This window comes from Micromonospora sp. LOL_014 (assembly GCF_048060245.1).
Classification (GTDB): Bacteria; Actinomycetota; Actinomycetes; order Mycobacteriales; family Micromonosporaceae; genus Micromonospora_E.
In genome coordinates this window covers 172,683-229,255 of record NZ_JBHMIP010000006.1, presented here as the reverse complement: position 1 = coordinate 229,255, position 56,573 = coordinate 172,683, and the positions used below count along the sequence as shown (strand labels likewise).

Sequence of the window (56,573 nt, the reverse complement as noted above, 5' to 3'; positions counted from 1 at the left end):
CCGCCCGGACCAGCACCCGCACGGCGCGTCACGAGGCAAACGTTCCCTGACACGGCACTAGAAGAACCATGGTCGATATACCGGCCTAGTCCTTCTAGATCCAAGGCACGACACACGCCCCACAGCCAGGCGGCTCAGGTCAGCAACTCCACCGGTGGCTGGCCCCGCTCGCCCGGCGGCAGGTGGCCGATGTCGTTGAAGCTCACCAGGGTCGGCGGAGCGTCGCTGCGCCACTGCACGATCGTCAAGCCGCAGTTGAACTGGTTCAGCCCGAGCCACCGCCAGAACGGCGCGTCCAACGTGTGCCTGACGGCCCACCCGATCACGAAGTTGTGCGTCACCACCAGCTCATGCCGGTCGACGTCGCCGACCCACCCCCAGTGGGCCACGGCCGCCCGCAAGTGCATAGCGCCGGGGTCGCGCTCCGGCTTCGGGACCGCGTCAAGGAAGTCGGCGTACCGCTGCGGCACCGCCTGGTTGGCGCGCCCGGGTGCCGGGACCGGCGTCACGTCGGCGGCGAGCCGACACTCGTGCACCGCAACCCCGGGCAGGAGAGCCGCGATCTCCTCGGCGGTCTGCGCGGCCCGCGCTGCCGGACCGTGGTGGACGGCGTCGAATGGCACCGCACGCAACCGCTGACCGAGCCGGCGTGCCTGGCGCCGGCCCAGCTCTGACAGGCCAGGGTCGGGCCCGGTCCCGTCGCTGTTCTGCTCGCCGTGCCGGACCAGATACACCAGCGTTCGCGCCATCCGACCATTATCGTCAAAGGATCGGCCAGCGGGTCAGCGTAGGGCGCGGGCATGCAGCAGTACGCCGATACCGACGCCGAAGGCGACGATGCCGAAGCGCAGTACGGTCGGCGGCAGCTTGCGCACCACCCGCGCGCCGACATAGCCGCCGACGATGGTGGCCGGGGCGACCGTCACCGCCGCGGCCCAGTCGACCGGGCCGAAGATGGCAAACACGGCGGCGGTGGTCACCCCGACCGCCGCCGACAGCAGGTTCTTCAGCGCGACGACGCCGTTGAGCGCCTCGTCGAGCACCAGGGCCAGGCCGGCGACCAGCATCACCCCAAGCGCGGCACCGAAATAGCCGCCGTACGCGGCGCAGAAGAAGGTCATCGCCTGCAGTGACATCTGTTCGCGCCCGGCTGGCAGGTCGCGGGGTTCGCCGACGAGGCGCCGCAGCTGGTTCTGGAAGCCGAGCACCGCCGCCGCGCTGATCACCAGGAACGGCACGATCAGCTCGAAGGCCCGGGGCGGGGTGATCAGCAGCAGGACGCAGCCGAGGACCGCCCCGGCGACGGCGGTCGGGACGAGGCGCCACAGCCCGCGTCGGCGCGGCAGGTCGTCGCGGCTGCCGACGGTGCTGGCCACGTAGCCGGGGCAGACCGCGATCGCGTTGGTGACGTTCGCCGACACCGGCGGCAGGCCGACGGCGATCAACGCCGGGAAGGTGATCAACGAGCCGCCGCCGGCCGCCGCGTTGACGGTGCCGGCCGCCAGCCCGGCCCCGACCAGCAACGCGAACGCGGGAAGATCCATCCTGCGAGGCTAGCGGCGCACCGGCCGCCCGGGTCAGACGGTGGCGATCCCAGCGAGGTCAGGGGGTGGCGATGGCGGCGAGGTGGGCGGTGTCGTTGACGGTACGCACCGCCACGCCGCCGTCCGGCCAGGTGTCGATCACCGAGATGCCGGTCGGGTCGAGGTAGAGCCGGTGCAGCAGCGCGTCCCCGGCACCCAGCGCGTCACGCAGCATGATCTTCAGCGGGGAGACGTGCGAGACCACCACCACGGTCTTTCCCCGGTACGCGGTGAGCAGTTCCCGCACTACCCGGCGGACCCGGCCGGCGACCTGGGCGAACGACTCCCCGCCGGGCGGGGACAGTTCGGTGGAGGCCAGCCAGGCGGTCAACTCGGCCGGCCAGCGTTCCCGTACCTCAGCGAAGGTACGGCCCTCCCATTCGCCGAAGTCGCACTCGATCAGGTCGGCTTCGGCGCGTACCGGCGGGTCGCCGACCTCGGCGGCGATCGACCGTGCCGTGTCGACGCAGCGCGACAGCGGCGAGCAGACGATGACGTCGACCTTGGCCCGGATCACCGCGATCCGGGCGGCGGCGGCGGTGGCCTGCGCCGCGCCCTGCTCGGACAGCGGTACGTCGCCGCGCCCGGAGTAGCGGCTCTGCTTGTTCAGCCCGGTCTCGCCGTGCCGGACCAGGATGAGCCGGGTGGCGGTGGCGGTGGTCGGCGGCTCCCAGGAGGCGGCCGGGGCGTCACCGGCCCCGGCGATGGCGAACATCGACGGCTGGGCCTCGACGACCGATCCGACGGAGGCCGGCGGGGCCGCAGACGCAGCCGACGCGGCAGGTGCCGGCGGAGCCTTGGCGGCCTTGGCCGGTTTGCCGGCGGCCTGGTCCATCGCCTGGTTGGCCAGGGTGTCGGCGCGCTTGTTCTGCTCCCGGGGGATCCAGCTGAACCTGACCAGGTCGAACTCGCGGACCAGTGTGGCGGCCTGCGCGGCGAGTGGCCGCAGCCCCGGATTCTTGATCTGCCACCGGCCGCACATCTGCTCGACGACCAGCTTCGAGTCCATCCGTACGTCGACCGAGGTGGCGCCGATCTCAGCGGCGGCCCGCAGCCCGGCGATCAGCCCCTGGTACTCGGCGACGTTGTTGGTGGCGACGCCGAGCGCCTCGCCCCGTTCGGCGAGCACCGTGCCGGTGTCGGCGTCGAGCACCACCGCCCCGTACCCGGCGGGCCCGGGGTTGCCCCGGGCGCCCCCGTCGGCTTCGACGACGACCTTCAAGGCGGCCGTCACAGGCCCGACTCGGCGGTGCGCACCATGATCCGGCGGCAGTCCTCGCAGCGGAGGACCTCGGCCGGGTCGGCCGCCTTGATCCGGCCCCGTTCGGTGGCGGAGAGTTCGAGTCGGCAGCCGCCGCAGCGGCCGGCGCGCATCAGCGCGGCGGCCAGCCCACCCGAGTTTTCCCGGATCTTGTCGTAGAGGGCGACCAGGTCGGCTGGGAGGTCGCCGGCCAGCGGGGCGCGGGCGGAGGTCTTGAACTGTTCCTCGCTGGCGATCTCGGCGAGGTTGCGTTCCCGGGTCTGCTCGACCTCAGCACGCCGTTGCCGGGTGCTGTCGATGCGTCCGGTGACCTGGTCGAGTGCGGCTTGGGCGGTTTCCCGCTGTTCCATCAGCTCCAGTTCGGCGTCCTCCAGCTCGGTCTGCCGGCGGGTCAGTGACGCGAGTTCGTGCTGCAGCGCCTCCAACTCCCGGGCCGGGCCGGAGCCGGCGGTGAGCCGGGCCTGGTCCTTGTCCTTGCGGGCGCGGACCTGGTCGACGTCGCGTTCCAGTCGGGCGATGTCGCGGTCCAGGTCGTCGACGGCGACCTGGGCGCGGACCCGCTCGTCCTCCAACGCCGACAGTTCCCGCGCCAGGGCGTCCAGCTCAGCGTGCTCGGGCAGGGTCCGTCGCCGGTGGGCGAGTTGGGCGAGCGCGGTGTCGATCGCCTGCAGGTCGAGCAGGCGGCGCTGGGCTTGCGGGTCTGCCTTCACGGATGGGGCTCCTCATGGGTGGATGCGGCGGGCGCGGAACGGGCGGGTGCCGTAGGCGTAGGGCGGGCGGGCGCCGTAGGCGTAGGGCCGGCGGGTGCCGTAGGCGTAGGGCGGGCGGGCGCCGTAGGCGTAGAGCCAGTGGGTGCCACGCGGGAGCGGCCGGCGGACGCTGTGTGCAGCGTCCACGGGTCGGTGTCGAGGTCGGAGACGGTGGCGTCGACCCCGAGTTCGCCGGTGAGGTACGCGGCGAGGTCGTCCAGCCAGGGGCGTTCGGTGGCCCAGTGGGCGGCGTCGAGCAGCGTCGGGCCGCCGCTGGCGATCTGTTCGCTGACCGGGTGGTGGCGCAGGTCGGCGGTCAGAAAGGCGTCGACTCCGGCGGCGGTCGCGGCGGCCAGGTAGGCGTCGCCGGCACCGCCGCAGACCGCCACCGTGGTGACGAGGCGTCCCGGGTCGCCGGCGGCCCGCACCCCCCAGGCGGTGGCCGGCAGCACCTCCGCGGCGTGCCGGGTGAGTGCGGCGAGGGTGAGCGGCTGGCGCAGCGTGCCGATCCGGCCGGCGCCCTGGCCGGCGACGGCGGCGGCAGGGCTGCCGGGTGCCGCCGGCGCCAGGGGCCGCAGGTTGGTCAGGCCGAGCCGGTCGGCGAGTGCGTCGGAGACCCCGGGGCGGGCCACGTCGACGTTGGTGTGTGCGACGTACAGCGCGACGCCGGCCCGGATCAGGTCGTGGACGATCCGCCCCTTGTACGTGGTGGGGGCGACCGAGGAGACGCCGCGCAGCAGCAGCGGATGGTGAGCGATGATCATGTCGGCTCCGGCGTCGACCGCCTCGGCGACGGTTTCCGGTACGCAGTCGACGACGCACCACACGTGCCGTACCGGGGCATCCGGTTCGCCGAGGACCAGGCCGACGCGGTCCCACTGCTCAGCCCAGGCCGTCGGGTAGCGCCGCTCGACGGCGGCGGTCACGTCGGCGACCCGTACCGGTGATGCTGCAGTTGTGTCCACGGCGGCCCAGCTTACCCATCCACCCGCCGCGCTCCGGACGTTCAGGCGCGGCGGCGTCCGTTCGGCTGTGGGGCGTCGCGCCCCGTCGGTCCGGCGGCGTCCCGGTCAGCCGTCAGTGGTGCCGGCGGACAACTGTTCGTCGAGCGCATCGAGGGTGAGGTGCCAGGGGATCCGGTCGATGATCTGGTCCCCCTCACCGGGCGGCCGCAACGGCAGCACGTCGTCACCGAGCAGCACCCGCACCCCCCAGCCACGCAGCCGTGCGACGCTCGCCTGGAACGCCGGATGCCGGGCGAGCGCGGTGTTGGTGAAGGGCAGTGTGACGATCGGCAGGCCTTTGCCCTGTGCTTCGACGACCAGTCCGAGGGCGAGGGTGTCGGTGATCCCGGCGGCCCACTTGTTGATCGTGTTGGCGGTGGCCGGTGCAACGATCATCGCGTCGGCGGGGGGTAGTACGTCCGGGTCGCCGGGGTTCTTGTAGTCGACCCGGACCGGGTGACCGGTCTGTGCGGCCAGCGCCGGCAGGTCGACGAACTTGCGTCCGTCCGGGGTCACCACCACGCAGACCGACCAGCCGCGTTGTCGGGCGAGCGTGACCAGCCTCCCGACGTGGCGGGAGGCTGGGCTGCCGCAAGCGATCACGTAAAGAATCCGGGCACCGGCCGGGGTCACACCCTCACCTCTCCATCGATGGGTACGTGGCTGTTGCGAGGTGACGGGTCACACGCCGACCCCCATCTGTTCGGCGAGTTCGGCGACTGGCGCCGACGGCGTACCCCGGGTACGGCGCAGCACGTCGGACATGACGGCATGGGCCACCGGTCGGCAACGGATCTCCGCCGGGGCGAGCCGGTCGCCCTCCAGCAGCATCTCGGTGGCCTTCTCCAGCTCGCCGAACTGGGCGTAGCCGCGGGCGATGTCGAGCAGGTGGTGCGCCCGCCGTTCGGGCAGCAGGGCGCTGAAGCCCGGATCCTCCATGACCACCCGGTGGGTCTCGACCGCCGCCCGTCCCTCGCCGAGCTCCACGGCGGCCGCAGCCCGGTGCAGTTGCACGTTGGTCGGGCCGAAGCAGGTCCAGTAGTGGTTGCGGTTCTCGCCGAGCGCCCGGGCCGCATCGTCGGCACCGTTGACCAGTTCCCGGACAGTTGCGCTGTCGCCGAGCCGGGCAGCGGCCATCGCACCCTGCAGCAGCAGCAGGCCGTAGACGGACAGCTGCTCCGGGGTGCTGCTGCGGCTGTCCGCCGGGGCGAGTCGGTTGGCGATGTTCACGTTTACCTCGAGGGCTGCACGGGACCGGCCGAGGGCCAGGAGCGCGTTGCCGACCCGGCAGGTCGCCACCCCGGTCAGCAGCCGGTCGCCGGCCCGGTGCGACACCGCGATCGAACGGTCGGCGGCCAGCCAGGCGAGATCGTGCTCACCGAGCTTGCGCAGCGTGGACGAGGCAATCTGGTAGAGCTGGCCGAGCAGACTCGCCGCCTGCTGCGCATCGTCGTCACCGGTGTAGTGGGCGTCGGCGGCCTGCGCGTCACGCAGCAGCCGGGGCAGGGCCCGGGCCAGCACCCCGTACTTGGCGTGCTGGAAGGTCAGCCAGGCGTGGTTGGTCGCCTTGTGCATCTCGGCGAGCGGCGGCAGGCTGTTCGTGGGTCGGAAGAACGTACTGATCGAGTCGTAGCGTTCCAGTGCGGCTCGAATCTCCTCCACCTCCACCTGGTCTATGCAGGTGACGCTCTCCGGCCGCCGCTCCGGGTCCTTGCCGAGCAGCAGTTGCGCGTCGAGCTGTAGCACGTCGGCGATCTCGTGGATTACCGAGAACTTGTCCAGTCGGCGCACCCCCCGTTCGACCTTGTCCACCCAACTCTTGGATTTGCCGAGCCGGTCGGCGAACACCTGTTGGGACATTTTGCGTCGGCCACGCCAGTAGGCGACCCGTCGACCGATGGGTAACTCTTCCACGCTCATGTTCCCCCTCGCGGTGCCGGGCACCTAGGAGCCGGCAAACGTGCTGGTCGATGCGGCATCCCCCCGGACACCGGGACCACTGACCGTGCTCATCGCACAGGCAGTGCGTTAGGTCCATCACAGATGGTCGTAGTTTTCGATGCAACTTGCAAAGGGTTGGCAGTCGAAAGTTCCGGCGTGTCGCCGGGGGCGTACCCGCCCCGGCCACGCCGGATCCGGCTGCCCTGATCCGACCGGCCGGACCCGGCAGTGGTCCGGCCGGCACCCAGATGTCTTGGAGGAATCTCGATCATGCGGTGGACGGTCCAACCGCCTTTCGTCCGCCTGCGGCTACGCCGCGGCGCGCTGCGCTACGCCAGGCACGGCTGGCCGGTGACGCCAGGGGCGTACCTGCACCAGGGGCGCTTCCGGTGCGACCGCCCCGGCTGCCCCACCACAGGCTGTCATCCAGCGTTGCAGCACTGGGAACGGGACGCCAGCGACCAGCGCCACCAGGTCGGCTCGTGGTGGCGCCAGCAGCCGCATACCGTCCTGCTGACCACCGGACAGGCGTTCGACGTACTCGACGTGCCGGCCCGGCTCGGCCTGCGGACGCTGTGCACGCTGCGGCTGCGCGGCGGTGCCGCGGCGCCCGGCCGGGGCCAGCTGCGCGGGCCGGTCGCGGTCACCCCGACCGGGCGGTGGATGTTCCTGGTACGCCCGGGTGACGCGCTGCGCCCGGAGCTGGCCGATTCCCTGGACGTCATCCAGCACGGGCCGGGCTCCTGGATCCCCGCCCCACCGACGGTACTGCCACAGGGGCCGGTCCGCTGGGCGGTCGATCCGGACGAGGTCGGCTGGCGGCTACCTGACTCGTACGCCGTGCAGCGGATCATCGTCGACGCCCGGGAAGCCGCCGCCGCGCCACCACGGCTGCCGCAGCCCCGCAGCGCGCCGGTCGGGCCGCTGCCGGGCACCGTACCGCTCGCTCCGGCGGCCGCGGTGTTCGTCCCCCGGCAGACGTCCACCCTGCGCCGGGCGTTGTGACCTTCCCAGCAGTCACCTGCGGGCGACTCCACCGGCCCGGGTGCTCACCCGGGTAGGCGGATCTTCCCGGCTGCCGCCGGCCCGGGACCTGACGGTCCCGGGCCGGCGGCCGTCCTGTTTGCCGGTTGAGGCGCAAGCTGCAGGACCGGGCTGCGTGAGCGGCGGGCGATTGGGTAATGCCCCGATGGCCGTTCGGTACGCATCGGTTCGGTACGGATCCGGGTTACCGGACCTCGCCACCACGGCACGGCCGTCGGGACGTTCGGAGGGAAGGCACGCCATGCTCAGCAGGGAGGATCAACGCCGGTTCGACCAGATCGCCCGCCATCTGCGGACGACCGATCCGGACTTCGTCGCCCGCCTGGGCGATCAGGCCGCCAACCGGCGGAATCGGGCGGCGATCATCGCCTGTGTGCTGCTCTGGGCGGTGGTGCCGCTGCTCGCCCTGTTCGGCGGCTGGATCGCCGCGTCGATCTGCACGGTGGCGCTCACCGCCGCCGGGCTCCTCGCGCTGCGGGCCCGCCGCTGGTAGCCGCGTCCGCCGTCGGCCGCCCGGCGGGAACAGTCGCCGGCCGGCCGCACCGGCAGCCCGGGTCAGTCGTCGGCCGGCGCGGGTTCGGCGAACCGCCGGTAGGCCCGGCCCAGCACCGTCACCAGGGCCGGTCCGCCGATCGCCGGTGACGGCGCGCCAAGCTGGCGCAGCAGCAGGTCGGCGCGGGCCGGCAGGACCGGCTCACGGTCCGGCAGCGGCACCGGTGCACGCCAGAATCCGGCGTCCGACGTGGCGACGGGTTCGGACAGGCCAGCCAGCGCGGGGCCGGCACCGACCGGGGACCTCACCGGCAGCGCACTGGAGTCGGTGGACGGCGGGGCAGCGTCGGCGGACGACGCACCGCCGTCGCCACGGGCAGACGGCCCGTCGCCGCCACGGGCGAGCCGCAACTGACGCAGTAGGGTGGCCCGGTCCCGCCCCCGCCAATGCAAGATCTGGAACGGGTCGGTGTCGAACTCCTCGGCGAGCAGATAGCAGGTAGCGGCCAGATGCTTGCACGGCACCGCCGTGTCGGGACAGCTGCAGCTCATCGCCAGCTCGTCGACCCCGGCCGGGAACAGGGGTGCCCCGGCGGCGACGAACACCTGCTCCAGCTCCGGCGGCAGGTCACCGGCGAGCAGCCGGGCGCTGTACAGCGCCTGACCGGCCAGGGTGCCTTCGATCCGCCGCCACACCGCGTCGCCGTAGCGCCGCAGCCCGATCCGTGCCTGGTACGGCCGGGGCCGGGAACCCTGTACCTGGGCGGTCACCACGCCAGGTGCCACAGTCAGGGCGAGCACCTGCCCGGCTCGGGCGTAGGAGCGGCCCCGGGTCAGCCGGGTGCCGAGCGCGAACGACTCCAGCACGTCGACGAAGCGGCGCGACCACCAGGACTGACCGATCGCGCCCCGGGTGCTGCGGGCCCGCAGCCCGCCGTCGACCCGCCGGGGCCGGCCGAAATCGGCGAACGAGCTCATTCGACCACCGCCCCTGCCTCCAATGTAAACAGATCCCGCAGCTGCGCGGTCGACAGCTCGGTCAGCCACTGCTCACCGCTGCCGACCACGGTCGCGGCGAGGCCACGCTTGTCCGCCACCATCGCCGCGATCTTCTCCTCCACGGTGCCGGCGCAAACGAACTTGCGGACCTGCACCGCCCGCCGCTGGCCGATCCGGAACGCCCGGTCGGTGGCCTGGTCCTCCACCGCCGGGTTCCACCACCGGTCCACATGCACGACATGGTTGGCGGCGGTCAGGGTCAGCCCGGTGCCGCCGGCCTTCAACGACAGAACGAACAGCGGCGGACCGGCCCGCCCGTCGCCGTCGGCGTCGCCGCCGGCCTGGAACCGGGCCACCAGGTCGTCGCGGTCCGCCTTGCCCAGGCCGCCGTGCAGGAACAGCACCTCCCGACCGGTGTACGACGACAGGTACCCGCGCAGCATCGCGCCGAACTCGGCGTACTGGGTGAACAGCAGCGCCTTCTCCCCCGCCGCCAACACTTCGTCGAGGATCCCGGTGAGCCGGGCCAGTTTGCCGGAGCGTCCGGCCAGGTGCGAGCCATCGCGCAGGAACTGCGCCGGGTGGTTGCAGATCTGCTTGAGCTTGGTCATGGTGGCCAGCACCAGGCCGCGACGCTCGACGCCGTCGCTGGACTCGATCCGCCCCATCATGTCGTCAACCACGGCCTGGTAGAGCGACGCCTGCTCGGCGGTGAGGTTGCACACCACCTCCATCTCCAACTTGGCCGGCAGGTCGGAGATGATCGAGGTGTCGGTCTTGAGCCGGCGCAGCACGAACGGGCTGGTGATCCGGCGCAGCCGCTGGGCGGCCTCGGCGTCGCCGTGGCGTTCCACCGGTTCGGCGTAGCGGCGGCGGAAACTGGCCGCGCCGCCGAGCAGGCCCGGATTCGCGAACTCCATGATCGACCACAGGTCGGCGAGGCGGTTCTCCACCGGCGTACCGGTGATCGCGACCCGGTGCCGGGCGGGCAGTGACCGGATCGCGACGGCCTGCCGGGTCGCCGCGTTCTTGATCGCCTGCGCCTCGTCGACCATGATCCGGTGCCAGCCGACGCCGGCCAGGTCGGCGGCGTCCCGGGCGGCCACCGCGTAGGTGGTGACCACCAGCCGGGCGTCGGTCACCGCCGCGACGAATTCCGGGCCGCGGGGTCGGTCGGCGCCGTGGTGCACGTGCACCGTCAGGTCCGGCACGAACCGGGCAGCCTCCCGCTGCCAGTTGCCGACCAGCGACATCGGACAGATCAGCAGCGTCGGTCCGGCGTCGGGTTCGTCGGCGGCGAGCAAGGCGAGCAGCTGTACGGTCTTGCCGAGTCCCATGTCGTCGGCGAGTACCCCGCCGAGTCCCAACGAGTCCAGGAACCGCAGCCAGGCCAGACCCCGCTGCTGGTACGGGCGCAGCCGGCCCCGGAAACCGGCCGGCTCGGTCACCGGGGTGAGCCGGCGCTCCACCTCTCCGCTGAGCAGGTCACCGAGCGCCCCGTCGGCGTCGATACCGAGCACCGGCAGCGGCAGCGCGACACCGTCGCCGTCGCCGTCGAGAGCGACCCGCAGCAGATCGGTGACGGCCAGCTCACCCCCGGAGCGCAGCAGTTTCAGTCCGGCGGCGAGCCGGGTCGGGTCGACCTCGACCCATTCGCCGCGTAGCCGTACCAGCGGGCTCTTGGCCCGGGCCAGGTCCCGCAGCTCCTGTTCGGTCAGCGGCTGGTCGCCGAGGGCGACCTCCCAGCGGTAGTCGACCAGGGCGGACGTGCCGAAGTCGCGGTCGACGGCGACGGTACCCGGGGCGGTACGGCTGCTCGCCCGCAGCCGGGCACCGAGTCGGGCGGTGGGCCGCCGCCACCACGACGGCAGCAGGACGCCGAACCCGGCGGCGTGCAGGGCCGGCGCGCCGTCGCGCAGGAACCGGTGGGCGGCGGCGACGTCCAGGTCCATCCCGTCGGGGGCGGCGGTGCGCAGCGCGTCGTCGATCGCCGGCCACAGGCGGCTGGCCCGGCCGAGCTCGGCCAGCAACGTCTCCTGCGGGTCGGCGGTGTGCCGGGTGAGCGGCTGAAGCTGCCGGCCGCCGCGCCAGATCGCAGCGGCGTCGACCAGCAGGCTCGGCTCGGCGGTGGCCTGCAACGCGAACTCCAGCCGCCAGCCGACGGTGGCGGCACCGTCAGTGGCGTCACCGTCGGTGCCGGAATCGTCGATGGCGGGATCGGGGTCGCGTTCGGGTTCGCGCAGCCGGAACAGGGCCCGCACCGGGCCGCCGGCCGCGTCCCGCTGCCAGTGCTCCAGCTCGGCGACGAGCGCGTCGAGTGCCGCGACCGGGGCGGTGAAGTCCCGCCGGGGCCCGGTCAACGCGGCCAGCCAGGCGTCGCGGGCGGCCAACGGCCCGGACCGGGCACGGTCCTCGGCCAGCCGTACACCGTGCAGCGCGGCGCGGGCGGCGGCGTCGGTCAGCGCGTCCAGTGCCTCGGCGACACGCCGGTGTCCGGTGCCGGACGCCCCGGCGGCCAGCGCCGCCGCCGGGGTGGCCAACGCCAGCGACCGGGCCCACCGTTGGTCGACACCGGTCAGCAGCGGCAGCCAGCAGGCGGTGGCCGACCCGGGTGCCGCGCCGGGCCGGGCAGCGGGTAGCACCCGGCCCCGGGCGACCAGTTCGGCGGCGAACCCGGCGAACAGCGCCAGGTGGCGCACCCCGGCGCCGATCACGAGCCCGCCCGGCAGATCGTCGCCCGGCAGACCGTCGCCCGGCAGACCGTCGCCAGGCGCGATGTCGGCTGCCGGATCGACCTCGTGCAGAGTGCAGAGCACCGGCAACGCCTCGTCGGCGTCGAACTCCAGGGTGGACACCAGCCAGTCGGCGCGGCCGCCGTCGCGGGCCAGCCCGGTGGTCGGCGCGTCGGACTGGGTACGGACCAGCTCCGGTGACTCGACCGGAGCACCGGTGATGGTCGGCAGCCGGACCGCCGTACTGCCGGTGACCGCCTTCACCGCCACCGGCCCGAGCAGTGGGCTCAGCGCGGCGACCAGGGTCTCGTGGCCGGCGGCGAACGGGTGCGGCCGGCGGCGCGGCGGCCGCCCCGGCCGCCGGGGCGGCGCCGACGGCAATGTCGAGTCCTCGGCCCAGACGGCGAGCCGACCGGCGGGGCCGAGTAGCCCCTGCACCACCAGCACACTCACTCCTTCGCCGTCGCACCTGCGCCGATGGTACGGGTGGTCCGGCTGGCACGGCCGACGCCACCGCCGGGGGCGGTCAGCCGTGCCAGGAGCGCCACAAGGCGGCGTATGCGCCGTCGGCGGCGATCAACTCGTCGTGGCTGCCCTGCTCGGTAATTCGACCCTGGTCCAGCACCGCCACCCGGTCGGCGTCGTGGGCCGAGTTCAACCGGTGTGCGATGGCGATGACGGTCCGCCCGGCCAGTACCGCCGCCAACGCCTGCTCGGTCCGGCGAGCGGTGGTCGGGTCCAGTGCCGCGGTCGCCTCGTCCAGGATAAGGATGTCCGGATCGGCGAGCACCAGCCGGGCGAGCGCCACCTGCTGGGCGTGCGCGGCCGGCAGGTCGAGCGCGCCGTCGCCGAGCAACGTGTCCAGGCCGGCGGACAGGTCGGCGTACCAGTCGGCACCGACGGTGACCAACGCGGACCGCAACGCCTGGTCGGACGCTTCGGGGGCGGCGAACCGCAGGTTCTCACGCAGCGTACCGATGAAAACGTGGTGTTCCTGGGTAACCAGGGCGATCCGGCGGCGCCGCTGCGCCGGGTCGAGTTCGGTGACCGGGCAGCCGCCGAGGAGCACCGCGCCGTCGCGGGGCGCCTCGATGCCGGCGATCAGCCGGGCCAGGGTGGACTTGCCCGCCCCGGACGGGCCGACGATCGCCAGCCGTTGCCCGGCGGCCACCGTCAGGTCGATGCCGCGCAGCACGTCGACGCCGCCGCCGTAGCCGAAGGTCAGACCGGTCACCCGCACCTCACGGCCGGTCGGCGTGGCGTTCCGGCCGCGCGGCTCCGGCGGCACCTGCCCGACGCCGAGCACCCGGGCGTACGACGCCAGCCCACGCTGGGCCTGTTCGATCCACTGCAGGATGGTGTCCAACGGCTCGACGGCCTGCTGCAGGTAGAGCGCGGCGGCGACCACCGCGCCGAGGGTGACGGTCTCCCGGTGCAGCAGCAGCCCGCCGACCAGCAACGCGGCACCGATCGGCAACGCGACACTGGCCTCGGCCACCGGAAAGTACACCGAACGCAGTGCGAGGGTGGCCCGCCGGGCGGCCCACAGGTCGGCGATCCGGGTCCGGCCGGCGCGGATCCGTTCGTCGCCCAGCCGCAGCGCCTCCACCGTACGGGCACCGTCGGCGGTGGTGGTCAACGTGTCGGTCAACGCGGCCATCGCCGCGCCCTCGGTCAGGTAGGCCGGGCGCGCCCGACGCAGGTACCACCGGGTCACCGCCACGATCGACGGCAGGCCGATCAGGCCGGCCAGCCCCAGCAGCGGATGCAGCCAGAACACCGCGCCGAGCAGCAGGACCAGCTGCGCGGTGGCGATCACCACCACCGGCACCACATCGCGGACCATGGTGCCGACCGTGGCGACGTCACTGGAGCTGCGGGTGGCGAGGTCGCCGGTGCCGGCTCGTTCGACCACCGACACCGGTAGTCCGAGGACGCGGTGCACGAAGTCCTCGCGGAGCCGGGCAACCGCCCGTTCGCCGAAGCGCAGCCCGACGTACCGGGCGAAGCGGGTGAGCAGCCCTTCCAGCAGGACGAACCCGATCAGCGCCGCTGCCAGCCGATTGACCGCCGCCACCGACGCACCGACGGTGACCACGTCGACGATCCGGCCGAGCAGCCACGGCCCGGCCAGGCCGGCCAGGGCCGCGCCGACGTGCAGCACCAGGATGCCGGCGACCACCCAGCGTTGCTGACCGAGTAGTTCACCGGTCGCCCGCCGGACGGTACGCGGATCGGCCACCGGCAACCGACCGGAGGCGGTCACGGTTGCCCCGCCCCGGGCGTCGGCCCCGCGGCCGGCCCCGCAGTCGGCCCCGCAGTCGGCCCCAGGGTCGGTCCGGCCGCGTCGGTCAGTTCGCCGCCCCGGGCGACCAGCGCTCGGTAGTCCGGGTCGCCGACCAGCAGCTCCGGGTGGCCGCCGATCCCGACAACCCGACCGCCGCGCAGGTACGCCACCGTGTCGGTGACCGCGAGCAGCAGCGGGGACGTGGTTACCAGCACCGTGGTCCGGTCTGCCCGCGCGACCCGCAGCCGGTCGGCGACCCGTGCCTCGGTATGCGCGTCGACCGCCGAGGTCGGCTCGATCAGGATCAGCACCTCCGGCTCCACCAGCAGCGCCCGGGCCAGCCGGACCCGCTGGCGCTGGCCACCGGAGAGGGTACGGGCGCGACTGCCGATCGGGGTAGCCAGGCCGTCCGGCAGCGACGTCAGCACGTCGTCGGCGGACGCGACCCGGACCGCCGCCCGCACCCGTCGGTCACCGGCCGCGTCCGGCTCGTCCGCCCGCCCACCCTGCAGGATCTGCCGCAGCGTGCCGGCGAACAGGTACGCGTCGTGGTCAGCGACCAGGATCCGGGCCCGCACCTCGTCGAGCGCGACCGCGCCCAGCGGCACCGCGCCCCAGGTCACCCCGGACCGGCGGAACCGGCCCAGCCGGTCGGCCAGGGCCTGCCCGTCGCCCGGGTCGTCGGCCGCCACCCCGATCATCCGTCCCGCCGGCACGGTCAACCCACTGTCGGGGTCGTGCAGGTCTGCCGGCTGCCGTGGAGCGGCGGTGCGCCGCACCGCCAGTTCCGTCACCGGGTCAGGGGTGAGCCGCAGCAGGGCCACGATCCGGCGGGCCGCGACCCGGCCCCGGATGAACTGGTAGCTGCCCTCCTGCAGGAACCAGACCGGGACGGTCAGCGCGGCCACGTACCCGTAGACGGCGACCAGCTCCCCGATGGTGATCTCGTCGGCGACCGCCATCCGGGCGGAGATCCACACCACGGCGGCGAGGAACAGGCCGGGGACGGTGACGGTGAGTGCCTCGATCCAGCTGTTCACCGCTGCGACCCGGTAGCCGTGCCCACGCAGCCGCTGAGAGTGCTCGACGTAGCGGTCGGCGAACAGGGACCGACCGCCGACCCCGGCCAGCACCCGCAGCCCGGCGACGATGTCACCGGCGCGGGCGGTGAGCTGGCCCTGTTCCCGCCGATAGGTCTGCTCGGCCCGGTCCAACCGGCGCAGCAGCGGGCCGAGCAGCGCCGCGACCACCGGCACGCCGATCAGGATGACCGCAGCAAGCACCGGCGAGACCGTCCAGAGCAGGACCGCGACCACCAGGTACGCCAGCACCGCGCCGACGCCCGGCCCGGTCAGGGTGAGCACGTGCGAGGTGTGGGTGATGTCGGTGCCGCCGACGGTGGCCACCTCGCCGGTGGCGAGCCGGCTCGGTAGGACCGCGCCGATGCGCGCCAGCTGCCGCGACAGCACCCCGGCGGACCGGGCGGTGGCGTCCTCGCGGATGTAGGTCATCGTGCGGTGCCGCAGCACACCGACCACGGAGATCAGCACCCCGGCGACCAGGACGGCGCCGACCCACCACGCCAGTACGGCCCACCGGCCGGGACGCAGTCCGTCGTCGATCGCCCGGGCCACCAGGTACGGCCGACCGGCCAGGCCGACCATCCACACCGTACTGAGCAACGCGCCGCGCAGTACCCGCCACGGTTGGCGACACACCAGCCACCACAGGTAGCGCACCGGCCCCCGGATATCGGGACTGCCCGGATCGGGGTGCGGGATCAGCGGCGGCACCGGCCCAGGCTAAAACGTCCCAACTCACACCGCCGACACATTTTCCCCCGTCGGCCGGCTGTGTCGTCGGTCACCGGGCACCGCCGAGCTGGGCCGCACCGCGACCGGGCAGCTGGCACCGGTCGGGCAGAATCGGCGGCAGTCCGATGATTCGATCATCGGGGTGGGTCGACCCTGGGATGGTCCTGGCTGGTGTGGCCGGTCGGGGCTGCCGTGCTGACGGCCGCCGGATATGTCACGGCGACGCTGCCCCGACGTCGGGCGCACCAGCACGCCCGGCGCGCCGACGAGCTGTGGCGTTCCGCAGCCGGACCGCAGGACCGGGCATGGGACGCGCCGTCGGCACCGAGGTGGTGACGGCACGTCGCCGACGGCGCGACCCTGGCCGACGCGCCGCGACCGGATGCGTCGGCCGCCGCTGCCACGCTCGGCCAGCAGATCATCGACCTGGACCGCCGGTACGTGCGGGCGAACGAGGTACGCCGGCGGCGAACAGGACACGGTCGGCGGCACCGGGGAGCGAGGTGACTTCGTCCGGCGGTACCGTCGACTCACCATGGACTACACCGACCTGCTTGCCGACATCGTCGCCGCCGACCGGGCCGACCGGCTCACCGCCCGGCTGGAGCAGTTGATCGGACGCGGCCGCGAGCTGGCTGGCTCCCCCGCCGTACCGGGGGGCTGAGCGGATGCGCGGCGCGCGGCCGGCGGCCGGCGGTGGCCGGTGGGTGGAGATCTCCCCGGAGCGTCTGCGGGGCTGGCTGGACGGCTTCTACGGCCGGCACGACGGCGCCACCGAGGACGGGCTGACCCTGACCGGGGCCAGCAACGGCGACACGGCGACCCTGCATCCGCCGCCCGGAGTCGACGGGATCAACGACGTCGACGGTCTGCTCGCCGCACTGATCCGGCCGCCGCGCATCGGCCTGCTGCTGGCCCGCAAGGGCGCGGTGGCGGTCGGTGTCGTCGACGGCACCAATGTTGCGGTGTCCAAGGTGGAGCGCCACTACGTGCAGGGACGCACCGCCGCCGGCGGGCAGTCACAGCAGCGGTACGCCCGGCGGCGCGACAACCAGGCGACGGCGGCGGCCGGCCGGGCCGCCGACATCGTGGCCCGGGTGCTGCTGCCATTCTGTCCCGCCGACGCTGAGGAGCCGATCCGCGCGCTGGTCTGCGGCGGCGACCGGTTGATGGTCGACGCGGTCCTCGCCGACCGGCGGCTGGCACCGTTGCTGCCGGTGCGCCACCCGCACCTGCTGGACTGCCCCGAGCCACGGCTCGCCGTGCTGCAGGACGCCGCAGTCGCCGCCCGTCGCGTCCGCATCCACCTGGTGCCGTAGGCCGGACGCCGTCGGCTCAGGAACGAACGAACGTCGCGGTGCCGGTGTTGCTCGGCGAACCCGCGTCCACCCAGTGCATGTCCGCCCGGTCCGACTCCTGCAGGATCAGGGTCCACTGCGCCGCGCCGACGCACAGGGACCGCGAGTTGACCGTCGTACGCTGACGCAGGTGGATCTCCCGGTCTCGAACTGCTCCCGGCCCAGCGGCACCTCCGTCTCCAGCATCGGGACGTGGACCGACGTCGCCGCCGCCCGCTCGTCAGCCACAGTGGCCGTCGCGCCGAACGTACCTCGCCGACCGCCACGTCGGGCGGCGACCTGGGACATCTACCAGGGCCTACATCCATTGGCCGCCACCGCCGCCGTCGTGCTGGCCTGGTTCTACACCGCACCGCCCGGCCGGTTCAACTACCGAGGCTTGGGTGCGGTGACCGTCGCGGCGATCCTCAACGGGCTGTGGCCGATGGTCGCAGTGCTGCTGCAGACCGTTCGGATGATGGTGATGAACCTCGGCGACCGCGGCGATGCTCGGCGTCCTGCTCGGCGCGGTGCTCGCCGGATACCTGGGCCTGTTCGCCCACCGGATGTGGCTGGCCGGACGGACCTGCCCGACCAGCGCACCGGTCGACCACCGCTGATCACAACGACTGGGGCACCAACTGGTCCGGCACCGCCGTCGGTGCCGGACCGGTGTCGTCGGCCGCTGACCGGTCGGCGTCGGCGACCGCCGGCCCGGTGGGTGGCTCGGCGGCCAGCAGTTCGTTGAGCACCTGGATGGCACCGGTGATCCGCAGCAGGGTCTGCTGGATGTCGGCCCGCCTGGCCTCCACCTCGGCGAGCATCTGCTGGCCGGCGCGCAACTCGGCCTCCAGCTCGGCAACCCGCTGTTCCAGTTGTTCCCGCATAGGTTCGTCCGTCCCGTCGAAGGTCGCTTGTCACTCGTTGGAGATTTCGAACTGCCAGAAGGTCCTCGTGTGCGAAGCAGGAGGCTGCCCCGGAATCCAGGTCAGGGCGTGGAAGTATGGGCCGCCGTCATACTTTCTGCCACTGTCCCAGATGTAGCTGTCGTAGAAGGTGTTCCGTAGCTTGCAGACCAGCTCGTTGTCGGCCAGCTTCTTCAGGATCTTCAGCTCACGCTCACCGATGACGACGTCACCGATCCGCACCGTCCTCGCGGTCACCTGCCCGGCATGTACACCGCGATACTCGCCATCGCCCGATCTGAAATGGAAACCGTCCGGGTCCACTTCGAGCTGGTACGCGTACCGGCCACCGTGCTGGAACCGGATGGCGAGCGTCGTGGGCGGCACGGTGGGCGGCGCCGCGTCGGCCTGTAGCAGCTCCAGGAAGACGAGCTTGCGTCCCGGCTCGACGTCGCGGGCGTCGCGGCGCAACAGCAGATGCCGGTGCTCGGCCCGCACGGCCAACTGGTGACCCTCGACGGCATTCATGCCGACCCCGACCTGGCCGGCCGGGTTGATGGTGAGCCGGGCGGCCTGACTGGTGACCAGCGTCAGCGGGCTCGTCGTCCCGGTGCCCACGATCATCCCGGCCGGCGCACCGAACATCCCGGTGTCGTGCGCCATCACCCGGCCGTCCACCTTCGCCGTGCGTACCGACAGCTTGGTGGTCGCCGTGCCGACCACGTCGACCACCCGCCCCCAGCCGTCGGCACCCGACAGGTCGGTGGTGCCGATGCCGACGTGGCCGTCCGCGCCGACGAAGAGCCGGGTCGTTCCGGCCGGATCCGAGTTGTGGGTCCGCACGTGCAGGCCATGCCCGGCGGCCGACCGTCCGTCGTACTCCACCGAGAAGCCCTGGTTGGCCGCGCCGGCCCAGAACCTTATCCCGCCGCGACGCTGATCGTCGGCGGCGAGCCGGAACGTCAGATGCCGGTCCTGCGGGTCGAAGTCGCCCACGTCCAGACCGCCGCCGACGGCGTCGGTGCCGATCCCGATGCCGCCGGACATCGACAGGCTGGACCGATGGGCGGTGGTCGGGTCGACCGTGACGTCGCCGTTGTCGGCCACCGTGAGCCGGCCGAGCAGCACCGTCGGCCTCTCCAGCTCGGGCGGGGCCTCGGCGGGGGCGACCGCCGTCGCGCCGTTCGGGGCGACCGCCACGACCTTTGGCCGCTCCTCCCAGCGTCGGGCGCCTACCCCTCCGTCCCCGGTCTGCCCCACGTCCGTCGGGGACTCCTGGTAGGCCAGATGCACCTCGATGTTCTGCTGGTTGGCGAATCCCGGACCCAGCGACAGGTCGGTGCCGGCGGCCAGGACGAGGTGCCGGCCCAGGGCGTCGACCGCCATCCCGGCGGAGACGGTGACCGTGGTCGGCTCGTCCGCCGCGGTCAGGGTCAGGCCGTCGCTGACGCCGGTGAGCCGCAGCAGCCGACTCTGCCGGCGCTCGCGGTCCAGGTGGAACTTCTGCTCGTCGATGAAGTCCTGGTCCTCCAGGAACTGCCCGTCGAAGAAGCGGACACGCTTCGATACGACGTCAGGTTGGGTGTAGTCCGCCATCGGACCTCCTCCGGTTTCAGGTCGAGTCGCGCGTGCCGAGCAACGTGTTGCGGTTGAGGACGAGCCGCTCCGGCTTGCCGCCCTCGCGTTCCTTCAGCTCCTCGGATACCAGCCGCATCGTGGGCACCACGACCTTGAGCGCATAGAACGTGTGGGCCGGCTTCTCCCGGTCGATGATCGCCCGCGCGGTCTCCTGCACCCTGCGCAGCTCGTCGCGATCGGCGGCGCCCAGAGTCAGCTGGACCTGGAAGTAGTGGGCGGGAGTGTCGTAATCGTCGAGGATCACCACATCCTCCCGGGTCACCTGGTCGGCCAACGGCCGCAGGTAGATCTCCAGCATGCGGCGCAGCCCGGCCAGGGTCCCCCGCTGCCGGTACAGCGGCACGACCTCCCGGATGAAGCCACGCTTGGTGGCCGCGTCCCAGTCCGCGCGTAGGCTCAGCGCCACCCACCCGGCCAGCCACGGCAGGAAGTCCTCACCGGTGTGCACCGGGTCGATGTAGTCGGCGGACCGCTCAATGGTCTGTTCCAGGCCCTCGACGTCGTCGCGGCCGGTCAGGATCGCTTCGAAGGCCAGCAGGAAACGGCCGGCGAACGGGTCCTCCCGGAACATCGCCGGCAGGTGGTCGAGGTACCGACTCATGGCGTGCCCTCCCCACTCGGCAGGTGGGTGCGGCCGTACGTGTCGTAACCGACCAGGGCCAGCCGGGCCAGCCGGGGCAGCTGGTGCACATCCAACTCGATGCTGCCCGCCACACCGTCGACGCTGGCGGCGGCGACTCCGGCGGCGGCACCATTTGCGTTGACCGGGGTGAGCCGAACGTTCTCGATGTAGTCGAGCAGCGGTGACTGCTCGAGTACGGCGTACACCTCGGACGGGTGGATGCCCTGCCCGAAGGGCCAGCCGGTGCCGGCGGCACCGCCGGTGAGCGGGTCGTAGAACCGGTGCAGCCGGGCCTGTGCGTCGGCGAGGGCGTCGGCCGGCGGGGCGTCCTCGCGCAGCGCCAGGTCGGCCGAGACGCCGATGTCGACGTACTGCGGGCCGACGACATGGTGGCGTACGGTCAGCAGCCGACGCGGCTCGAGAAAGTCGTGCAGCTCGGTGGTCAGCGCGTCGGTGGGCACCGGATGGGTGTCGGTCGCCGCGCCCGGCTCAGGGACGACGATGACGCTGACGTGCGCCGGGGCGGGCGCGGCCGGATCGGCGGCAGCGAGGTTGCGGCCGGCGACGCACCGGACCCGTTGGACCGGGGCCAGCCCGGCGGCCTGCGACTGAGTTGGCCAGGTCCGACGGACCAGGTACTCGTAGTCGTCGGCGGTCGCGGCCCGGTAGCGCTCGTGCAGGTCGGCCACGGTCTGCCGGACGGCGTCGTCGAGCCCACCGGTGGCCGGTGGTGTCCACTCCGGGCCGTTGAGCAGCTGCAGGAAGTTGCGGGTGTGGCTCTGCGGGATCTGGTTGACCTGGTACAGCTGCATCTCGGTCAGCCAGGCCAGCATCTCGACCAGGACGATGCCGGGGTCGCTCGGGTTGTGGTCGGTCCACTCCGGCAGCAGGGCCGGGATCAGCGACCGCGCCTCGCCTACGAGGTCGTCGTAGTCGCGGTCGTCGAGATTCGGCAACGGAATCGGCACGGCGGTCCTCACGCTGGAAGGGTCACGGTGATCTGGTGCCGCCCGGAGTAGACCAGCGCCCGCGCCAGCCACCGGGTCAGGTCCGCGGCCACCGGCTCTGCCGCACCCTGCGCGAGCGAACGGTCCAGGACCGCCGCCAGCCGCTCACCGAGGGCTTCGGATTCGGCCACCTGCGCCACCGCGAGCTCGCGGACATGGTCGACTCCGTCGACGGCGGTGACCGCCGCGTACAGGTCCGAGCGGTGCGGCTTGCGGCCGAACGCCCAGCCGGTGCCGTCCGGTCCGCCGGTCAGCGGATGCAGGAAGCGGTCCAGGGTCTGCTCGACCCGCGCCCGGACCAGCCCGGCGGACTCAGACGTGGTGGCCACCACCGTGGCGGTGACGGTCACCTCGATCCACTCCGGTCCGGCGACCCAGAGGCCGACGGTCGGCGCGCACCGGGCCCGCAGGTGCTGATCCACCTGGCGCAGCAACCCCAGGCTGGGCGCCGGTCGGGCGGCGGTGGAGACCGGAACCACGATGACCCCGACCCCGCCGACGTCGGCCTGCTGATGCTCACCGCCCGGCTGCTCGCCCGGATCGAGCCACAGGTTGAACGGGTCGAACCCGCTCGGCGGCACCGCCTGGGCCCGGGCCACCTCCGCCGAGGACTCGAACGCAAGGTCCACGAAGTCGTCGACCGTGACCGCCCGGTCACGGTGGCGCAGCGCCTTCGGTCCCCGGGCCCGCACCCGGTCCAGCGGCTCCCAGCCGGCACCGCCGGAAGCCGGCTCGTGGTTGGTCACCGAGTCCAGGTAGGGCACCGCAGATTTCAGGGTGACGACGGTGCCCGCCGGACGGTTTCCCTGCTCACCGCCGCCGGTGCGGTAGGTGATCCGGACGTTGTTCTGCCCGAGCGGCACCACCCGCCCCGCCTGGCCGTCGCCGAATCCGATCTCACCGGTGGCGGCGTCGATGGTGTAGTGCCGGTCGCCCGGCCCGGAACGGTGGAAGTCCGTGACCTCGTGCCAGCGTACCCAGGCCTGCTCAGCATCGTCGGTGACCGCGCCTGGGCCGTCGGCCGCGACGAGCGCGGCCTCCTCTGCCGGCGACGGCCGCTGCGGCTCGCGGACGACGAGCTGCTGGCCGGCCAGCACCGGCGTCTGCGCGGTGGTCAGCCGTTGGCCGGCCTCGGCGACGCCCGATCCGAGGATCTCCTCGGTGCTGGTCGTCGTCTGCGTCGCCCAGGTCGTGTTGGGTGCGACCCGGCGCAGCCGGGGCGGGGTCGCGAAGCTGCCGCGCCGGTGCCGTAGGCGCAGCCAGCGCCGATGCTGACCGAAACGTTCCCGGGCGGTCAGGTCCGGCGGACCGACGAAGCGGACCACGCCACGGTCGCCCAGCGTCCCAGTCTCGTCGATCGCGGCCAATGGCCGCCAGCCGTCGACGCCGCTGTACTCCCACACCAGGTCGGCCCGGTCGGTCAGGTCGGCCCCGGCGAGCCGGTCGGCGGCCACCTCCTCCGGCGCCGGTGGCTCGACCTGGAGGTAGAGCGTGACCGGGCGGTTGCCGAACGGCTGGTCGAAGCCGAGGTAGAGGGCGGGCTCGCGGCTCGGATTGGGGACGAACGGGGTGACCTCCCACGGCTCGTCGCCGTCGCGGTGGTGGGTGACGAGGCGGAAGTCGTTCTCGGTCACGCAGGCCTGTGCCGGGACCGCGGCGGCGAGACCAGCGCGGGACCGCCACGACAACGTGGTGACGACCGGCGGCGCGAAGGTCGCGTCGACCAGTTCGTAGCCGCCGTCGTCGTTGCGCGTGTAGTGGGCCGCGGCCCCGTAGTCGCCACCGATCAGCCGGACCCGCACCCAGTACTCCTCGACCCCGTTGACCCCGGTGGGCGCGAAGCCGACCGGCGGGGTGAGCGTCACGGTGGCGCTGTCGGTGAAGGCGTACTCCGGATCGTCGACGGTCACCGAACGCCAGGCCGCGCCGTCCCAGGCCTCCCAGACGAGCCGTGGGTGACCCTCGGTGCGTACCGGCGGCACCGCAGGGCCGGCCGGGTCGTCCGGGCCCGGCGGGTCGGCCGGCCCGTTGGTCAGCGTCACCTCGACGACGAGCTCCGCGCCCGGCCAGACCAGGTTCGCCGGGCAGGCCAGGTAGCAGGTGTCGTTGAACCGGGGCTGCTCGCCGAAGGGACGGAAGTCCTTGGTCACGTCGATCGGGCTGGTGTTGCTGACGGCTCGCGGCAGCGCCACCGGATCCGGTTCCGTCTGCATCGATACGTCGATGGCGGTGATGACGGGCAGCTCCCAGTCATAGCCGACGGTCACCGCCGCCAGCTGGGGCAGGGTGGCGTACGTCGCACCGTCGTCGACGATCTCGGCCCGCAGCCAGTGGCCGGACCGTCCCTGGAACAGCTCGGCCGGCCACTCGGCCGGCATTCGGAAGCTGATGTCGCCGGCGCGGGTCAGCGCCTGCGTACCGTCGCGCAGCCTGGCGGGAGTGTCGAATCCGGACGCCACCTGCGCCGTGCTGGACTGGCCCAGCGGCTGCCATTCGTCGCCGACCTTGTACGACCACACCACCTGCACCCTGGTGTCCGGGACGGCCGTTGCCGGTCGGGCGAGGGTGACGGTCAGTCGGACGACGGCACCGGGAAGAGCCGTCGCCGTCGGGACGCTGAGGTAGCACCGCCTGACCTGGCTGCTCTCACCGAACGGGAAGACCCCCGCGACGTCAACCTGCGGGGTGCGCTGACCGGCCGCGACGGCGTCGAGGGCCAGCCCGGGGACCGGGTGGGGCAGCGGCATGTCGAGCTGTGCGCGTAACCATCCGGCGGTGGTGCCGTTCACGTCGTACGCGGGCAGGGGCGGCAGGCCGGCGAGGGTCACCACCAACGCGGTGTCCGTCAGCACCGTGTCGGCATCGACCGGCTGCCACCGGGCGCCGTCCCAGTACGCCCAGGAAATCGGCCAACCGCCGAGCATCGTGACGTCCGTGGTGGTCAACCGCACGGCGACGGTCTTGGTCCCCTCGGTGACGAGGACCGGGTCGCAGGCCAGGTAGAACCGGTGCGGCACCGGCTGGTCACCGGTGAAGGCGGCGAACGACTCGTCGCGCTGGCCGGTACCCGCGGCGCTGCGGTCGGCGTAACTGTCCCGCAGCGCGTCGTCCACGAGCACGGCCTGCAGCTGGGCCGGGGTGACCACCAGGTCGGTCGCGGTCTCGAAGACGACCTCGTCGTCCTCGCCGTCGCGCGGGGTGGCCGCGACCTGGGTGCCGGCCGGGACCACCGCTTCGGTGCGGCCGCCCGGGGCCAGGGCGAAGGTGAGCGGTACGCGGGCCGGTCGCGGCGGCACCGGCCGGGTCCCGATCAGGTTGAGGAACGCGAGGTAGTCGCGTTCGGGCACCTGGTTCAGCCGCTGCACCACCAACTCGGCGTAGCGGGCGAAGATGCCGATCAGTGCCTGGCCGGCGTCGGGTCGCCCGTCGGCGGGTGGCCGCCAGTCGCTGTACCGGGTCACCAGCGCGGTGGTCTGCGCGGCGAGCGCTGCCCGGTCGCGGGGATCGATGGGTGGGGGCTGTCCGGTCATGTCAGGTAGAAGGGGTAGACGAGGTTGAACCGGCTGTTGGTCGAGCGCACCTGGTAGTTGATCTCGATGAGCAGGCGGCGCCGGTCGGCGGGGTCAGGTGCGGCGTAGACGTCCAGCACGTCGATCCGGGGTTCCCAGCGGGCCAGTGCCTCGCGCACCGACCGGCTGACCCGACCGGCGGTGCCGATGTCGTTGACGTCGAACACGATGTCGTGGATGCCGCAGCCGAATTCCGGCCGCATCACCCGCTCGCCGGGTGCGGTGCCGAGGATGAGTCCGATCGATTGGCGGATCAGTGCCGCGCCGTCGTCGCTGAGCCGGATGCCCTGCGCCGGCTCGTGGCCGACCGGGAACGCCCAACCGGTGCCGAGGAAGCCGTGTTTCACCGTGCCGGTCACCCGATCGTCACCGTGCCCGTGGCCAGCACCGTGCCGCTCGGCAGGTCCTTCGGATCGTTGCAGGTCGAGGCCAGGTCACCGGACCTGATCGCCGGCTTTCCGTTGATCTTCACTGTCGCGCTGCCGCCTTCGAGGGTGGCCGTGTTCGACGGCTGCTTCTGGAACGACGTGCCGGGCGCGGTGGGTACGTGTGCCGGGGTGTTCTCGGCGGTGGAGCCGGCCACCGCCGCCGGCTTACCCATGATCTTGACGTCGGCGCTCAGCCCGCCGTTGATGATCCCGGTGAAGGGATGCGGCAACGGTGTCGGTGTCGGCGCGGGTGCCCCGGGCACCATGACGATGTGGATGTCGGTCGCGTTGACCCGGTCACCCTGCTTCGCCGCGAACTGCCCCATGAGAACTCACCCCCCATTCAGTTGATGTTGACTTGACTGCCCTTGATGTCCAACTGTCCACTGGACTTGACCGCGAGCGCGGACTTCGCCTCGACCTTGACGTCGGCCGTGGAGGTGATCTCGACGCCGGCACCGGCCAGCCGCAGCCGCCCGCCGGCGGAGATCACCACGTCCGCGTCCGCGGTGACGGTGATCTGGTTGTCCTTCGTACTGATCACGATGCTGTTCCTGCCGCTGCCGTCGACGATCTCGATCCGCTCGTCCTGCTTGGTGTCGATCAGCCGGATCACGTGCTTGCTGCGGGAGACCATCACCCGTACGTCGTTGCGGCCGTCGGCGTTGGTGACCGGTGGGGTGTCCTTGCCGTTCCACAACGCACCGACGACGTAGGGGACCTCCGGATTGCCGTGTTCGAAGGCGACCAGCACCTCGTCGCCGACCTCCGGTAGGAAGTAGCAGCCACGGCCGGGGCCGGCCATCGGCGAGGCCACCCGCGCCCAGTCGGTCTCGACATCGTCGGCCAGCCAGGGCAGCGCCACCTTGACCCGGGCCAGACCGTCCGGGTCGTTGTTGTTGGTGACGATGCCGATGACCACCCCGTGGTACCGCCCGTCCGGGTGGGCCGGCTCGCCACCCGCCAACTGGTGGTAGACGTCCGTCACGCCGCGTTCCTCCGTACTTCGAAGCTGGACCGGTAGCCGGCCGCTGCGGTCACCGAGTGTTCGACGGAGACGACGTAGTACTCACCGCTGAAGGTCTCACCCGCTCCCTCGATCCGCACCACCTCGCCGGCGTGCAGGCGAGGCTGCCCGCCGCACTCGGCCTCGCCGGTGATGTAGCTCAACGCCAGGTCGTTGAACTGTCCCCGGGCAAGCTGGTCGGCACGGTCCTGGTTCGGCACCGGCAGGTCCGCCCTGGTCGATCTGGTTCGGCCGAAGACCCGGCCGACCTCGCGGGGTCCGGTGACAGCACCCATCGCCGTGGACTCGGATCCGGAGCCGAACGTGGCGACGACGGCCTTCTTGGCGGCCACGTCCCAGCCCCGTACGGAGTGTTCGGCAGCCTGGCCCATGGTCCGCAGCCGGGGGGTGAACTGGGAGATGTCGTCGCCGACGCGCAGCTTCGCCGCCGGCACCCGGCCGTGCTGCGGCGGCCGGAAGGACAGCACCTTGTCCCGTACGTGAATCTCGTACCCGAGAAGCCCCGCCCTCCGCTGCAGGAACTCCAGATCGGTTTGGTTGTTCTGCAGTACGTAGTCGAGGTCGGTGCGGGTGTCGGGTACGTCGGCGCGCAGACCCGCTTCCTTGGCCAACTGCCGAGCGATGGTGCTGTCCCTGGTGCGGGTGAAGGTCCTGGTCCGCTGCCGGCGGGCCAACCGGTGTCGCAGGTCGTAGCCGCGGATGGTCAGCGTCGGCGGCCGGCCTTCCGCGAACGACGGCTCCAGGCTGGTGATCTCCCCGGTGATCGCCAGGTGCAGGTCCTTCACGTACCCGAGCGAGATCCGCACCTCGGTGCCGACCGCGAACAGCGTGGAGTCCGACCAGGTGACCGCGAGCCGCTCCGCGTCCCAGTTCTTCAACGTGACGGTGAACATGCTCAGCGCGTTCAGGTCCTCCAGCACGGTCACCGACTCCACGTCCTTGTGGGCGTTCGGCGGCAGGCGCCGGCCACCACACCGGATCTCGAAGTCCGGCCCCGACTCGGCGGTTTCCATCGTCTGACCCTCCGCTCAGCTCAGCCGCGGTATGGTCAGGACCGTGCCGGGACGCAGGTCACGGGGGTTGACGATGCCGTTGGCCGAGGCGATGTGCCGCCACAGCCGCGGATCCCGGTACTCGGCGGCGGCGATGCTGTGCAGCGTGTCGTTGCGCCGCACCACCCACGTCTTGTGCACGTCGGAGGAGTGCAGCTCACGCTCCTTGAGCTGGGCGTCGGTGAGCGACTCCACGAAGCTGCAAGAAACCGTCGCCCGCACCGGCGTGCCGTCGGGCAGGAACATGGTGAACCGTTCGCTGATCTGGGTGAGCACGCCGGTGAAGATGTCGGCGAAGGCCCCCCAGGACAGGGTGCACAGCGGTGGCCGGTGCAGTTCCTTGTCGAACTCGGCCAGCCGGGCCACCCGGCTGGTCAGCGCGGTGACGTCGGTCGCGTCGCCGGTCTGGAACGGATTGGGAGGCGTCACCAGCGAGGTGGCCCGGGCCCACATGGACGCCTCCGCCCTCGACTCGTAGGTGTCGAAGAACAGCTCGAGCGACAACGTCGCGGGCTGCATGGCCGCGAACTCCTGCTGCAACCCGCTCCACGTCCAGGCGCTGCCCTTGCCTGCGCTCTCGTGCGCGTGCCAGTTGACCGACCGCGACCGGATGATCTCGTGCGGATTGAACAGCGCCTCGATCGGGCCGTTGCGATCGAAGTCCGTGCCGTCGTGGGCGATGGTCAGTTTCTGCAACCCACCACCGCCCGGGCCGAACCCGAGCGCGGCGTTGGCCAGACCCGCCTTGTTGAGACTCACCGCCGCACCCCCCGACGCTCGGCCTCGACCGACAGTCGGCGCATGATCCGGCCGTGTACCTGCTCGGTGACCTGCCCGACGTCGACCTGCGGGGCCGGCTGAACGGGCGGCTGCGGCACACCCCGGTCGGCCCGGGGCGGCACGGACCCTGAACTGCCGGGCAGGGTGCCGGCGCCGTCGCGCGAGCCGAATCCACGGCCGCCATGGCCGGTCGCACCGTACCCGGGGCCACCGGAAGCCGCTGGCACCGGGCCCGCGACGGCCGGGTGGTACGGCACGCCGGCCGCCGACGGTACGCCGACGGCGCCGGGTACCGACCGGACCTGCGGGCCGGCCGCCGACGGTGCGGCCAGCGGAAGCTGCGGCGCCGGTCGGGCCGCCGGCTGCCGCGCGGTGACCACCTGGGCCGGCGGTACGGCGGGCGGGCGCTGCCCGACGGCGGACGGCACACCGGCGGCGGGCCGACTGGCGTGATCTGCCGTCGGTGGGGTGCGGAAGGTCAGGTGGGATCCGCTGGCCATCCGGCCAGGGACGCCGATCAGCCCGGTCCAGTCGGCGGAGCCGGCCACCGTCGGACCCGCGGCAGTGGGAGTCCACGACCCGGCGGCGGCACCGGGAGCACCCGTCGGCACCGCCGGCCTGGTGGGCGACGGCCTGGTGGACGACGGGCTGGTGGACGACGGGCCAACGGACGCCGGCGCTTCGGCCGGGCGGGCCGGCAGTGGCGCGGAACCCTGATCGGTGGGTGCGGCCACCTTGCGTTGAATGGTCAGCGGTCGGCCGGCACCCGGCCGGGGCGTCACCGGCGGCACGGCCGGGCCGGCGATCCCGGGACCGGTGGCGGTCCACACCGGGCTCAGCTCGGCGGCCGGGCGGGCCGGACGCGCCGACACCACCGGGCCGGACGAGGCGGCCGGCGATCCGCCGGCCGGGTCGGCCGCCGGGCGGCGGGCCGCCGCGACCGGCCCGGGGTGCGCCGGGGCAGGTGGCCCGGCGTTCGCCGGGGCGGCGGGCGGGCTGGTCGGCAGAGCACCGACCGGGGCAGGGCTTCCGGCTGACGGTGGCGGTACCGGTTGCGCGTACACGATGGGTGTCGTCGGCCCGGCGTGCTGCTGGGTGGCCAGGTTGACGTAGCGCGAAGCGACCTCGGCCAGCGGCAGACCCGCCGGCATGGTGTGGTGGCGGGTGAGCGCGGACCGGGCCTGGCCCAGGTCGATCAGGCCGGGTCGCCGGGCCGGCCGGGACAGCCGGTGGACCAGCGCCGGGTCGAAGGTCGTGTCGTCGTCGTTCATCCGAGGCTCCCGGTCAGCCGACCATGCCGGCCACGCCGTGCGCCAGCGCGGCGGCCTGGCCCAGCAGCGGCTTGGTCAGACCCTCGTGCACCAGCTCCAGCGACTCGAAGCCGACGTCGTCGCCACTCGCGCTGAACGTCGGGCCGGTCCAGCGCACCGGCAACGCGTTGCGGAAGTTCCACCACATCACCGGGATCTGCCGGCGGTCGAGCAGCACGATCGTGCCGCTGCGGCGTTGGATGACGCCCCGGGTGGTGTTGTCGTACCAGCCCCACAGACCGCTGAGCGGGCTCAGCCCCTGCCGCAGCACCAGGTGCGCGGGAGTGGCCGCGCCGGGCAGCTGGTGAACGAAGCTGTTGACCCCGCCCTCCCGGTAGGACTCCATTTCGATCTGGCTCTCCAGGCCGCTGACCTCGTTGAACCCGGCCAGCAGCAGGCCCTCGATCTCCACCGCGAAGTTGAAGGTCTGGAACGGGTCCGGCAGCCGCAGGCCGGTCCAGTTGCCCACGGCGGCAGGTGCCCAGCTGAGCCCGAGCGGAATCCCGGTCGACATCATCTCCGTGCCCCTCCCTGTTCGTTGAGTCGCTCGTTGATCCGCGCGACCTCCGCGACCCAGCGCTGCCGTTCCCGGTGGTCCAGCTGCATGATCTCGTGATAGGGCCAGTGAAAGTGATAGGCCAGGTACGCTACTTCCTCGTGCAGCCGGTCCGGGGAGTAGCGCGTCATCCCCCCAGGCTGGGCGGCTCCACTTCGAACGATCCGCTGCAGTGTGGGCAGTCGACCTGCAGCCGGGCGTGCCCGTTGAGGTTGATCCGCTGGTAGAAGTCCTGCAGGTAGGCGAGATCGGCGGAGTAGAGGTTCTCGACCACGTTGGTGTTGATGTACTCCAGCCCGCCCAGCCGGGTGATCACCCGGGCCAGCAGGATGATCACCAGGTAGCCCGGGTTCGACCGTACCCGGGGATCCTTGATCGGCTCGATCTCGTCGAGCGCGGTGGCCATCCGCATGGTTCCCTCGCGGTGCACCGTGCCGTCCGGCGCGACCAGCCCGTGCGGCAGGGTGAACGGGAACTCGGTACGGCGGGCCTCGGCGACGCCGGTCAGCTCCACTGGTCGACCTCGATGCGTTCACAGGCGAGGATGAGCTGCTCCACGGCGATCTCGTCGCTGGTAGCGCTGAGGCTGGGCCCGCTCCACGACCTGGGCCAGCAGTCGAACAGGTTCCAGGTCACCTTCGGGTTGCCCTGCTGGTCGAGCAGGGTGATCGACACGTTGTGCCGTTCCACGGTGCCCTTCATCACCTTCTGCCGCCACTCCCACAGCTTGCTGTCGCTGGTCAGGCCACGGCTGAGCGTGATGTCACCGTAACTGTTCAGCCCGGGGATCTTGCGTGGCGCCAGGTTTCGGTCCGTACCCTCCCGGTACTCGGCGGCGTTCTGGCTGGTCTCCAGCCCGGAAGCCTCCCGGAATCCGGCCCGGGTAATGCCGTCGAGCTCCACCGCGAAGTTGTACCCGAAGTAGGGGTCGAGTCTGTCCACAACCGCACCTCACTGTCTGTCCGCACCGAACTTGTTGTCCGCACCGACTGTTGTCCGCGTCGAACTTGTTGTCCGCACCGGTCACGCCACGCCGACCGTCACCCCGCTCGCGCCGTGGATAACGCGGACGGTGACGAACTCGGCTGGCGCGGTCGGTGCCACTCCGATGTGTGTCACTACCACCCCGGCCTCGATGACCGCAGGTGGGTTCGTCTCGTGGTCGCACTTGACGTAGAACGCCTCGGCGGGCGTGCGGCCCTGCAGGGCACCGCGCTGGAACAGCCCGTCAAGGTACGCGGTGAGTTCCCGCATGATCCGCACCCACAGCCGGACGTCGTTCGGCTCGTGGACCAGACCGGTCATGAACCGTTCGATCCACCGGCCGATCGTGCTCACCAGGCGACGGGCGGTCACGTCCCGCCAGGCGGGGTCGGCACCGAGGGTACGCGCGCCCCAGACCCGTACGCCCCGGCCGGGCAACGCCCGCAGACAGTTGACCCGCTGCCCGTACAACGTGCCGACCTCTGCCGCGGTGAGCTGCACCTGCAGGTCGACGACGCCCTCGACCACGGTGTTGGCCGGCGCCTTGTGGACGCCGACCCGCTGGTCGGCGGTGGAGTACACGCCGGCGACATGACCGGACGGGGGCAGGTGACGCAGCCGTCCGTCGGCACCGGACGCGCCAAGCCAGGGGTAGTACAGCGCACCGAACGCACCGTCCGGCGCGGTCAACGCCGCGCACTGCTCGGCGACCTTCGTCGGATCGACGGCCGGGACGCCGTCGAGCAGCGCGAACCGGTCACCGCGCTGCCGGCAGTGCCGCAGCATCGCCTGCTGCGCCTTGACGACCGGGTCGATATCCTTGTCGACCGGCCACGGTGCTGCGGTGACGATGTCGGGGGCGCAGACCAGGTCGACGTCGTCCAGGTCGTCCAACATCGCCAGCCCCGCCTGCACCGCCTCGACGGACGACAGCGCCCTGGGCAGTCGGACCACGTGACACAGCGTCCCGCCGTTGTCGAAGAACCCGCGGACCGCGTCGGCCAGGAAACCTTCCGGGGCGTCACCGGAGGTCGCAGTGCCGAAGATCGCCTCGAACTGCGGCCACAGGGTCAGCCGCTGCGGGGTGTACGGGCCGGCGGCGGCCCGACCGAGGAAGGCGGGCACCCCGGTGAGCTGGGTCGGTGGTGGCGGCGGGAACACATCCTGCCGGTGCACACCGGGTGTCAGCTGCTGGGTCACGGTCTCGTCCGGCCGTCCACTACTGGACCCCGCCGGCCCACTGGCTGATCCGGAACACCACGAACTCGGCCGGACGCACCATCGCCACCCCGATCTCGACCACCAGCTGGCCGGCGTCGCGGACCGCGGCCGGGTTGACGGTCTCGTCACAGCGTACGTAGAACGCCTGCTCCGGGGTGTTGCCCAGCAACGCACCGGAGGCCCACACCGTGGTCAGGAAGGCGCCGACGTTGCGCCGGATCTTCGACCACAGCTCCGGCGCGTTCGGCTCGAAGACCACCCACTGGGTGCCCTCGTCGATGGACTCGCGCAGGAAGTTGAACAGCCGCCGGGAGGAGATGTAGCGCCACTCGGCCTGCTCCTTGCCGGCGAGGGTACGGGCACCCCAGATCGTGATGTTGCCGCCGAACTTGCGGATCACGTTGATGTCGTCCGGGTTGAGCCCAGCCTGCTGCTGCTTGCTGACCAGCGCCTCGACGCCCAGCGCGCCCCGGATCACCTCGTTGGCCGGTGCCTTGTGCACGCCGCGCTCGGCGTCCACCCGGGCGTACACCCCGGCGATGTGCCCGCTCGGCGGCTGGTACACCTTGTTGCCGTCGGCGTCGGTGGCGCCCACGTCGATCCACGGGTAGTAGATCGCGCCGTAGCTGCTGTCCCGGACGTCGCCCTGGATCGCTGCCTTGGTCAACGTGGTGGTCTGCCGACCGTCGAGGATCGCGAACCGGTCCTGCAGATACTGGTTCTCGCAGTGGTCGAGCAGCGCGGTCTGCACCGCGTCGCTCACCGCGCCGGGAATCGCGACCAGGGCGATCTCGTCGATCGCAGCGAACGTCGCCAACGCGTCGATCAGGTCGCTGTCCGGGGATCCGGTGGCGGCATCGTCGTCAGCGTCGTCGTCGGCGGCGGCGACCCGGGTGATCCAGCAGCGGCCGCCACCGTTGTTGAAGAAGCCGTACACGGCGTGGGCGAGGGTGTGGTTGCCGGGTTGGATGTCGCCGAAGAGGTTCTTGAACGTCTCCCAGCCGTCGACCAGCTGGGCCTCGCCGGCCGGCGCCACCACGTGGAAGTCCGCCGGTACGGGTTCGCCTTCCGCCGTCACGCCGGCGCGACCGGGCAGCAGCGGCATCGTGACGTCGTCGGTGACGACGCCGACGAAGCCGGCGGTGCTGGTTCCCACACCGGCGATCGGCTTGATCGCCGAGGGGACCTCCTCGACGTACACGCCCGGCGCTAGATACTGCGGCATCTGTGGGTACTCCCCCTCGTCAGGACTCGTGGCCCACGCCCTGGCCGACCCGGACGACCGTCCCGGTCACCTCGGGCCCGACCGGCGTGGATTCGAACACGTCGACGCTGAGCGTGACGCTGTAGTGCAGAACCGCCTTGGGCCGACCGCCCATGGCCTGCCAGAACTCGCCGATGCCCTGCAGTTGGCTCTCGGCGGTGACCATCGCGCGCAATGGCGGCTGCTGGCCGGCCAGGTCGCCCCGCAGGTAGTCGGCGGGAATCTCCCGGTGGCGCAGTAGCACCCGCAGTACGTCGCCGAGCAATCGGTGCTCGTCCTGCGCCGGATTGGGCGCGCTGTCGTTGGGCCACGCGGTGACCAGATAGGAGCAGTCGACCCGGGCCGGCACCCGCCGGCGGGTGATCATCCCGGACTCCTGCCGGGTGTTCTCCCACTGGTTGGTCCGCAGCTCGTGGTTCTCCCGGACGTCGTAGAGGAAGAACGCGATCGCGGGCAGGGTGACGCCCGACGGCGGGAACTGGTCGTCCGGCGTAGCGAAGCTGACGGTGATACCGGGCAACGCCAGTTCGCCCTGCACGAGAGCGGCGAGTGACGCGTCCAGATCATGAAACACAGCCCTGTCCCGCCCCCAATTGCGTCCTTCGCGCCGGTCGACAGGTTTACCGGACGGGCGTCCCACGGGCGTCTGCGCCGGCGTCTACCGAACCGCCTTGGATGATCCTGGCCGACGAGGCAAGAGGCCTTGACCTGGCAATCCGCACGCTATTGTGATGTGCACCACATGCACTTCAGGCCGTCCCGACCGCCACAGTCACGAGATGAACAGCCCTCTGAAGATCTCTCCTGCCTTGGTGACCTCCCCCGGCGCGTACCCCTGTCTGGCCCGCAGGCTGTCGCGGACCCGGACCGCCATGTCCGCCCACTCGTTGGGCTGGTACGTGTGCGAGTAGGCGTGCCCCTCGGTCTGGGCGAACCGCCGGTTCTCGACGACCACACCGGTCCCCCGCTTGGCACCCCGACCGACGCGAGGAGTGACCAGCTCGACAGCGTTCGCACCACTGTTGGCGGAGGTGTCGAAGACTTTGTCACCCGTTCCAGCGAGGACCTCCTGGACCCACATGCCGCACATCAAGTCCAGGGCGACACCGGCCAACGGCTCCTGCATGTTTGGAAAGACTGGTTGCACATATCCGCGCCCGGCACGCCGCAGCAGTTCGTCGACGAGCTCGTCGTTGCCAAAGAGCCCTTCAAGCTCGGGATGCGAATGGACAATCTGATCTCTGACCGTGGAAAGTCTCGTCTTGTAGAAGAAGATGCCGGCATGGTTCTTGTGCAACCTGGCCCAATGGGGCACTTTACCGATGATCAAGTAGTTGATGATGAGGGCGAACAGTCCACGCGCCTCGGCGAGCGCCGCGTCGCTGTAGTCTTCATCGATGTTGTCTCGAATCCATTGAACGATATCACCAGCCCGGGTGTTGGCCAGACCCAGGGCAACCTTGGAATGCCTCACCTTGCTCTGCGCCGTCCCGGGGGCCGTCGGCTGCGCACTCCGGTCGGCGAATTCGTCGCCGACCTGGGTGATCGACAGGCCGTAGGTCGCCTGCACGTGCGCGTGCGCACCCGTCAGTGTGCCCGCCGGGGCGGTGGATCCGTTCGGGTATCCGACGAAGTTCACGCCGGCCGGGTTCGCGGTCATGCCGGGGAGACCGTCCAGCGGCACGTTCGTGTTCGGCGTAAGCGCCCGGTTCTCGATGTGCGTCGCCACCCGCACGAGCCGGTTCATGACGCCGCGTACCGTGCTCTCGGAATCCTTGAACTCATCCATCGGTCCAGTCACGAGCTCAAGGATCGGAGCCGGCTGGCCGGCGCCACGAAGCGCATCCGGCACGACGGTAGCGTCCAGGCCCGCGGAATGGTCGACATGCGCCTCGAAACGCCTGCCGCGAGCAACCGCTGTGGCGTTCGCCACGGGCCGGCTCTCCACCCCGCCCTGCCGGCTGAACAACGGCACATGATGGAGCTCCAACTCGAACCCGAACTTGCGCTGCGCGACAGCCGGCCCCGCCGTGGGCGTCGCCCCGGTGGCGCACGGCCCGGCAGCTCCCTGCTGGACGGTGTGCGTCAACTCGTGCCCCAGCAGCGCATCACCCCGCGCGCTGCCCGGCCGGTACTCGCTGCGGCGCACGAACACGTCGGCGCCGACGGTGAAGGCCCGCGACCCGAGCGAATCGTTCAGCCGGTCCGACTCGGCACCGACGTGCACCCGGACCCCACTGAAGTCCGCCCCCGACACCCGCTCCATCCGCTCCCGCACACCGCCCGGCACCGCCCGCCCACCGCTGCCCCGGGCCCGGTCCACCGCCCGCGCGAGGTCAGCACTCGCCGCGCCACCGGTCGGCGCGGGCACCCGACGGATCGCCTCCGGGGCACGCTGCACGGACGACCCGAACGCCAGCTGGGAGATCCGGTCCGCCTCCCGCTCGTACGGGTCGTCCACCGGCCCGACGTTCAGTTTCGTCTGGAGGATCGCCCGCGCACCGCGATTGCCGTACCGCCGCTGCAACGTGTCGCGAGGCAGGGCGGCTCGACGCGGAGCCGGCGCGGACCCGGATGCCGCTACCGGGGTCCGGTGGGCCACACCGCTGTCGTGCTGTGCCGATTGCACGTCGAAACCTCCACAGTCTCGTCAGGAGCGCCGATCAGCGGCGACCTGCCCGTTCACCGAGTCGGCGCCGAATTCCCCCGCCGACAGGATCTTGCCCATTTTTTGATACTCACGTCTGGTCGCGTGAAGCAGATGTGCCATGGTCACCTTGCCACCGTCGGCGGCGGCGAGGAAGGCGCCGGCGAGGGCGATGTTGCGGATGTTCCCGCCGGGCAGATCGACCTGCCGCGCCAACAGGTCGAGATCGACCGCCGGGTCCAGCGGTGCCTGCTCGGGCCAGACCTGCGCCCAGATGCGGCGGCGGTCCGCCTCATCGGGGACCGGGAAGTCGATGGTGGCGTGCAGCCGGCGGGTGAACGCGTCGTCGAGGTTCTTCCGCAGGTTCGTCGCCAGGATCACCACTCCCTCGTGCTGCTCCATCCGCTGCAGCAGGTAGCTGACCTCCAGGTTGGCGTACCGGTCGTGCGCGTCGCGGACCTGGGAACGCTTACCGAACATCGCGTCGGCCTCGTCGAAGAAGAGCACCGCGTTGCTGGTGGCGGCCTCGGCGAAGATCCGGGACAGGTTCTTCTCGGTCTCGCCGATGTACTTGCTCACCACCGTCGACAGGTCGATCCGGTACAGATCCAGGCCGAGTTCGTGGGCCAGCACGTCGGCGGCCATCGTCTTGCCGGTGCCGGACGGACCTGCGAACAGCACCGCCAGGCCGCGCCCGTTGGCCAGCTTGCGCTCGAACTCCCAGGACTCGTAGACCAGCGACCGGTAGCGGAGCTGGTTGGCAATCTCCCACAACTGTTCCATCCGGTCGGCGGGCAGCACGATGTCCGACCAGCCGTAGTGCGGCGTGATCCGCTGCGCCAGGTCGGCTAGCTTGCGGTTTGACTGCAGGCGGCACGCCGCGTACAGGTCGTCCTGGGTGATCCCGGGAGCCTCGGGTGTCCGGGCGTACGCCAGGTTGTGAGCGGTCGCCGCGGCGTCGCGGATCTGGCCACCGGTGAGCCGGAACTTGCCGGCGACGGCGGCCAGGTCCAGCGTGCCCTGGTCCGCCTCGGCGAGCGCGCCGCCCCAGATGCGCAGCCGCTCGGGGTAGCCGGGCGAGGGAAACTCCAGCCGGGCGAAGGTCAGGCCCGCCGGCAGGTCGGCCAACTCCCACGAGGTGTCACCGGCCAGAAACGCCGGAGCAGGGTACGCCGCCAGGGCGGACAGCAGCAGCGACAACCGCGGTCGGGCCTGCTCGACGAGCAGGGAGTCGACGTCCGCCCAGCACATCACCGCGCCCTGCAGCCGGGCCTCCCGCTCGACCAGGCCGACCAGCGTGGCGAACTCGTCGAACGGGCGGTCGGCCAGCAGATCGGCCGACACCACCAGCAACGGCGCGTACCAGTGGCGCGCGCACGCCGCCGCGACGCTGCGCCGGCCGACACCGTAGTCCCCCTGGCAGTAGACCACCAGGTCGTCGCCGGCGTGCTCGCTCAGCCTGGCCAGTGTCTTCCCGAACTCCGCCGGGAAGTGCAGATCATCGAGGGTCAGGGTCGGCGCGACGATCCGGGCGTACGGCTGAAGCTGCTCGGCGAGGTCGTCGTCTTCCAGCAGGAACCCGACGACCCGTGGGTCCAACCGGAGGTTGTTACCCAGCAGTGAGTGCACCGGTGCGGTCGGGTCCTCTGTCGACGTGACGAGCCGATGCCGGAGCAACGGTGCCGACGGCGCGAACCGGGCTCGCGCGGCCATCCGCGACTGACGGTCCGCGCACAACATCGTGAGAACGAGATCGACCGTCGGCAGCCGGCGGGTCAGATCGTCGTGCAGGTAGCCGTACAGCCGCTCGTAGCTCCGGTCGATCTCGGGCGCGAGGCAGGCCACGATCACTTCGACGTCGAACGGGGCGAGGTCGAACATTCCGGCCAGCGTGACCAGCCGCAGACCCACACCGCCCCGCAGGCTCTGTGCCACCCGCTCGCCGATCTCGTGGGACAACTTGTCCAGCTCGGCGGCGGTCCTCGGGTCGTCGTCGCCCGGCGGCGCCCAGTCGGGTACACCGTCCAGCAACGCGTCGGCTTCGGCCTCGGAGACATAGAAGGTGGAGAGCTCGCCGCCGGGCCGGGGCCGAGCCTTCCGGACCCGCCTGACCTGCCTACCCAGCACCAGGTCGAGCCGGGAGAGTTCGGCCAGCAGGTGTTCCGTCGAGTTGGCGTACCCCGCACCGTCCATGGATCCCAGCACCTCGTCCCGGTTGTCCCCGACCGGTACATCATTGCCGCCGGAAGCGGCCGGCGCGATCGTGGATACGCCGACAGTCAGCACCGGTCGGCCGCTCCCCGGTCGGATGTCCGCCGCCCGGTCGGCCCGGATCTGCTGGTAGAGGACCGTGGTGTCCACCGACGGGCGCACCCCGAACTCCTGGTCCACCACCGACGTACACAGCTCGTACTGCCGGAGCGCGGCGATCCGGTCGCCGGCGGCGTAGTGCAGCCGCATCAGCTGCCGGTGGGTCCGCTCGCGCGCCGCGTCGTGGCGCAGCACGGTCTGGCCGAGGCCCACGCCCTTGGCGTAGAGACCACGGGCCTCGCAGTAGCCCATGAGCTGTTCCTGCATCGACAGGTAGGTGTCGCGTAGCCGGTCCCGTTCGGAACCACACCAGTCGTGGTACCAGGTGGCGAGGAGGTCTCCACGGTAGAGATCCAGCGCGTGCTCGACCGCATGCGCCTGGTCGTCGGAGAGCGCTTCGCCGGGCACGTCGCGGACCGCCGCGTAGCTCTCCTCGAACGCGTCCACGTCCAGCCAACAGGACGCCTCCGGGTTGATCCGCACCCAGCCGGGGTCGATGACGACGAGTTCGCTCGCCGGGCGCTGGTCGTTCGGCTGGTCCTGCATGCTCGTGTTGAGCCGCCACAGTGCCTGGCGCAGGTACTTGCGGGCAACGCCGGGCTCGGCCCCCGGCCACAGCAGTTCCGAGATGGATTCGCGGGCGTGTGTCCGGTTCCGATGAATGAGCAGGTAGCCGAACAGCTCGAGCGCCTTGCCCGGCGGCGCACTGAGCGGTTGGCCACGCCGGAGGATCGAGACATCGTCAAAGAGTCTCACCTGCACGACGTGTCTCCTTCGTACCGCAACGGCCCGGCCGGCCACCGCCCGCGCGGGCACCGAGCGGCGCTCGCCGTCAGGTTGCCGCACGTCGTCCCCGGGGCACCGTAGCAATCAGGACATACGGGCGCTACGCTACTCCACGATGGTCTGACTGGTCACCACTTCTGTCGTCGACTGGCCACTCGGCCACGACACCCGGGTCGTCGGTCGGCCCCGACAGAATGCCTCCGCATCGACGTGACGGGTGGTCCTTCCGGCCCTTGGATCCGCGGTGACGAAGAGATGCGGACTGTCCCGGCACCCGCAGGCCGGCGGTCAACGCGCCCGTCGCCCCATCTGACTCACCAGCGCCTGGGTACGCCCCACCAGATCCGCGAGCTCCCGCCAGCTCGGCGCCGGCATGATGTCCGTTCCGAGTTGCGTGCCCAACTCCAGTCCGGCGAACCGGACCAGCGCGTCGAACCTGCCGGCGATGTCGGCAGCTGCCGTGTCCCCGACACCCATCTGTGCGACGGGATCCGTCCGTGCGCCCCGCCCCGGTCCTGCCCTTGTCGACCCGCCGCAAGCTGGGGCCGATGGCCAACCGTCGAGGAACATCCGTGCGTCCGCGTCCGGCAGCGTGGCGAGCCGCCGGTCGGGCAACCGCAGCGTCTCCCCCCGCGTCCGCCATCAGCATCCAACCGGCGGCGGTATCGGCCACCAACAGCGGCGGCACCGCGTCGGGCCGGCGGGCGGCGATGCCATTGAGCCCCACCGCCAGGCGACACCGGTTTCTGTTCCAGCGTGATCCCCCAGGGGGATTCTTATCCCGCAACGGGATCACGATGAAAACGTGTCGCCGCCCCAGAGACGGCGTCCGGTAGCCGACAGGAGCCTGGCCTCGACACCGTCCCCGACGACCGCTGCCGCCGAACCAGGATGAACCATCCCAATGCGGCGAAGACGACGAGCAGCGCCACCGCGAACAGGGCCGTTCCGAGCCAATGCGGCACCGGGACAAGAAACGGGACTTGCTGGATGAGCAGACCCGCGCCGAGCGACGCTTGGCACCCACCGTTGCGGACCGGCAGAGACCGCTGGCTCATCGTCGGTCGAACGAAGCGAAGCCGGGACAGGGGTGATCGACGCGTCACGGCGGTGTGGACACCGAGAACGATCAGAAGGAGGCCGCAGAAAGTCAGCACCAGGCGGGCAGCCACCAACAGGGGATCGGCGTCACTCAGGCTCATGCGGCAATCAATCAGCTGGATGTCAAGGCCGCAAGTCGATCTGGCCCCACCGAGGGCCGGACGGGCTGGCCCTCGGTGACGCTCCGTCGCTGGTCGGGATGGGTGGGCGCGGCAGGTTTCGAACCTGCGACCCCTCGCTTGTAAGGCGAGTGCTCTCCCACTGAGCTACGCGCCCGGGCATCACAAGAACTGCCGGCCCGGCGGCGGCCAGTTTACCCTGCCGTCTCCGGCGCGGCGCGACCGAGTTCCCGGCGGTCGGCGACCGTACGGCCGGCAAGCGGACTGCCCCGGCCCGCGGGGCCCGCCGGACGGTAGCGGGTCCCGCAGGGTCGGACGCTGGTCAATCGGCCCGGAGGCTGGTCAGTTGTCCGTGACGCGGGTCAGTTGGCCAGGTCGGCCAGCGCCTTGCGCCACACGGCCTGGTCACGGGCCTGACCCGGCCCGTTCATCTCGGCGAAGCGGACCACGCCGGTCATGTCGATCAGGAACGTGCCCCGGTTGGCGATCCCGGCGGCGTCGTTGAACACCCCGTACGCCTGGGCGACCGCGCCGTGCGGCCAGAAGTCGGCGAGCAGCGGGAACTGGAATCCTTCCTGCTCCGCCCAGATCTTGTGGGTGTAGACGGAGTCCACGCTGACGGTGAGCGTCTGCACGTCGTCGTTGACGTAGGCGTCGATGTTGTCCCGGACCTCCTGCAGCTCGCCCTGGCAGGTGCCGGTGAACGCGAGCGGGTAGAAGATCAGCAGGACCGCCTGCCGACCCCGGAAGTCGGCCAGCCGCATCTCCTGGTTGTTCTGGTTCTTGAGGGTGAAATCCGGTGCCGGCGTGCCGACCTCGACGGGCATGTGCGCTCCTTCACTCACTTCTTGGCCTTGGCCCCACGGCGCAGTACCAGCCGTGCGGCACTCCAGTCCTTGCCGGCGTTGACCATGGAAGTCTGTTGCAGTCCGGCGCTGGGCGCGGACTCGCTGATGTCACTCGGCTCGACGTGGCCGTCACGCCCGGCCTTGGGCGTCAGCAGCCACACCACCCCGTTGTCGGCCAGCGGGCCGAGCGAGTCGACGAGCAACTCGAACAGGTCTCCGTCACCGTCGCGGTACCACAGCAGCACCGCGTCGACGACCTCGTCGGTGTCCTCGTCAACCAACTCGCCGCAGCGGTCGGTCAGGGCGTCGCGGAGATCCTGGTCGACGTCGTCGTCGTAACCCATCTCCATGACCACCATGCCCGGCTCGATGCCGAACCGGTCCGCCAGGCTCCGTACGCCGTCGGCGGCCTGACCAGCGGTCGCGCTCACTGTTACTTGCCTCCTCGTCTTGAGCTGCCGGTATCCGTCGGACACCGATAGCGGGTAGTTCACACAGTTGTGCCGCCCGGCGCAAGTGGCGCACCGAGTTCACCGGAATTTACCGTGCCAGCAGCGCTCGGGCACCCTGGGTGATGGCATCTTCGCCGACCAGCACCTGGTTGGCGACCGGGCCGAGGGGGACGTAGGTGTCCAATGCCGCTATCCGGGCAGCGGCTCCGACGTACCCGGCTTCGACCAGCGCTGCCAGCACCCCCTCACCGACCCCGCCGGAGCGGCGGGTCTCGTCGACCACCAGCACCCGGCCGGTCGCCGTCGCCTCGCGGATGATGTCGGCCACCGGCAGCGGCATGAGCCAGCGCAGGTCGACGACCCGGCAGCCGGCCCCTTCGGCGGCCAGCCGGGCCGCGACTCGCAACGACATCCGTACGCCGTTGCCGAAGGTGATCACCGTCAGGTCCTCGCCGCTGCCGACGGAGTAGCTGCGGGCCCGGCCGACCGGGATGTGCCGGGCGCCCCACTCCCCTGGCGGGGTGTACGGTGCCAGCCACAGTCCGTCATCCGGACTGTGCAGGTCACGGGTGTCGTAGAGGGCGACGGGCTCCAGGAAGACGCACACACTGCCGTCGACCGCCGCGCTGGCCAGGCAGGACCGCAGCAGCCCGGCGGCGTCGTCGGCCCGGGCCGGCACGGCCAGCACCAGGCCGGGGATGTCGCGCAGCACCGCAAGCGAGTTGTCGTTGTAGAGATGTCCGCCGAGGCTCTCCTGGTAGGCCAGACCGGGCACCCGCAGCACCATCGGGTTGCGGTAGCCGCCCCGGGAGAGGAACTGCAGCGCGGCGGCCTCACCGCGCAGCTGGTCCTCGGCGCTGTGCAGGTGGCTCAGGTACTGGATCTCCGGTACCGGCAACTGACCGGCCAGTCCGGCGCCGAGTCCAATGCCGAGGATCGTGGTGCCGTCGCCGGTGGTGTCGAAGACGCGGTGGACGCCGAACCGATCCTGCAGCCCGGCGGTGACGCCGTACACGCCGCCCTTGACGGCGACGTCCGCACCGAACACGGTCATCGCCGGGTACGCCAGTAAACCGTCGGCGAGCGCTGCGGTGATCGTCTGGGCCAGGGTCATTGGCCCGCGTTCCTCCGGCAGCCGGGTGCCGAGGGTGGTGGCGCGGGTGGTGGCCGCCGCTCCGGCCGCGCGGGCACCGGTGTCGGCGACCACCCGGGCGACCCGGATCGGCCGGCGCGGGGCGAGAGTGGCCACGACCTGTCCGGCGGTGTCGAGCTTGGCCTCCCCGATGACCTCCTCGGCGACCTTGCGCACCTGCCAGCCGACTTCGTCGTACCGGGAAATGATCTCGTCGGGGCTGGCCAGGCCGGCGGCGACCAGCAACCGCGCGCTGCCGACCAGCGGGTCTCGGGCGACGTCGCGGTCGATCTCCTCGGCCGACCGGTACGCCGATTCGACGTCGACGCCACTGTGCCCCATCAGCCGGACGGTGGACAGGTGCAGCACCGCCGGCCGGCGGTGCTCGCGGACCCAGGCGGCAGCCTCGGCGGCGACGTCGTAGGTGGCCGCCAGGTCGCACCCGTCGGCGGCGAAGTACCGCAGTCCTGGTCGGCAGCGCAGCGTCTCGGCGACCCAGCCGTCCGGCGACCGTACGCTGCCGCCCAGTCCGTTGTCCTCGCAGACGAACAGCACCGGCGTGGACAGCCCCGCGTGGTCGGCCCAGCCGGCGGTGTTGAACGCCGACGTGGCGGCGGCGTGGTTAACTGCCGCGTCGCCGAAGCTGCAGACCACGATGGCGTCGTCCGGCCAGGGCAGCCGGGGTTCCAGGTACGGCCGGCCGACTGCGGCTGACCGGGCCAGCCCTGGTTGACGTTGCCGGACGGTCGGCACCATCCGGCGCATCTGGTCGATGCCGAGCGCGGTCCCGACCGCCCGGGGCAGGTGCCCGCCGGCGGTGCCGGCGGTGGGCACGACGTTGATCGCGGTGTTGCCGAACACCTTGCCCCGGCCGCCGGTGGTCGGGTCGGAGGCGGAGGCGACGGCGCCGCGCAACACGTCCCAGGCGGCGTCGGTGACCGGGTCGGTGCCGGGTGCGCAAGCGTCGGTGCCGGCCACGGGGTCGGCCGCGTCGGAGCGAAGGCCCGGCTCGACGCCGGGCTCGTGGCCGGCGGCGAGGCCGGCCTGGGCGAGCCGGGCGCAGTAGAAGCCACCGGACCGGTAGTGCAGTAGCGCCGGGTCGGTCACCCGGACGGCAGCGGCCAGCGCCGCGTTGCCCTCGTGGCCGGACGAGCCGAGTGTGTAGAAACCTTCTCCGAAGCTGCGCAGCCAGCGTTTGGCCAGGTCGAGATGGCGGCTGGTGAGTTGGGCGTCGAACAGCGCCAGCGCGGACTGCCCGGTGAGCAGGGTGCCGTCGCGTACCGGTTGTTCGGGTGCCCGTCGGTCCGGCGCGGTGTCCATCGCGGCGACCGCGGTGCGGAACCGTTCGTCGAGGTCCTGCGGGGTGGTCACGTCGGACAGCATTACCGACGCCCGCCAGGCGCGGCCACCGGGCGGCGGACGGGCCGCCACTGGGCCGGGTCGGGGCAGACTGCAGCGCCGCTGGTGGCCGGGGAGGTCATGGTCGCGATGCTACGCGGCAGCCCGGCAAACGGCAGCGCAGCCGCGCCGCCAGGCGCGGCTTGGACACGGCAGCGCAGCCGCGCCGCCAGGGGGGTCACTTGCGGGCGGCGGATAGCATAAGGTTCAGTACGTTCTGAACGTTCGTAACAACCGTTGATCGTAACAACCGTTGATCGTCACAGCCGTTGATCGTCACAGCCGTTGATCGTCAAACGCTTCGAGGCGCAGCGTCGACAACCCGAGTCAAGGAGGCGAGGTCCGATGGCTGACCCGGCCATCCGTACCGAGCAGTTGATCAAGACCTACGGCCGTAACCGCGGCCTTACCGGTCTCGACCTACAGGTCGAGACCGCCGAGGTGTACGGGTTCCTCGGCCCCAACGGGGCCGGCAAGTCCACCACCATCCGGCTGCTGCTGGATCTGATCCGCCCGACCAGCGGCACCGTGCGGGTGCTGGGGCTCGACCCGCACGCCGACGGTGTCCCGCTCCGCCGACGGATCGGCTACCTGGCCGGCGACTTCATCGTGGACGGCCGGCAGACCGGCCACGAACTCCTCACCTACCTGGGTAACCTGCGCGGCGGCGTGCCGAAGGCCCGGATCGCAGAGCTGGCCGACCGGCTCGACCTCGACCTCGGTCGGCGGATCAAAGGGTTGTCCAAGGGCAACCGGCAGAAGGTCGGCGTCGTGCAGGCCTTCATGCACTCCCCCGAGCTGCTCATCCTCGACGAGCCGACCAGCGGTCTGGACCCCTTCCTCCAGCAGGAGTTCGTCGCGATGGTCCGTGAGGCTAAGGCCGCCGGGCAGACCGTCTTCATGTCATCGCACGTGATGAGCGAGGTGCAGCAGACCGCCGACCGGGTCGGCATCATCCGCGACGGCCGGCTGATCACCGTCGAACGGGTCGAGGACCTACGGGAACGAGCGGTACGCCGGATCGAGATCGTCTTCGACGCACCGGCGCCGGTCGACGAGTTCGCGATGGTTCCCGGGCTCAGCGACGTCGTGGTGCGCGACAACCGGCTCAGTTGCCGGCTCGACGGGCGAGCCGATCCGCTGATCAAGGCGGCGAGCCGGCACACCGTCGTCAGTTTCCTGGCCGAGGAGCCCGACCTGGAGGACCTCTTTTTCACCTACTACGAGCGGACGGAGACCGACGGTGTTGCTGCGTAACCCGTTCACCAAAGCGCTGCGCGACAACCGCCGGTCCATGCTGGGCTGGGCGGTGTCGATCGCAGCGGTCGGCACCATGTACGCCGCGTTCTGGCCGACCATGCAGACACCGGAGATGGCGGATGCGCTGGCCGCGTATCCGGAAGGGATGCTGGAGGTACTCAACTTCGACGACGTCACCAGCCCTGCCGGCTATCTCGGCAGCGCCGTCTACGGGCTGCTCATCCCCCTGCTCGTTGCAGTGTTCGGGATCGCCGCCGGGGCCCGGGCGATCGCCGGTGACGAGGAGGCCGGGTCGCTGGACCTGCTGCTCGCCCACCCGGTCAGCCGGGCGCGGGCCGCGCTCCAGCGGTTCGCCGCGCTGGTGGTCGGACTGGTGCTCACCGGGGCGCTGCTGTGGCTGGCGCTGGTGGCGATCCGTGGTCCGGCCGAGTTCACCGCCGTCGGGGTCGCTGCGCTGGCCGCGATGACCCTGCATCTGGTGCTGTTCGGCACCGCGTTCGCCGCCCTGGCGTACGGCGTGGGGGCCGCTACCGGCAGCCGGGCGACGGCGCTCGGCGGCGGCGCGGCGGTCGCCGTGCTCGGCTACCTCGCCAACGCCGTCCTGCCCCAGGTCGACGCGTTGGCGTGGGCCCGCCACGTCTCCCCGTTCCACTGGTACCTCGCCGGCGATCCGCTGGTGAACGGGGTGCAGGTCGGCGGCGTACTGCTGCTCGCCGGCTTCGCCGCGGTCTGCGTCGCAGTCGGCACCTGGCGCTTCACCCGCCGCGACATCGCCGTGTGAGGATTCCGCCGGCTGGCCGGTCGGGTGGATGCGGCACCTGCCGTGCCCACCCGGCCGGACCGACCCGGCTGCCACACTGGCAGGCATGGACTCCGACGTGATCTCCATCCGGACCGGCTCCCGGCCCGTGGTGCGCGACATCACCGCCGAGGCGGGGCGGTTCGTCGCCGGACGCGGCGACGGGCTGCTGCACGTGTTCGTACCGCACGCCACCGCCGGCATCGCGATCATCGAGACCGGTGCTGGCTCCGACGACGATCTGCTCACCGCCCTGGACCAGCTGCTGCCCACCGACGACCGCTGGCAGCACCGGCACGGCTCGCCCGGGCACGGCCGGGACCATGTGCTGCCGGCGTTCGTCGCCCCGTACGCGACGTTGCCGGTGCTCGACGGCCGGCTCGCTCTCGGCACCTGGCAGTCGGTCTGTCTGGTCGACCCGAACGGGGACAACGCCGACCGCAAGGTCCGGTTCTCCTTCCTCGCCGGCTGACCCGCGCTGCCCGGAGCCGGTCGAAGTTACCGTCTGGTACCTGTGTCCCAGATCGCCTCTATGGCGACCGCACGTGACGCAACCGGCCTCCAGGGGGCAGGATGGTCAGCAGAGACCTATCCCACACACAACTGAGGGAACGCCTGTGGCCACGGAACGCAAGCGCCCGGTGATCAGCGACGGCCTGCCGAGCCAGCTTCCGGACATCGACCCTGAAGAAACCAGCGAATGGGTCGAGTCACTCGACGGAGTGATCGACGAACGCGGCGCCAAACGCGCCCGCTACGTCATGCTGCGCCTGCTCGAACGGGCTCGGGAGCGTCAGGTCGGGGTGCCGCCACTGACCACCACCGACTACATCAACACGATTCCGCCGGAACGCGAACCCTGGTTCCCCGGCGACGAGATGATCGAGCGGCGGATCCGCGCGTACATCCGGTGGAACGCCGCGGTGCTGGTGCACCGCGCGCAGCGGCCGGAGATAGGCGTCGGTGGCCACATCTCCACGTACGCCAGCGCGGCGTCCCTCTACGAGGTGGGGATGAATCACTTCTTCCGTGGCAAGCAGCACCCCGGCGGCGGTGACCACATCTTCTTCCAGGGGCACGCCTCCCCCGGCATGTACGCCCGCGCCTTCGTCGAGGGCCGGCTGTCGGAGCAGCGCCTCGACGGCTTCCGGCAGGAGCTGTCGCACGCCGGGCTCGGCGGCGGCCTGCCGTCGTACCCGCACCCGCGACTGATGCCGGACTTCTGGGAGTTCCCCACCGTCTCGATGGGCCTCGGCGCGATCAACGCCATCTACCAGGCCCGGTTCAACCGGTACCTGCAGCACCGGGGCATCAAGGACACCTCCGACCAGCATGTGTGGGCGTTCCTCGGCGACGGTGAGATGGACGAGCCGGAGTCGCTCGGCGCGATCGGGGTGGCCGCCCGCGAGGAGCTGGACAACCTCACCTTCGTGATCAACTGCAACCTGCAGCGGCTAGACGGCCCGGTGCGCGGTAACGGCAAGGTGATGCAGGAGCTGGAGGCGTTCTTCCGGGGTGCCGGCTGGAATGTGATCAAGGTCGTCTGGGGTCGGGAGTGGGATCCGCTACTCGCCGCGGACACCGACGGCGCGCTGGTCAACCTGATGAACACCACGCCGGACGGCGACTACCAGACCTACAAGGCCGAGTCCGGCGCGTACGTACGGGAGCACTTCTTCGGCCGCGACCCGCGTACCCGCAAGATGGTCGAAGGGCTGTCCGACGACGAGATCTGGAACCTCAAGCGCGGCGGACACGACTACCGCAAGCTGTACGCGGCGTACAAGGCAGCGACCGAGCACACCGGCCAGCCGACGGTGATCCTGGCCAAGACGATCAAGGGCTGGACGCTCGGCGAGCACTTCGAGGGCCGCAACGCCACCCACCAGATGAAGAAGCTGACCCTGGACGACCTGAAGACCTTCCGGGACCGGCTCTACCTGGACGTGCCGGACGAGCAGTTGGAAGCCAACCCGTACCTCCCGCCGTACCTGCGCCCGGCCGACGATTCCCCGGAAATGACCTACCTGCAGGAGCGCCGCAAGGCCCTCGGCGGGTACGTGCCGACCCGGCGCACCGCCGCCCGCCCGCTGGCGGTGCCGGGCAGTGAGCGGTTCAGTGACGTCAAACGCGGCTCCGGCAAGCAGAAGGTCGCCACCACGATGGCCTTCGTCCGGCTACTCAAGGACATCATGAAGGACCGCGAGTTCGGCAAGCGGTGGGTGCCGATCATCCCGGACGAGGCGCGGACGTTCGGCATGGACTCGCTGTTCCCGACGCATAAGATCTACTCACCGCACGGGCAGAAGTACACCGCGGTGGACCGGGAGCTGTTCCTGTCGTACAAGGAGTCGACCGCCGGGCAGATCCTGCACGAGGGGATCAACGAGGCCGGGTCGGTGGCGTCGTTCACCGCCGCCGGCACGTCGTACGCCACCCACGACGAGCCGATGATCCCGCTGTACATCTTCTACTCGATGTTCGGCTTCCAGCGCACCGGTGACGCGTTCTGGGCGGCGGCCGACCAGATGGCCCGCGGCTTCGTCCTCGGGGCCACCGCCGGGCGGACCACGCTCAACGGCGAGGGCCTGCAGCACGAGGACGGTCATTCGCAGCTGCTCGCCGCAAGCAACCCGGCGGTGGTCGCCTACGACCCGGCGTTCGCGTTCGAGATCGCCCACATCGTGGAGAACGGCCTGCACCGGATGTACGGAGAGTCGCCGGAGAACATCTTCTACTACCTGACGGTGTACAACGAGCCGATCGTGCAGCCGGCTCAGCCGGACGGGCTCGACGTGGAGGGCCTGCTCAAGGGGCTCTACCGGTACGCGGCGGCACCGCAGGTGAGCCGGGCCGACGGCGGCGAAGCGCCCCGGGCGACGATCCTCGCCTCCGGCACCGGTATGCAGTGGGCGCTCAAGGCGCAGCAGCTGCTCGCCGAGGACTGGGGGGTGGCCGCCGACGTGTGGTCGGTGACCTCCTGGACCGAGCTGCGTCGGGACGCGGTGGCCTGCGAGGAGCACAACCTGCTCAACCTGGGCGGTGAGACGCGGGTTCCGCATGTACGCACGGCGCTGGCCGACGCACCGCAGTCGGTGGTCGCGGTCAGCGACTGGATGCGGGCGGTGCCGGATCTGATCGCCCGGTGGATTCCGGGCGACTACACCTCGCTGGGCACCGACGGGTTCGGGTTGTCGGACACCCGGCACGCGTTGCGGCGCCACTTCCATGTCGACGCCGAGTCGGTGGCCGTGGCGACGTTGCGGCAGTTGGCGTTGCGCGGCGAGGTGCCGGCCGAGGTGCCGGCTGGCGCCGCCAAGAAGTACGCGATCGACGACGTCAACGCCGCTCCGGTCGGGGAGACCGGCGGCGACTCCTGATCGATCCACGGCCGACCACGGCCGACGGGCCCTGGCGGGTGACCGCCGGGGCCCGTTCGCGCGGTCGGGTCGGTCAGCAGATGTTGGTCCGGTCGCCGGCGCTGGCGGCGTGCCGGGCGGCGGCCAGGTCGGACAGGCGCCCCAGGGAGGTCTCCAGGTCGGCACCGACCCGGTGCTTGCCGAGTCGCAGCAGGGTCGCGCTGACCTGGCCGGCCGGCCACCGTACGACGGTCAACCGCACGGCGGTGCCGTCCCCCTCCGGGGTGAGTTCGACCTGCACCTCGGTACGGGCCTCGGCTCGCAGGCCGGGGCCGGCGGCGCGTTCCCGCCAGGCGATCAGCTTGGGCGGCTGGAACTCGATGACCTCGGCGTCCGCGGCGGCGCCGTCCGAGGTGTGCACCCGCATCCGGCGGATGTCGCCGCCGATCACCTCGGCCTGGCGGACGCCGGCGAGCCAGTCCGCCAGCAACGCGGCCTGCCCGACCACCTCCCAGACGGTGTCGATCGGGGCCTCCGCCCGTCCGCTGCGTTCGATGAGGATCATCTGCCTGCCTGTCTCTGCCTGCTCGTCCTGACAGGCGCAGCCTAAATCACATTCTCCACAAAAGGTGCAGACTTCGCTGTTCGCCCGGCCGGCACCGCGACCGCCGCACGCCGACCGGGGCCGACCGGAGCCAACGGCAGTGACCGGACCTGGCCGTCGGGCGGGGATCGGCCGCCCGTAGGCTGGGGCCGTGACGGTACGCGTACGCTTCGCCCCATCCCCCACCGGTATGTTCCATGTCGGCGGTGCCCGGTCAGCACTGCAGAACTGGATCTACGCCAAGCAGCACGGGGGCGTGTTCGTACTTCGGGTGGAGGACACCGATGCGGCCCGCAACCGCCCCGAGTGGATCGAGGGGATCCTCAGCGCGCTGGACTGGATCGGCATCCGTCGTGGTTCGTACGAGGGGCCGTACTTCCAGTCGACCAACGCCGGCGAGCACCGCGCGGCGGCCGACCGGCTGCACCAGTCCGGGCGTGCCTACTACTGCGACTGCGCCCGCGCCGACGTGCAGGCCCGCACCGGCAGCGAGTACCGCGGGTACGACGGGTTCTGCCGCGACCGGGGTCTCGACGCCGGTGCTGGACGGGCCCTGCGGTTCCGCACTCCGGACACCGGCAGCACCACGGTCGTCGACCTGATCCGCGGCGAGCCGACGTTCGAGAACCAGTTGATCGAGGACTTCGTCATCGCCCGGGGCGACGGCTCACCGGTCTTCCTGCTGGCCAACGTGGTCGACGACATCTCCCAGGGGATCACCCATGTGATCCGCGCCGAGGAGCACCTGCCGAACACCCCGAAACAGCAACTGCTCTGGGCAGCACTCGGGGTCAAGCCACCGGTCTGGGCGCACGTACCGGTGGTCGTCAACGAGAAACGCCAGAAGCTGTCCAAGCGCCGCGACAAGGTGGCGCTGGAGGCGTACCGCGACGAGGGGTACCTCGCCGACGCGATGCGCAACTATCTGATGCTGCTCGGCTGGGCGCCGAGCAACGACCGGGAGATCGTGCCCTGGTCGGTGATCGAGGAAGAGTTCCGGCTGGAGGGGGTGAACCCGTCCCCGGCGTTCTTCGACGAGCGAAAGCTACGCGCCTTCAACGGCGAGTACATCCGGGCGCTGCCGGTCGAAGACTTCATCGCTGCCTGCCAGCCCTGGCTGACCGGGACTCCGTCGGCACCGGCGCCGACCGGCAGCGGTATCGCGCCGCCGCCGTGGCGGGCGACCGACTACGACCCGACGACGTTCGCGGCGGTCGCCCCGCTCGCTCAGACCAGGATCGCCGTACTCAGCGAGATCGTCGCCAACGTCGATTTCCTCTTCCTCGACGTCCCGGTGATCGACGACGCCGCGTGGGCAAAGGCGATGAAGGACGGCTCGGCCGACCTGCTGGACGCGACGATCGCCGCGTTCGCGGCGCTGCCGGACTGGTCCGCCGAGCCGTTGAAGGCGGCCCTGGAGCAGGTCGGCGCCGGTCGTGGCCTCAAACTCGGCAAGGCCCAGGCACCGGTACGGGTCGCGGTGACCGGCCGATCCGTCGGGCTACCGCTGTTCGAGTCGCTGGAAGTCCTCGGGCCGGAGCGCACGTTGCGTCGGCTGCGCGACGCGCGCGCCCGGCTCGACTGACGCTGCGACGGTCAGGTCAGGTGCTACGGCGGCGGACGAAGAACGCTCCGGCCGCCACGGCGACCAGCAGGACGACGGCACCGACCAGCCACGGCCACCAGGGCGTCGACTCGGTGGAGCTGGTCGCCTGCGGCGTCGGCGCCGGGGTCACCTCCGGTGTCGGTTCGGCGGCGGTGGGGCTGGGCACCCCGGTCGGTGACGGATCAGCGGTCGGCTCGACACCGACCGTCAAAGTGAAGGCAAGTGTGCCTTTGACCCAGTGCCCATCAGTAGACAACACATTGTAGTCCACTGTGTATTCGCCGACGGGTCCGGGACGGAACGGCACGCTCACCGCCTTGCCGTCCACTACGGGCGCCCCGGTGGACGCCGCAGCGCCGTCCGGACCGGTCACACTCAGTTCGGTCTGCTCCTGGTTGAGATTGGCCAGAAAGGTGAGGCGGACCGTCTCGGGTGCCTGCGCAAGCTCCGCGCCGTCAGCCGGATCGCTCCCAGTCAGCACGTTGTGCGCCTGGGCCGGTGCTGCCCCGAGCAGCACCGCGAGCATCCCGACGAACACCGCGAGCAACACCCCTGGTACGCGTACCACCCTGTCCCCCACCTGTTGCGATCGCCCGATACGATCGGTCGCCAGACAACGTACCGGGCCGCCATCGGCCGACCTCCCTGGTTGGTCGGTCACCGGTCGTCGATAGTTCCCGAAAAATCCGTCCAGCGGGTGCAACCGTCCAGGGTCATGCGGAGTCTCTCACAGTGAGGGTCCGCGCCCCCGCCCGCCGCTGATTACGTCGGGCAGCCATCGGGTAGTGAGCACATCGACTAGGGACCTGACCTCCGCGGGGCGAGGGAGTTGACCATGGGACAGCGGGCAGCCAGCCGTCTCTTAGCGGCCGGTGCGCTGCTCCTGGCATTCGGCACGTCCATTTTGTCGGCGAACCGGGTGTACGCGGCACCACCTGCACCAACGACCGTCACCATCGAAGGTGACGACCTGCCGGAGCCGCTCGCCGTGCACGCCGACGCCGACGCCGAGTTGTTCGCGGCCGTGCTGAGCCAGGTCAGCTGGCTCACCGGACCGGGTCAGACCAGTTCCCCGGAGCCGGGTGACCTCGGCCCGAAGTACCTGGTCGTGGTCATGGTGGCGGACGAGCCACACCGCACCTACGAGCTGTATCCGCTGGCCGAGGGTGGCCCGCGCGCGTTCCGACCGGCGGAGCAGCCCGGTGACGGCAAGACCACGGCCGGCTGGTTCTTCGGCCGGCTGACGATGTCCGAGACGCTGCGGGCGGCCGGCGCACCGCTGCCGGCCCGCCCGGACAGCATCAGCGGTGGCATCGGCGGCGGTGAACGGGTGATCCCGGAGGACGCGCTCAACCCAGGTGAGGACATCGACAAGATGCTCACCGACCTGCGACAGGTCATGATGCTCAACGCCGCCGTGGTAGTCGGCATCACCCTGGGTATCGCGGGGATCGCCCTGCTGGTACGCCGCCGGACCAGGTGACCGGCCGGGCCGTGCAGGTGACCGGCCGGGCCGTGCAGGTGACCGGCCGGGCCGTGTCAGCACCAGCGGTGCGGCGGGCGTTCCCGACGTACCACCCGGGAGTTCGGCCGGACCCCGAGGTGACGGTGCGCGCTCGCCCAGCCCCGTTGCCCCGCGCAGCAGGTCGACGGCGGCCGCGGGTCGGCCGGGCCGCCCCGGCCGGTTCCCTGCCCGGTCAACGTCCGACCGGGTGACGGTTGGTCCCGCTCCCCCGGATGGTCCCGCTCGACGCCGCCGCTGTGGCCAGCCCCCAGGTACGCCATCACGAACTCCTCACCTCGCACGAGCCGTCCCGAGACGACACCTTGCCAGGTACCAGGCCGGCCGCCGCCGGCCCCCCCGCCCGTGGTGACCAGAGGCGGGCAGCCAGCGCCACCACCGTCACCGCCGCCAAGGCGCCGCCGATCACGTCGACCGGCCAGTGCGCGAGCAGCACCAGCCGGGTCGCCGCGATGAACAGCGCGCCAGCTCCGGCGAGCACCGCCACCAGCAACCGCCCGGTACGCCGTACCCCGGGCCAGACCAGCAGGACGACCGCGAACGCCGCAGCCGCGGCGTTGGTGGTGTGCCCGCTGGGGAAGCCGTTGGCGGCGATCGTCACGAAGCCGTCCGCCGGGCGGGGCCGGTGCAGCAGCCACTGCCCCAGTTGCCAGCTGACCGGGGCCGCGACGGTCACCGTCGCGCAGAACCAGGCCCGGGGCCGGTCCCGGCGCAGTGCGAACAGGGTGGTCGCGGCGACTCCGACGGCCAGGAACGACAGCGTCGCCGCCAGATCGGTGGCGGCCCGCAGGACCGCCACCAGCGTCGGCCGGTCGGCGGCGTAGGCCCGCAGCCCGTCGGTCACCGGGGCGTCCAGTCGGGCGACCAACGCGGGAGCCACCACCAGACCGGTGGTCAGCGCCGCGAGGACGAGCAGGGCCAGCAGCGGTACGACCAGCGGCGGACGGGCGATCATCAGCACATGTTGGCACGGCCGGCGCGGGCGTGCCCGCTGGCCGTGACACCCTGACGGGGTGGCGACCAAGCGCAACGACGCCGGGCTCACCGCGACCCTGCGTCGTATCGAGCGGTCGGCCGGGGCACTGGCGACCGCGAGCGTGGCCCGGATGGACGAGACCCTGCCCTGGTTCCGGGAGCTGCCCGCCGACCAGCGTTCCTGGGTGATGGTGATCGCCCAGGCCGGGGTGCGGTCCCTGGTGGAGTGGCTGCGCGACGGTGGCGGCGCGAACGGGAGCCCGCAGGAGGTCTCCGACGAGGTCTTCGCCGCGGCGCCGCGGGCGCTGGCCCGGTCGATCAGCCTGCAGCACACTGTCGCCCTGATCAAGGTCACCATCGACGTGGTCGAGGCGCAGGTGCCGCACCTGGCCGCGACCGGCGAGGAGTCGCTGCTGCGCGAGGCGGTGCTGCGGTTCTCCCGGGAGATCGCCTTCGCCGCCGCCCGGGTGTACGCGCGGGCGGCGGAGTCGCGCGGCGCCTGGGACGCCCGGCTGCAGGCGCTGCTGGTCGACGCGCTGCTGCGCGGCGACTCGTCGGACGTGCTGGCCAGCCGGGCCGCCGCGCTGGGCTGGACCGATGCCTCGCCGGTGTCGGTGGTGGTGGGGCGGTCACCGGGCGGCGAGGTCAGCGCGGTTCTGCAGATCGTCTACCGGGCCGCCCGGCGGATCGGGGTGGAGACGATCGGCGGCGTGCACAATGACCGGCTGGTGGTGGTGCTGGGCGGGGCGGCCGATCCCGCGGCGGCGACCGGCAAGCTGCTGAGCGCGTTCGGCGCCGGCCCGGTGGTGGTCGGACCGATGGTGGCCAGCCTGGACGAGGCGACCGAGTCGGCTCGGGCGGCGCTGGCCGGATACCGAGCGGCGCCGGCCTGGCCGGCGGCGCCCCGCCCGGTCGCGGCGACCGATCTGCTGCCGGAGCGGGCCCTCGCCGGTGATCCCGAGGCCCGCCGTCGGCTGCGCCGCGACGTGTACGGAACCCTGGTCCGGGCCGGCGGGCAACTGCTGGAGACCCTGGACGCGTTCTTCGCCGCCGGGGCCGTGCTGGAGGCGACAGCGCGGGCACTGTTCGTACATCCGAACACGGTGCGTTACCGGATGCGGCGCATCGGTGAGGTGACCGGGCTGTCGCCGTTCGCCGCCCGCGACGCGTACGCGCTGCAGATGGCCCTGGCGATCGGCCGGCTGGATCCCCCGCCGCTGCTGCGCACCTCGCCTGACTGAACGCGCTTCCGAGCAACATTTGCGGGCAAAAGACGTGCACATCCGACGATATTTGTAGGAATCCTCCAACGGCGGTAGTGCGGATTGGTATCTCAGCGCACCCAAGTGACCCGTGGGTATCAGGAAGAGTCATAGCCGTGCTCGCCGTACTCTCCCCCGGCCAGGGGTCCCAGAAGCCCGGCTTCCTCACCCCGTGGCTCGACCTGCCCGGCGCCGAGGCCCGCCTGCGGTGGTGGTCCGCGCTCGCCGGGGTCGACCTGGTGCACCTCGGCACCACCGCCGACGCCGACGAGATCAAGGACACCGCTCGCACCCAGCCGCTGCTGGTCGCCGCGGCCCTGCTCGCCGCCGAACACCTGCCTGGCGGATCACCGGCCGGGCACCGTCGGGGCGGGCTGTACGACGTCGCCGTCGTCGCCGGTCACAGCGTCGGCGAACTCGCCGCCGCGTCGCTGGCCGGGGTCCTGCCCGCCGAGTCGGCCATCACGCTGGCCGCGGTCCGGGGCCGGGAGATGGCCGCCGCCTGCGCGCTGGAACCCTCCGGGATGGCCGCCGTGCTCGGCGGCGACCGGGACGAGGTGCTGGCCGCGATCGACCGTCACGGACTGCACCCGGCGAACCACAACGGAGCCGGTCAGATCGTGGTGGCCGGAGCCACCGGCCAACTGGAGAAGTTCGTCGCCGAGCCGCCGGCCCGGGTCCGGGTGGCGGTGCTGCAGGTAGCCGGGGCGTTCCACACCCCGTACATGGCCCCGGCCGAGCAGGCGCTCGCGAGCGTCGCCGCCGGGATCATCCCGGCCGACCCCAC

The 56,573-nt window shown here is 71.6% G+C and carries 52 protein-coding genes and 1 tRNA gene (1 of these 53 only partly in view); 13 read left to right on the top strand and 40 right to left on the bottom strand.

The window, feature by feature from the left end; translation table 11 throughout:
* Positions 1 to 134: 134 nt before the first annotated feature.
* From ACFHW1_RS08045 to ACFHW1_RS08015, 7 genes are all read right to left on the bottom strand, one after another.
* The gene (locus ACFHW1_RS08045; RefSeq protein ID WP_416556352.1) at positions 135 to 749 is read right to left on the bottom strand and encodes a histidine phosphatase family protein; all 615 of its coding nucleotides are present in this window, start codon (positions 747 to 749) and stop codon (positions 135 to 137) included.
* A gap of 33 nt (positions 750 to 782) precedes the next feature.
* Positions 783 to 1,544, bottom strand: a complete 762-nt coding sequence (locus ACFHW1_RS08040) for a sulfite exporter TauE/SafE family protein (RefSeq protein ID WP_416556351.1) — start codon at positions 1,542 to 1,544, stop codon at positions 783 to 785.
* Between the two features lie 58 nt (positions 1,545 to 1,602).
* Entirely contained in the window at positions 1,603 to 2,817 is a 1,215-nt protein-coding gene (locus ACFHW1_RS08035; protein ID WP_416556350.1) for a bifunctional RNase H/acid phosphatase, read from the bottom strand.
* Positions 2,814 to 3,554, bottom strand: coding sequence for a zinc ribbon domain-containing protein (locus tag ACFHW1_RS08030; protein WP_282231635.1), 741 nt, complete (start codon positions 3,552 to 3,554; stop codon positions 2,814 to 2,816). Before ACFHW1_RS08030 ends, ACFHW1_RS08035 begins: the two co-directional genes overlap by 4 nt.
* Complete coding sequence (locus ACFHW1_RS08025) at positions 3,551 to 4,558, bottom strand: Nif3-like dinuclear metal center hexameric protein (RefSeq protein WP_416615156.1); 1,008 nt, start codon at positions 4,556 to 4,558, stop codon at positions 3,551 to 3,553. The genes ACFHW1_RS08030 and ACFHW1_RS08025 overlap by 4 nt, the downstream gene beginning before the upstream one ends.
* A 105-nt stretch (positions 4,559 to 4,663) precedes the next feature.
* Positions 4,664 to 5,230 carry a flavoprotein gene (locus tag ACFHW1_RS08020; RefSeq protein WP_416556348.1) on the bottom strand — a complete coding sequence of 189 codons (567 nt, stop codon included), beginning with the start codon at positions 5,228 to 5,230 and terminating at the stop codon, positions 4,664 to 4,666.
* Positions 5,231 to 5,278: 48 nt separating this feature from the next.
* A complete protein-coding gene (locus tag ACFHW1_RS08015; protein ID WP_416556347.1) occupies positions 5,279 to 6,511 on the bottom strand; it encodes a helix-turn-helix domain-containing protein in 1,233 nt (410 codons plus the stop codon).
* A 297-nt stretch (positions 6,512 to 6,808) separates the two neighbouring features.
* Here ACFHW1_RS08015 and ACFHW1_RS08010 point away from each other — a divergent pair, with 297 nt between their 5' ends.
* Positions 6,809 to 7,543 carry a bifunctional DNA primase/polymerase gene (locus ACFHW1_RS08010; protein WP_416556346.1) on the top strand — a complete coding sequence of 245 codons (735 nt, stop codon included), beginning with the start codon at positions 6,809 to 6,811 and terminating at the stop codon, positions 7,541 to 7,543.
* 280 nt (positions 7,544 to 7,823) lie between these two features.
* Positions 7,824 to 8,075 (top strand): DUF3040 domain-containing protein, encoded by a 252-nt coding sequence (locus ACFHW1_RS08005; RefSeq protein ID WP_416556345.1) that lies wholly within the window; start codon positions 7,824 to 7,826, stop codon positions 8,073 to 8,075.
* A 62-nt stretch (positions 8,076 to 8,137) separates the two neighbouring features.
* Here ACFHW1_RS08005 and ACFHW1_RS08000 read toward each other — a convergent pair whose 3' ends face one another.
* The 4 genes from ACFHW1_RS08000 to ACFHW1_RS07985 form a co-directional block, all read right to left on the bottom strand.
* Positions 8,138 to 9,052, bottom strand: a complete 915-nt coding sequence (locus ACFHW1_RS08000) for an SWIM zinc finger family protein (RefSeq protein ID WP_416556344.1) — start codon at positions 9,050 to 9,052, stop codon at positions 8,138 to 8,140.
* Complete coding sequence (locus ACFHW1_RS07995) at positions 9,049 to 12,252, bottom strand: SNF2-related protein (protein ID WP_416615154.1); 3,204 nt, start codon at positions 12,250 to 12,252, stop codon at positions 9,049 to 9,051. Before ACFHW1_RS07995 ends, ACFHW1_RS08000 begins: the two co-directional genes overlap by 4 nt.
* Before the next feature lie 79 nt (positions 12,253 to 12,331).
* A complete protein-coding gene (locus ACFHW1_RS07990; protein WP_416556342.1) occupies positions 12,332 to 14,071 on the bottom strand; it encodes an ABC transporter ATP-binding protein in 1,740 nt (579 codons plus the stop codon).
* Positions 14,068 to 15,885, bottom strand: coding sequence for an ABC transporter transmembrane domain-containing protein (locus ACFHW1_RS07985; RefSeq protein ID WP_416556341.1), 1,818 nt, complete (start codon positions 15,883 to 15,885; stop codon positions 14,068 to 14,070). Before ACFHW1_RS07985 ends, ACFHW1_RS07990 begins: the two co-directional genes overlap by 4 nt.
* Before the next feature lie 192 nt (positions 15,886 to 16,077).
* Between ACFHW1_RS07985 and ACFHW1_RS07980 the strand changes: the two genes are divergently transcribed.
* The 3 genes from ACFHW1_RS07980 to ACFHW1_RS07970 all read left to right on the top strand — a co-directional run bounded on the left by ACFHW1_RS07980 (position 16,078) and on the right by ACFHW1_RS07970 (position 17,225).
* Positions 16,078 to 16,242: a hypothetical protein gene (locus ACFHW1_RS07980; RefSeq protein WP_416615152.1), complete on the top strand. Its 165-nt coding sequence runs from the start codon at positions 16,078 to 16,080 to the stop codon at positions 16,240 to 16,242.
* A gap of 199 nt (positions 16,243 to 16,441) precedes the next feature.
* Positions 16,442 to 16,570: a hypothetical protein gene (locus ACFHW1_RS07975; protein WP_416556339.1), complete on the top strand. Its 129-nt coding sequence runs from the start codon at positions 16,442 to 16,444 to the stop codon at positions 16,568 to 16,570.
* Positions 16,571 to 16,574: 4 nt separating this feature from the next.
* The gene (locus tag ACFHW1_RS07970; protein ID WP_416556338.1) at positions 16,575 to 17,225 is read left to right on the top strand and encodes an acVLRF1 family peptidyl-tRNA hydrolase; all 651 of its coding nucleotides are present in this window, start codon (positions 16,575 to 16,577) and stop codon (positions 17,223 to 17,225) included.
* Between the two features lie 638 nt (positions 17,226 to 17,863).
* On the opposite strand, the gene ACFHW1_RS07965 is transcribed toward ACFHW1_RS07970, so the two are convergent.
* The 25 genes from ACFHW1_RS07965 to ACFHW1_RS07845 form a co-directional block, all read right to left on the bottom strand.
* Positions 17,864 to 18,130 (bottom strand): hypothetical protein, encoded by a 267-nt coding sequence (locus ACFHW1_RS07965; RefSeq protein ID WP_416556337.1) that lies wholly within the window; start codon positions 18,128 to 18,130, stop codon positions 17,864 to 17,866.
* A 30-nt stretch (positions 18,131 to 18,160) separates the two neighbouring features.
* Positions 18,161 to 19,744, bottom strand: a complete 1,584-nt coding sequence (locus tag ACFHW1_RS07960) for a hypothetical protein (protein ID WP_416615150.1) — start codon at positions 19,742 to 19,744, stop codon at positions 18,161 to 18,163.
* Positions 19,745 to 19,760: 16 nt separating this feature from the next.
* Positions 19,761 to 20,387, bottom strand: coding sequence for a phage tail protein (locus ACFHW1_RS07955; protein ID WP_416556335.1), 627 nt, complete (start codon positions 20,385 to 20,387; stop codon positions 19,761 to 19,763).
* Entirely contained in the window at positions 20,384 to 21,388 is a 1,005-nt protein-coding gene (locus tag ACFHW1_RS07950; RefSeq protein ID WP_416556334.1) for a hypothetical protein, read from the bottom strand. Before ACFHW1_RS07950 ends, ACFHW1_RS07955 begins: the two co-directional genes overlap by 4 nt.
* Positions 21,385 to 24,945 (bottom strand): putative baseplate assembly protein, encoded by a 3,561-nt coding sequence (locus ACFHW1_RS07945; RefSeq protein WP_416615148.1) that lies wholly within the window; start codon positions 24,943 to 24,945, stop codon positions 21,385 to 21,387. The genes ACFHW1_RS07950 and ACFHW1_RS07945 overlap by 4 nt, the downstream gene beginning before the upstream one ends.
* Positions 24,942 to 25,343, bottom strand: coding sequence for a GPW/gp25 family protein (locus tag ACFHW1_RS07940; protein ID WP_416556332.1), 402 nt, complete (start codon positions 25,341 to 25,343; stop codon positions 24,942 to 24,944). The genes ACFHW1_RS07945 and ACFHW1_RS07940 overlap by 4 nt, the downstream gene beginning before the upstream one ends.
* Positions 25,340 to 25,738, bottom strand: a complete 399-nt coding sequence (locus tag ACFHW1_RS07935) for a PAAR domain-containing protein (protein WP_416556331.1) — start codon at positions 25,736 to 25,738, stop codon at positions 25,340 to 25,342. Before ACFHW1_RS07935 ends, ACFHW1_RS07940 begins: the two co-directional genes overlap by 4 nt.
* Positions 25,739 to 25,755: 17 nt before the next feature.
* Positions 25,756 to 26,400, bottom strand: coding sequence for a phage baseplate assembly protein V (locus tag ACFHW1_RS07930; protein WP_416556330.1), 645 nt, complete (start codon positions 26,398 to 26,400; stop codon positions 25,756 to 25,758).
* Complete coding sequence (locus ACFHW1_RS07925; RefSeq protein ID WP_416615147.1) at positions 26,397 to 27,452, bottom strand: phage late control D family protein; 1,056 nt, start codon at positions 27,450 to 27,452, stop codon at positions 26,397 to 26,399. The genes ACFHW1_RS07930 and ACFHW1_RS07925 overlap by 4 nt, the downstream gene beginning before the upstream one ends.
* A 15-nt stretch (positions 27,453 to 27,467) precedes the next feature.
* Complete coding sequence (locus ACFHW1_RS07920) at positions 27,468 to 28,250, bottom strand: LysM peptidoglycan-binding domain-containing protein (RefSeq protein WP_416556328.1); 783 nt, start codon at positions 28,248 to 28,250, stop codon at positions 27,468 to 27,470.
* Positions 28,247 to 29,542: a hypothetical protein gene (locus tag ACFHW1_RS07915; protein ID WP_416615146.1), complete on the bottom strand. Its 1,296-nt coding sequence runs from the start codon at positions 29,540 to 29,542 to the stop codon at positions 28,247 to 28,249. Before ACFHW1_RS07915 ends, ACFHW1_RS07920 begins: the two co-directional genes overlap by 4 nt.
* A gap of 13 nt (positions 29,543 to 29,555) precedes the next feature.
* Positions 29,556 to 30,098 (bottom strand): phage tail protein, encoded by a 543-nt coding sequence (locus ACFHW1_RS07910; protein WP_416556326.1) that lies wholly within the window; start codon positions 30,096 to 30,098, stop codon positions 29,556 to 29,558.
* Complete coding sequence (locus ACFHW1_RS07905) at positions 30,095 to 30,268, bottom strand: DUF6760 family protein (RefSeq protein WP_199757663.1); 174 nt, start codon at positions 30,266 to 30,268, stop codon at positions 30,095 to 30,097. The genes ACFHW1_RS07910 and ACFHW1_RS07905 overlap by 4 nt, the downstream gene beginning before the upstream one ends.
* Complete coding sequence (locus ACFHW1_RS07900) at positions 30,265 to 30,651, bottom strand: hypothetical protein (RefSeq protein WP_199757664.1); 387 nt, start codon at positions 30,649 to 30,651, stop codon at positions 30,265 to 30,267. The genes ACFHW1_RS07905 and ACFHW1_RS07900 overlap by 4 nt, the downstream gene beginning before the upstream one ends.
* A complete protein-coding gene (locus ACFHW1_RS07895) occupies positions 30,642 to 31,079 on the bottom strand; it encodes a phage tail protein (RefSeq protein WP_416567523.1) in 438 nt (145 codons plus the stop codon). The genes ACFHW1_RS07900 and ACFHW1_RS07895 overlap by 10 nt, the downstream gene beginning before the upstream one ends.
* Positions 31,080 to 31,160: 81 nt before the next feature.
* Complete coding sequence (locus ACFHW1_RS07890) at positions 31,161 to 32,321, bottom strand: phage tail sheath family protein (RefSeq protein ID WP_416556324.1); 1,161 nt, start codon at positions 32,319 to 32,321, stop codon at positions 31,161 to 31,163.
* A gap of 19 nt (positions 32,322 to 32,340) precedes the next feature.
* Positions 32,341 to 33,567 carry a phage tail sheath family protein gene (locus ACFHW1_RS07885; RefSeq protein ID WP_416589673.1) on the bottom strand — a complete coding sequence of 409 codons (1,227 nt, stop codon included), beginning with the start codon at positions 33,565 to 33,567 and terminating at the stop codon, positions 32,341 to 32,343.
* Positions 33,568 to 33,586: 19 nt separating this feature from the next.
* Positions 33,587 to 34,180, bottom strand: coding sequence for a DUF4255 domain-containing protein (locus ACFHW1_RS07880; RefSeq protein ID WP_416556322.1), 594 nt, complete (start codon positions 34,178 to 34,180; stop codon positions 33,587 to 33,589).
* 198 nt (positions 34,181 to 34,378) lie between these two features.
* Entirely contained in the window at positions 34,379 to 36,067 is a 1,689-nt protein-coding gene (locus ACFHW1_RS07875) for a DUF4157 domain-containing protein (protein WP_416556321.1), read from the bottom strand.
* A 189-nt stretch (positions 36,068 to 36,256) separates the two neighbouring features.
* On the bottom strand, positions 36,257 to 39,319 hold the full coding sequence (locus ACFHW1_RS07870; RefSeq protein ID WP_416615144.1) for an AAA family ATPase: 3,063 nt from the start codon (positions 39,317 to 39,319) through the stop codon (positions 36,257 to 36,259).
* Positions 39,320 to 39,637: 318 nt separating this feature from the next.
* Positions 39,638 to 39,826 (bottom strand): hypothetical protein, encoded by a 189-nt coding sequence (locus ACFHW1_RS07865; protein WP_416556319.1) that lies wholly within the window; start codon positions 39,824 to 39,826, stop codon positions 39,638 to 39,640.
* Between the two features lie 828 nt (positions 39,827 to 40,654).
* Positions 40,655 to 40,726, bottom strand: a tRNA-Val gene (locus ACFHW1_RS07860).
* Positions 40,727 to 40,931: 205 nt separating this feature from the next.
* A complete protein-coding gene (locus ACFHW1_RS07855) occupies positions 40,932 to 41,396 on the bottom strand; it encodes a peroxiredoxin (RefSeq protein ID WP_416556318.1) in 465 nt (154 codons plus the stop codon).
* Positions 41,397 to 41,410: 14 nt separating this feature from the next.
* Positions 41,411 to 41,848, bottom strand: a complete 438-nt coding sequence (locus ACFHW1_RS07850; RefSeq protein WP_123602854.1) for a DUF3052 domain-containing protein — start codon at positions 41,846 to 41,848, stop codon at positions 41,411 to 41,413.
* A 109-nt stretch (positions 41,849 to 41,957) separates the two neighbouring features.
* Entirely contained in the window at positions 41,958 to 44,321 is a 2,364-nt protein-coding gene (locus ACFHW1_RS07845) for a transketolase C-terminal domain-containing protein (RefSeq protein ID WP_416556357.1), read from the bottom strand.
* A 423-nt stretch (positions 44,322 to 44,744) separates the two neighbouring features.
* Between ACFHW1_RS07845 and ACFHW1_RS07840 the strand changes: the two genes are divergently transcribed.
* The 4 genes from ACFHW1_RS07840 (at position 44,745) to aceE (ending at position 49,838) form a co-directional block, all read left to right on the top strand.
* A complete protein-coding gene (locus ACFHW1_RS07840) occupies positions 44,745 to 45,656 on the top strand; it encodes an ATP-binding cassette domain-containing protein (protein ID WP_416556317.1) in 912 nt (303 codons plus the stop codon).
* Positions 45,643 to 46,440: an ABC transporter permease subunit gene (locus tag ACFHW1_RS07835; protein WP_416556316.1), complete on the top strand. Its 798-nt coding sequence runs from the start codon at positions 45,643 to 45,645 to the stop codon at positions 46,438 to 46,440. The genes ACFHW1_RS07840 and ACFHW1_RS07835 overlap by 14 nt, the downstream gene beginning before the upstream one ends.
* 85 nt (positions 46,441 to 46,525) lie before the next feature.
* Positions 46,526 to 46,930 carry a YjbQ family protein gene (locus tag ACFHW1_RS07830; RefSeq protein WP_199757666.1) on the top strand — a complete coding sequence of 135 codons (405 nt, stop codon included), beginning with the start codon at positions 46,526 to 46,528 and terminating at the stop codon, positions 46,928 to 46,930.
* 145 nt (positions 46,931 to 47,075) lie between these two features.
* Positions 47,076 to 49,838 (top strand): pyruvate dehydrogenase (acetyl-transferring), homodimeric type, encoded by a 2,763-nt coding sequence (gene aceE, locus ACFHW1_RS07825; protein ID WP_416556315.1) that lies wholly within the window; start codon positions 47,076 to 47,078, stop codon positions 49,836 to 49,838.
* Between the two features lie 73 nt (positions 49,839 to 49,911).
* On the opposite strand, the gene ACFHW1_RS07820 is transcribed toward aceE, so the two are convergent.
* Complete coding sequence (locus ACFHW1_RS07820) at positions 49,912 to 50,382, bottom strand: SRPBCC family protein (protein WP_416556314.1); 471 nt, start codon at positions 50,380 to 50,382, stop codon at positions 49,912 to 49,914.
* Between the two features lie 190 nt (positions 50,383 to 50,572).
* Between ACFHW1_RS07820 and gltX the strand changes: the two genes are divergently transcribed.
* Positions 50,573 to 52,006 carry a glutamate--tRNA ligase gene (gene gltX / locus ACFHW1_RS07815; protein WP_416556313.1) on the top strand — a complete coding sequence of 478 codons (1,434 nt, stop codon included), beginning with the start codon at positions 50,573 to 50,575 and terminating at the stop codon, positions 52,004 to 52,006.
* Between the two features lie 16 nt (positions 52,007 to 52,022).
* Here the strand turns inward: gltX and ACFHW1_RS07810 are convergent, their stop codons facing one another.
* Positions 52,023 to 52,595 (bottom strand): copper resistance CopC family protein, encoded by a 573-nt coding sequence (locus tag ACFHW1_RS07810; protein WP_416556312.1) that lies wholly within the window; start codon positions 52,593 to 52,595, stop codon positions 52,023 to 52,025.
* 267 nt (positions 52,596 to 52,862) lie between these two features.
* On the opposite strand from ACFHW1_RS07810, the gene ACFHW1_RS07805 reads away from it, so the two are divergent.
* Positions 52,863 to 53,510, top strand: a complete 648-nt coding sequence (locus ACFHW1_RS07805; RefSeq protein ID WP_278170509.1) for a hypothetical protein — start codon at positions 52,863 to 52,865, stop codon at positions 53,508 to 53,510.
* 56 nt (positions 53,511 to 53,566) lie between these two features.
* Here the strand turns inward: ACFHW1_RS07805 and ACFHW1_RS07800 are convergent, their stop codons facing one another.
* Together ACFHW1_RS07800 and ACFHW1_RS07795 are read right to left on the bottom strand one after the other, a co-directional pair.
* The gene (locus ACFHW1_RS07800; protein WP_416556311.1) at positions 53,567 to 53,812 is read right to left on the bottom strand and encodes a hypothetical protein; all 246 of its coding nucleotides are present in this window, start codon (positions 53,810 to 53,812) and stop codon (positions 53,567 to 53,569) included.
* Positions 53,812 to 54,504, bottom strand: coding sequence for a phosphatase PAP2 family protein (locus ACFHW1_RS07795; RefSeq protein ID WP_416567519.1), 693 nt, complete (start codon positions 54,502 to 54,504; stop codon positions 53,812 to 53,814). Before ACFHW1_RS07795 ends, ACFHW1_RS07800 begins: the two co-directional genes overlap by 1 nt.
* Positions 54,505 to 54,562: 58 nt before the next feature.
* Here ACFHW1_RS07795 and ACFHW1_RS07790 point away from each other — a divergent pair, with 58 nt between their 5' ends.
* Positions 54,563 to 55,765, top strand: coding sequence for a PucR family transcriptional regulator (locus ACFHW1_RS07790; RefSeq protein WP_416556309.1), 1,203 nt, complete (start codon positions 54,563 to 54,565; stop codon positions 55,763 to 55,765).
* A gap of 137 nt (positions 55,766 to 55,902) precedes the next feature.
* Positions 55,903 to 56,573 carry the 5' portion of an acyltransferase domain-containing protein gene (locus tag ACFHW1_RS07785; protein WP_416556308.1) on the top strand. 535 nt of this gene lie beyond the right edge of the window, so 671 of the gene's 1,206 nt are visible here — the first part of the coding sequence; it begins with the start codon at positions 55,903 to 55,905; its stop codon lies beyond the right edge, outside the window.

What these genes read in the sequence shown, in the direction of transcription:
- ACFHW1_RS07945 (WP_416615148.1), bottom strand. Translation starts at nt 24,945, where the DNA reads ATGACCGGACAGCCCCCACCCATCGATCCCCGCGACCGGGCAGCGCTC.
- ACFHW1_RS07845 (WP_416556357.1), bottom strand. Translation starts at nt 44,321, where the DNA reads ATGGACACCGCGCCGGACCGACGGGCACCCGAACAACCGGTACGCGAC.
- ACFHW1_RS07865 (WP_416556319.1), bottom strand. Translation starts at nt 39,826, where the DNA reads ATGGGTGTCGGGGACACGGCAGCTGCCGACATCGCCGGCAGGTTCGAC.
- ACFHW1_RS07905 (WP_199757663.1), bottom strand. Translation starts at nt 30,268, where the DNA reads ATGACGCGCTACTCCCCGGACCGGCTGCACGAGGAAGTAGCGTACCTG.
- ACFHW1_RS08010 (WP_416556346.1), top strand. Translation starts at nt 6,809, where the DNA reads ATGCGGTGGACGGTCCAACCGCCTTTCGTCCGCCTGCGGCTACGCCGC.
- ACFHW1_RS07800 (WP_416556311.1), bottom strand. Translation starts at nt 53,812, where the DNA reads ATGGCGTACCTGGGGGCTGGCCACAGCGGCGGCGTCGAGCGGGACCAT.
- ACFHW1_RS08045 (WP_416556352.1), bottom strand. Translation starts at nt 749, where the DNA reads ATGGCGCGAACGCTGGTGTATCTGGTCCGGCACGGCGAGCAGAACAGC.
- ACFHW1_RS07970 (WP_416556338.1), top strand. Translation starts at nt 16,575, where the DNA reads ATGCGCGGCGCGCGGCCGGCGGCCGGCGGTGGCCGGTGGGTGGAGATC.
- ACFHW1_RS07975 (WP_416556339.1), top strand. Translation starts at nt 16,442, where the DNA reads ATGGACTACACCGACCTGCTTGCCGACATCGTCGCCGCCGACCGGGCC.
- ACFHW1_RS07830 (WP_199757666.1), top strand. Translation starts at nt 46,526, where the DNA reads ATGGACTCCGACGTGATCTCCATCCGGACCGGCTCCCGGCCCGTGGTG.
- ACFHW1_RS07925 (WP_416615147.1), bottom strand. Translation starts at nt 27,452, where the DNA reads ATGGAAACCGCCGAGTCGGGGCCGGACTTCGAGATCCGGTGTGGTGGC.
- ACFHW1_RS07805 (WP_278170509.1), top strand. Translation starts at nt 52,863, where the DNA reads ATGGGACAGCGGGCAGCCAGCCGTCTCTTAGCGGCCGGTGCGCTGCTC.
- ACFHW1_RS07955 (WP_416556335.1), bottom strand. Translation starts at nt 20,387, where the DNA reads ATGAGTCGGTACCTCGACCACCTGCCGGCGATGTTCCGGGAGGACCCG.
- ACFHW1_RS07885 (WP_416589673.1), bottom strand. Translation starts at nt 33,567, where the DNA reads ATGCCGCAGTATCTAGCGCCGGGCGTGTACGTCGAGGAGGTCCCCTCG.
- ACFHW1_RS07910 (WP_416556326.1), bottom strand. Translation starts at nt 30,098, where the DNA reads ATGATGTCGACCGGGATTCCGCTCGGGCTCAGCTGGGCACCTGCCGCC.
- ACFHW1_RS07915 (WP_416615146.1), bottom strand. Translation starts at nt 29,542, where the DNA reads ATGAACGACGACGACACGACCTTCGACCCGGCGCTGGTCCACCGGCTG.
- ACFHW1_RS07935 (WP_416556331.1), bottom strand. Translation starts at nt 25,738, where the DNA reads ATGGGGCAGTTCGCGGCGAAGCAGGGTGACCGGGTCAACGCGACCGAC.
- ACFHW1_RS07820 (WP_416556314.1), bottom strand. Translation starts at nt 50,382, where the DNA reads ATGATCCTCATCGAACGCAGCGGACGGGCGGAGGCCCCGATCGACACC.
- ACFHW1_RS07960 (WP_416615150.1), bottom strand. Translation starts at nt 19,744, where the DNA reads ATGGCGGACTACACCCAACCTGACGTCGTATCGAAGCGTGTCCGCTTC.
- ACFHW1_RS07965 (WP_416556337.1), bottom strand. Translation starts at nt 18,130, where the DNA reads ATGCGGGAACAACTGGAACAGCGGGTTGCCGAGCTGGAGGCCGAGTTG.
- ACFHW1_RS08005 (WP_416556345.1), top strand. Translation starts at nt 7,824, where the DNA reads ATGCTCAGCAGGGAGGATCAACGCCGGTTCGACCAGATCGCCCGCCAT.
- ACFHW1_RS07840 (WP_416556317.1), top strand. Translation starts at nt 44,745, where the DNA reads ATGGCTGACCCGGCCATCCGTACCGAGCAGTTGATCAAGACCTACGGC.
- ACFHW1_RS07855 (WP_416556318.1), bottom strand. Translation starts at nt 41,396, where the DNA reads ATGCCCGTCGAGGTCGGCACGCCGGCACCGGATTTCACCCTCAAGAAC.
- ACFHW1_RS08000 (WP_416556344.1), bottom strand. Translation starts at nt 9,052, where the DNA reads ATGAGCTCGTTCGCCGATTTCGGCCGGCCCCGGCGGGTCGACGGCGGG.
- ACFHW1_RS07795 (WP_416567519.1), bottom strand. Translation starts at nt 54,504, where the DNA reads ATGATCGCCCGTCCGCCGCTGGTCGTACCGCTGCTGGCCCTGCTCGTC.
- ACFHW1_RS08040 (WP_416556351.1), bottom strand. Translation starts at nt 1,544, where the DNA reads ATGGATCTTCCCGCGTTCGCGTTGCTGGTCGGGGCCGGGCTGGCGGCC.